Raw genomic sequence first — 57494 nt, 5'->3', positions numbered from 1 at the left:
TCGCGCTTCCCCGCGACCTTGGAACTGGCGGCAGCGTCCATTCTCTTTGCGGTTCTCGTTGGGCTTCCTTTGGGCATGATTGCGGCGGTGCGACGAAAATCGATGACCGATTATTCGGTCATGACGGTTGCGCTCGCGGGCTATTCGATGCCGGTGTTCTGGTGGGCGCTGATTTTGGTGTTGCTCTTCTCGATGACCCTCGGGTGGACCCCCGTTTCGGGCCGCGTTGGCTTGATTTACTTCTTCCAGCCCGTGACCGGCTTCGTGTTGATCGATACGTTGATTTTGGGCGAGTACGACGCTTTTTGGTCGGCCTTGCGGCATTTGGCCTTACCCGCGATTGCCTTGGGCACGATTCCGATGGCGGTGATCGCGCGGATGACGCGCTCGGCCATGCTTGAAGTCTTGCAAGAAGATTATGTGCGCACGGCACGCGCGAAAGGCTTATCGCCCTTACGGGTCGTCGCCGTCCATGCGCTGCGCAACGCGCTGATCCCGGTTGTTACCGTCATTGGTTTGCAGGTTTCGACCCTGTTTTCCGGCGCGGTGCTGACCGAGACGATCTTTAGCTGGCCGGGCATTGGCAAATGGCTGATCGAAGCGCTGTCGCGCCGAGATTATCCTATTTTGCAAGGGGCGCTGATGCTGATTGCGACGACGACCATCCTCGTCAATCTGCTGATGACGCTGACCTACGGTATTATTAATCCGCGCATTCGCCATAAGCGCTAGGGAGGGGTGATGACCAGTCTTTCTGTCAATACAGCGCCGACAATTGCCCCGCCTGGGCCGTTCCGGCTGTTCTGGCTTGAATTTTCCAGCAATCGCGGCGCTTTTGCCGGGCTTATCTTGATCGTTACGATGATTTTGCTGGCGGTTTTTGCCCCTTGGGTGGCCCCGCATAGCCCCATCGAACAATATCGCGATGCGTTGCTGGTGCCGCCCGTTTGGACGGATGAGGGTAGTTGGCGCTTTATTCTCGGCACCGATGATATTGGCCGCGATATTCTCTCGCGCATCCTTTTCGGCGCACGCGTATCGCTGCTGATCGCCGTTATCGTGGTGGCGGTGTCCATTGTCGTTGGGATTGCCTTGGGGCTGATCGCCGGGTTCTTTCGCGGGATTGTGGAAATCGCGCTGCTGCGCTTTATGGATATTCTCCAGTCCATGCCCACGCTGCTGCTGGCGCTGACCATCGTCGCCATTTTGGGGCCGGGGCTGAATAATGCCATGGTCGCCGTGTGTATTGTGCTGCTGCCGAGTTTCGTGCGCCTCACCCATGCGGCGGTTCTATCGGAACTGACCAAGGATTATGTGCTGGCGGCGCGGATGATCGGCTCCTCTAAGTTCCGGCTCATGGTGCGCACGGTGTTACCGAACTGCTTGGCCCCTTTGATCGTGCAGGCGAGCCTTAGTCTTTCAACGGCGATTCTGGATACGGCGGCGCTGGGCTTCCTTGGGCAAGGCGCGCAGCCGCCGACGCCGGAATGGGGAACCATGCTGTCCGACGCCACGCAATATCTGCAACGCGCCTGGTGGGTGACGTTGCCGGGCGTTGCCATTCTGTTGGCGGTGCTGGCCTTCAATCTGATCGGCGACGGTCTGCGCGATGCTCTCGATCCGAAGTTGAAACGCTCATGAGCCTGCTTGAAATCCGCAATCTCACGGTCGAATTTCCCACGTCGCGCGGCTTGTTCCGCGCGGTCGACGGGGTCGATCTTACCGTTCCTGAAGGCGAAGTGCTGGGCGTGGTCGGGGAATCCGGCTCCGGTAAATCGGTCTCGATGCTGGCGACGATGGGGCTTTTGCCCGATTACGCCATTATTCGCGCCGATAAGCTTAGCTTTGACGGGCGCGATCTTCTGACCCTCAGTGCGGCGCAACGCCGGGCAATTGTGGGCAAAGATATCGCCATGATCTTTCAAGAGCCGACGACCAGCCTGAACCCCTGCTTTACGGTCGAATATCAGATCGATGAAGCCTTGAGGGTTCACACCTCGGCCAATAAGGCCCAGCGCCGGGATCGCATCGTCGAACTGCTCAATCAGGTCGGTATTCCCGATCCGGTCTCGCGCCTCTCGTCCTATCCGCATCAGCTTTCGGGCGGGATGAACCAGCGCATTATGATTGCGATGGCGATTTCGTGCCGTCCGCGCCTGCTGATCGCCGATGAGCCGACCACCGCGCTCGACGTGACCATCCAAGCGCAGATCATGGATTTGCTCACCCGCCTTCAGCGGGAGCAGAAAATGACCATGGTGCTGATCACCCACGATATGGCGGTGGTGTCGGAAGCTGCGCACCGCATGCAGGTGATGTACGCGGGCCAAGTGGTGGAGCAAGCGCCGGTGGAACGCCTGTTCACCGCGCCGCGCCACCCCTATACGGCGGCGCTGCTCAATGCGCTCCCCGAACATGCGACGGCGGTGCTCGGCGGGCCGCGCAAGCGGTTGCCGACGATTGCGGGCGTGGTGCCGGGGATTGGCGACCGCCCGAAAGGTTGCCTGTTCAACCCGCGCTGCAGTTTTGTAAAAGACCGTTGCCGGTCGGAAGCGCCGCTCTTAAAGCCCGAAACCTTTGGCGGGGCTGTGCGCTGCCACACGCCCCTTGATGGCCAAGGCCAGCCCCACGACCGGCTAACCTCCGGGGAGACCGTGTAATGACCGATCTCATGAAAGCGGTGGACCTGCGCCGTCACTATGGCGTCAGCCGGGGGCTGTTCCAACCGAGCGCGATGGTGAAAGCCGTCGATGGCGTGTCCTTCACCCTCAACGCCGGGCAAACTCTGGCGATTGTGGGCGAAAGCGGCTGCGGCAAATCCACCCTCGCGCGCCTGCTGGCCCTGTTCGAGGAGCCGACCGAGGGCGAACTCTTCATCGACGGCAAGCCGGTAACGCAGGCCGATGCCGCCACGCGCAAGCGCTTGCGCCAAAGCGTGCAGATGGTGTTCCAGAACCCCTATGGCTCGCTCAACCCGCGCCATACGATTGGCCGCGCGCTGGAAGAGCCGCTGGCGATCAACCGGCCCGAGATGAGCGCCGCGGACCGGCGCGCGGCTGCCGAGGCGATGATGGCGAAGGTGGGGCTGCGGCCCGAGTTCTACGGGCGCTATCCCCATATGTTTTCGGGCGGTCAGCGCCAGCGTATCGCCATTGCGCGTGCGCTGATGCTGAACCCGCGCATTGTGGTCGCCGACGAGCCCGTCTCGGCGCTCGATGTGTCGATTCAGGCGCAGGTATTGAACCTGCTGATGGATTTGCAGGACGAGTTCGACCTTGCCTATGTGTTCATCTCGCACGATCTCGGCGTTGTTCGACACATCGCCTCCGACGTGATGGTGATGTATTTGGGGCGGCCCGTGGAATATGGGCCGGTGGAGCAGATTTTCGAAGATCCGCGCCACCCTTATACCCGAGCGCTCCTCGGCAGCCGTCCGCGCTTGCGGGCGATTGGCGAGCCGCCGGAAAGCCGCCCGCGCCTATCGGGCGAACTGCCCTCGCCGCTCAACCCGCCCTCCGGCTGCGCCTTCCATAAGCGTTGCCCGCTGGCAGAAGCATCGTGCAGCCAGACCCGGCCCGAGCCGATTTTAGTCGGCAACCGGATGGTTGCCTGCCCCATCGCGCTCCGCGACCGCGCCGCCTAATCTGGAACCCCCGCCGTCACACGCGGGGGTTTTTCTTGGAAAGGCGCATCGCCCAGCACGAATGAGGCACCCCTGAAAGCGGTATTGGCTCCTATCGCCTCATATAAATCTCAGGTCTAGCGCAGAATTGTATCAGATTGGCTGGCAGCATTATCAGTAGTCATAAAATGGTCATCCGTGCGTTCTAGAGTCCGGCGGCGCAAGCTTGCCCTTGGTTGTCATGGATGATTTCGGGCGGCTCCCGCCGTATTTTGTGCCCAGCCAATGGATGCCCCGCTATGACCGACATGATTGATACGTCCCGTCGCCAGGCCCTTAAACTTCTTGCCGGTGTTCCGATGCTGCCGCTGGCCGCAGGGACGCTCGCCTCTTTCGTGGCCGGTCTCGGTGATAACACGGCGCTGGCGGCTCCGGCCTTACGCGTTGGCAAAACCCGCTTCGTAAGCATGGCTGCACCGACCCTGTCGAACCCGGCGGCGATGGCGACGACGACGGTCGAATCGGCCATCGAAGTTGAACTGGCGGACAAGAGCCGTCATCGCTTTCCGCTGAGCTATCACCCCTTCTTCATCACCGGCGACATGGTTTCGGACGGTAAGGGCGGCAAGATCCTCGCGGGCGGCTATTACGATATCAATAATCAGCCGATTATCGATAAGTCGGTTCCGGGCAAGGAACGCCACTTCTTCTCCGACGCGCCCGATGGCACCTCGCTGCTGAAGGTTCCGGGCGCAAAAGTGAAGGGCGTGAAGGGCAATACCGTGTTTGCCGTCGTCCAGTTCGAATATACCTCGCTCGATCTCGCCGGGGTCGATGCTTACGGCACGCTGCCGTCGCCGATTGCCGTGCTGACGCTGGACCAGAGCCCGGAAACCGGCATGCTGAGCTTGGTGAAGTATCACAATGTCGATACCTCCAAGGCCCACGGCCTGTGGATCACCTGCGGCGCGAGCCTCTCGCCCTGGGGCACGCATCTGTCGAGCGAAGAATATGAGCCCGATGCGCCGTTCGTCTCCGGTAACAAGCAGTTCAAGGCGTTCAGCAAGAACGTGTATGGCGACGAAACGAAGGCCAATCCTTACCATTACGGCCATATGCCGGAAATCATCGTCCATGCCGATGGCACGGGTTCGGTGAAGAAGCATTACAATATGGGCCGCATCTCGCACGAATTGGTGCAGGTGATGCCGGACAATCGCACGGTGCTGATGGGTGATGACGCCACCAACAGCGGCCTGTTCCTCTTTGTTGCCGATAAGGCGAAGGACCTGTCGTCGGGCACGCTTTATGTGGCCAAATACGCGCCGGGCTTCACGCTCGATACCTCGGCAGCGGGCACCAAGATCACCTGGATTAAGCTTGGTCACGCCACCAGCGCCGAAATCGAAGCCATGGCCAATAGCCTGAAGCCGTCGGACATTATGGACGTGAAGAAGGAAGATCCGAACGACGCGTCCTACACCAAGATCTTCTACAATGGTGCCGCCAACTGGGTGAAGATGAAGCCCGGCATGGAAAAGGCCGCCGCCTTCCTCGAAACCCATCGCTACGCCTATCTCGTCGGCGGCTCGATGGCCTTCACCAAGATGGAAGGCACGACGGTTAACGCCAAGGATAAGGTTGCTTACTCGGCCCTGCAAAACATCGTCGACTCGATGGTCAAGGGCGGTAAGGGCTTCAATGAAGAAAGCAATATTGCGCTCGACAAGGCCCTGAACGCCGGGGGCGTGGTCGAGCATAAGCTCGGCGGCGGCGTGTCGGACAGCAAGGGCGCGAAGATCGTCAGCGAGTGGGTCCCGCTCAGCAGCAAAATGCTGTTGGTCGGCGAAGACATTAAGGCCGATGGCCTGGGCAACCTGTCGAACCCGAACATCATCGGCAACCCGGATAATCTGAAGTTCTCGGAAAAGCTGCGCACCCTCTTCATCGGCGAAGATAGCGGCAGCCACGTGAATAACTTCCTCTGGGCCTATAACGTCGATACCAAGGAACTGGCGCGTCTTCTGTCGATCCCCTCGGGGGGCGAGTCGACGGGGCTGCACGCCGTCGATGAACTCAACTGCTGGACCTACATCATGAGCAACTTCCAGCACGCCGGGGACTGGAACAAGACGCTGCACGCCAAGGTGCAACCGACGCTCGATCCGCTGGTGCGCGCGAACTATAAGGATCGCTACGGCGCGGCCGTCGGCTATCTGACGCTGGCCACCACGGCGATTAAGCTGCACGGGTAAGAACGAACGGGTGGGGGCTTCGGCCCCCACTTGATGAGGTTAAAGAACGCCGGGGCCGCGAGGTTCCGGCGTTTTCGTTTCGGGAAATGCTATGTGCAACTAAAGCGAGATATGAGAAAGTGCACGATAAATTTGATGGCAACAGGATAATTTCGGAGGATAAAATTTTGAGAACTCAAGGGCAGAGAGTGCTATTTTCATTGTTAATATTAACTCTCTCTTTGGTGCCAATCCTACTGACATGGATATTCACTCGTTATAATATAGGCGCGTCGTGCGGCGGGTATTTTAGGTGTGGCAGTGATTTTGTTGCAGCTTTATATGTTGCGGGATTGATTTTTTGCTTATTTATATCACGATCAAGAAATTTATTTAAGTATATTATTTATATTAATATATTTTTTATATTGTCTTGTGTCTGTATATTTTTGGGAAATTTCTCATTTGAGGGGGCGAGTTCTCGAGTCGTGGCTAAAACTCAATTTCTAACTATTATTATGCCTTATATTTCTTATTACTCGCCCCTTGTGATGCTGTTGGATAAAAAGAGTGAAAAATAAGGAGCCGCGTAACCTTACAACATCCCCGTCTCCAACCACACCACCCGCCCGAACCCCGCGACGAAATGCAGGCGCGGGGCATTCAGCCGATACAGGTGGAAATCGGTGAATTGATAGTACATCTCCGCCTCGGGATGAGCGGCAAGATAGGCCCCCCGCAGCGCCTCTTTATCGGCGGGCTCCACAATTCCTTGCAGCGTTACCCGGCCCGCCGCCAGCGCGTCCGGGGCGGTGGCGACCGCGTCCGATTCCAGCAGCAGCGAGGCGCGCGGATCGGCAGCCAGATTCTGGGCGTGCTGGGAGAGGGTGGAGAGCAACAGTAGCGGCATCAGATCATCGCCGACCAGTGTCGAGACCAGGGAAGCGTAAGGATCGCGCGCCGCGCCCATCAGCGTCGCCAGCGCGCCGCGCCGGGCGGTCTGCATGATCGTGCGGGCTTCTTTGGTCAAATCCATGGCGATGCTTCCTTTTTTTGCCGTAAACTCGTGCCAAACCGAAGGTAGAGTGACCCGGCCATTAGCAGAAGGGCAGAGAATGCCGCAGACCATTGCGTTAATCGACGACGATCAAAATATCCTCACCTCCGTTTCCATGCTGCTGGAAGCGGAAGGGTTCGAGGTGCGCACCTATCCCGATGGCGAAGCGGGTCTGCAGGGCATTCTCGGCAAGCCGCCCGATCTGGCGGTGCTCGATATTAAAATGCCGCGCCTGAATGGGCTGGAAGTGCTGGAGCGGCTGCGTAAAACCAGTTCGCTCCCGGTGATCTTCCTCACCTCTAAGGATGATGATGAGGACGAGCTAACCGGCCTGTCGTTGGGGGCGGATGATTATATCCGCAAGCCGTTCAGCCAAACCCTGCTGCTCGCGCGCATTCGTGCCGTGCTGCGGCGGCGCGAGGCGGTGGCCGCGAACGAACCCGCGATGATGGTGCGCGGTAATCTCGCGCTGGATGAAAAGCGCCATCTTTGCACCTGGAAGGGCCTGCCGATTGACCTGACGGTGACGGAATTCCTGATTCTGAAAGCCCTCGCCCAGCGGCCCGGCCATGTGAAAAGCCGCGATCAATTGCTCGATGCGGCCTATGGCGAAAGCGCCTTTGTCGATGACCGCACCATCGACAGCCACATCAAGCGGCTGCGCAAAAAATTCAAAGTTACCGACGAAGATTTTTCCGAGATCGAAACCCTCTATGGCGTCGGCTACCGATTCTCCTCCTAGCGCATCGCCTCCCAAGGGGGGCGGTTCGCCGGATCATATCGCCCTGGTGGGCGAGCAGAAAGCCGCCGCCGGGGTTCGGGAGGCTGCGAAAAAGAAGCGGCGGATTTCGACCCTCTCGGTACGCATTCTTGCCGTCAATCTGCTCGCCCCGCTGATGCTCGGCGTGGGGCTTCTGTATCTCGACCGCTACCAGGAAGCCCTGGTGCGCGCCGAAATCGAAGCCCTCACGATGCAGGCGGGGCTCATGTCCGGTGCCCTGGGGGAAGGGGCGACGGCGCTCACCAACTTGGAGCAGTTGCGCATTGTCGAATCGGTCGCCCGGCCCATGGTGCGGCGTTTCGCGCTGCAAACCCGCGCCCGCGCGCAGGTGTTCGAGCGCGACGGAACGCCGCTGATCGATAGTCAGTTGGTGCTGCACCCGAACGGCATGGTTAGCGTTGCGCCGCTGCCGGGCGAGCCCGATGGGGTAGGGCCGTGGCTGTCGCGCGCCTATGATTGGGTGTTCAACGCCCTGCCCCGGCGCGATAATTTTCCGCAGTATGATACGCGCCCGCTCCGCCGCGCCTCCGACTATCCCGAAGGGGCCAGCGCGATGCTGGGCGAGCCGGCGGCGGCGGCCTATGTGAGCGACAATGGCCATTTTATCTTCACGATTGCCATGCCGATTCAGCGGTATCGGGAAGTGGTTGGCGTGCTGATGCTCTCGCGCTCCTCCAACGAAATCGATGAATCCCTGCGCCGGGTGCGCACCGATATTATGATTTTGGGCGGGCTTGTGCTGGTGGTGACGATTCTGATGTCGCTCTATCTAGCGGGCACGATTGCCCGCCCGATCCGCCGGTTGGCGCTCGCGGCGGAACGGGTGCGCCAAGGGCGGGCCAATGCCGCTATTCCCGATTTCAGCAAGCGCCGCGATGAAATCGGCGATCTTTCGACAGCGCTGAAAGCCATGACCGAAACGCTGCACCAGCGGCTTCAGGCAATCGAACGTTTCGCGGCGGACGTGAGCCACGAGATCAAAAACCCGCTCTCCTCTCTCCGGTCGGCGGTCGATATGGTCGCGCGCATCGAGGACCCGGAGAAGCGCGCGAAGCTGATGAGTATCGTCCGCTCGGATGTGCTGCGCATCGACCGGCTGATTACCGATATTGCCGCCGCCTCCCGCGTCGATGCCGAAATGGCGCGCGCCGAACCGCAACCCTTGGATTTCGGGCGGCTTATGGGAGCACTCGTCGGTGTGTATGAAGTAACCGATCCCGAAGGCGCGGTGCCGATCACCCTCACGGTCGCGCCGGGGGGCTTGCTGACGGTTTTGGGGGTGGAAGATCGGCTGGTGCAGGTGTTCCGCAATCTCATCAATAATGCCCGCAGCTTTAGCCCGCCGGAGGGTTCGATCCGCCTCACAGTGCGGCGCGAGGGGGCACGCGTGATTGCTGCTGTGGAAGACGATGGGCCAGGCATTCCGCCGGGCAAGGAGGAGGCGATTTTCCAGCGCTTCTATTCCGAACGCCCGAAAGCAGAAAATTTCGGCACTCATTCGGGCCTGGGCCTTTCCATTTCCCGACAGATCATCGAAGCCCATGGCGGCACGCTGATGGCGAAGAACCGGCATCACTTCGATGGGCATGTGACCGGCGCGGCTTTTGTCGTGACGCTGCCGGTGGCAAAGGGGTTGCGGGTTTAGCGTATAGGGTGGCGATCAAAGACTCGACACAGGTGCAGCGGATGAGCCCTGGAGGGCTTAGCCCGCCGACACAATAGCGAGCAGCCTCGGCAGCAGTCCGGGGGCGGCGTCGGTCGCGGTCGTCCAGAGGATATCGTGATTGATATCGAAATAGGCATGGATTAGACGATGACGCATGCCGACGATGGCTGCACAGGGAACCTCTGGGTGTTGCTCACGGGTGTCGATGCTCACCTTGGTAGCGGCTTCGCCGACGATTTCAATGGCCCGTACCAGCGCAAAGGCGAGCATTGTATCCGTGTCGAGGTGTTCCCGCTGCCGGCCTCGGGTGAAACTGATGGCTGAATGGAGGGCATCGACCATATGACGGATACGAATAACATCATCCGCCGTCATACTGTACCTCAGCTGACCGCACGACATCGTCGCGGAAATAGCGGCTCAAATCCTGCGCTGTCCGCAGATCAACCTTGCGTCCTCCCACGAGCGGCGACAGTTCTATTTCCACTTGCGCCAGGGTGAGAAGACTGGGTTTGGCTTCTGGCTCAAACTCTACCAGAAGATCCACATCGCTATCGGGGCGGTTGGTGCCTTTTAACTGAGAGCCGAACAGGGCTAGCCGCCGGATGTAATGCCGACGGCAGATAGTTTCCAGTGCGTTAGGATCGGTAAAAAGGGATTGTATCATCACCAGTCTCCCGCCGCAGCGTTTTGGGCCAATCCTTGTGTAGAAGGCGACTGCCGAGCAATTACCACATAGGTAATTTATATAAGCTCAGGTTAAAAGACGCGCAACCTTAGCGCGGCGATCCATTGTGTGGCCATTTCCTCGTTTCCAGTTGGAGGGGCCTAGGATACATCGTCTGTTCGATCGCTCGCTGCCCAGTGCGTTAAATGCGCCCGACGATTTTTATCGGGATTACAAGGGGGATGCCATATTTTTGCTCCCATATGCGCAGTGAATTGGACGCGAGAATTTTTAGGAGGCCGCTATGACCGAACCCCATACGTCGCTGCCGCTCGACCCGCACGCGGAGGCCGCCCCGCCCGCGCGCCGGGGGACCGAGGTGCAGCCTATCGATCTGACCCCCGAAGGCCCCAGCATTCATGCGACCTGCATTTCCCTTCATGGGGTTGGTCTGCTGTTGCGCGGCCCCTCGGGTTTGGGAAAATCCGATCTGGCGCTGCGCCTGATCGATGGCGGCGCGACTTTGGTGGCCGATGACCGGACGCTGCTGAGCACGGCCCTCACGGCGGGCGGGCCGATTCTCGTGGCCTCGCCCCCGCCGGGGTTGGCGGGGCTTTTGGAAGTGCGGGGCCTGGGGCTCGTGCGCCTGCCCCATCAAAGCCTCTGCCCTGTCCATATGGTGGTCGATGTGTTGCCGCCCGATGATAAGCCGGAGCGCCTACCCGATCCTGATACGGAGGTTTTTCTCGGGGTCACACTGCCGCGCTGGTGCCTGAATGCCTTGGAGCCCTCGGCCCCGGCCAAAGTGCGCCTTGCCGTGCGGATTTTGACCGAGCGTAGCCCCAAGCTTCTGGCCCCGCCCGATCCGGTTCCGGCGCCCCCCGTATGACGAGCGCTTTTGCCCGCGCTCGGAATCGGCTATCGTCGGTAGCTGCGAGATTATTCTGGGCAGGCCGAGATCAAATGCGACCGATGGGGATACTGTGAGCCGAAGAGAATCACCGATCCTCGTGGTTTCGGGCATGTCGGGGGCAGGTAAATCTACCGCCCTGCGCGCGCTGGAAGATATCGGCTATGAAGCGGTCGATAATCTGCCGCTGCCGCTGCTGCCGATGGTGGCGCAACTCCATGATCGGATTGCCGAACCGCTCGCCATTGGCATCGATATTCGCACGCGCGGCTTTTCGGTCGATGAACTGTTGCTCGCGCTCGATCAGATCGAAACCGATACCGGCACGCGCCCGCAGCTTGTCTTCCTCGATTGCGACGATGATGCGCTGGTGCGGCGCTTCACCGAAACCCGCCGCCGCCACCCGCTCGCCGCCGACCGGCCCGCCGCCGATGGCATTGCGCTGGAGCGTGCCCTGATCGGCCCCTTGCGCCAGCGCGCCCAAGACGTGATCGACACCACGGTTCTGGCCCCCGGCGAATTTCGGCGCTTGATGCAGGAATTGGTAGAGGTCAAGGACGGGCGCAGTTTGCTGACCGTCACCGTGCTCTCCTTTTCTTTCCGCCAGGGCTTGCCGCGCGAGGCTGATCTGGTGTTCGACGTGCGTTTTCTGCGTAACCCTTATTATGATTTGGCTTTGCGCGCCTTCGATGGGCGCAATGCTGGCGTTGCCGCCCATATTCAGGAAGATCCCGATTTTGGGCCATTTTTCGCCAATTTTAAGCAGCTTTTAACGCCGCTGCTGCCACGCTATCAGGAGGAAGGTAAGAGCTATCTTACGATTGCCTTCGGTTGCACCGGCGGCAAGCATCGGTCGGTGTTTTTGGCCGAACAAACGGCGGCTTGGCTCAATAGCCAGGGGTGGGGTGCGGGCATCCATCACCGCGAACTGAAAGATAACCGCCCGGCGCGCGCCCGCGCCGCCCAGGATAAGGCGGGTGGGCTGTCGTGACGCTGATTGTCTTGACAGGCCCGTGCCGACAAACTTTTGTACAGGCCCGCTGCCGCCATGGGGGCACGAAGGGGTTTAGGTCACGGAATCCGGGCCTTCCTTCTTTTAAGCACGGGCTTCGCTCTAACGCCGGGGAAAGGCAAGCATGATCGGTCTGGTCCTCGTAACCCACGGACGCCTTGCAGCAGAATTTATTGCGGCGCTCGAACATGTCACAGGTCCGCAACGTAATTGCGTTGCGGTCTGTATCGGCCCCGAAGATGATATGGAGCGGCGGCGTCAAGATATTCTCGATTTCGTGGCCCAGGTTGATGAGGGCGATGGGGTGGTTGTGCTTACCGATATGTTCGGCGGCACGCCGTCTAACCTTGCGATCTCGATCATGGATATGGCACCGGTGGAGGTGATCGCCGGGGTGAACCTGCCGATGCTGATCAAGCTCGCCTCCTTGCGCGAAACCATCAAGCTTCCCGAAGCGGTGGCCAAAGCCCAAGAAGCGGGCCGGAAGTATATCGCGGTCGCCTCGCGGCTGCTGGCGGGTGAGGCTTAGGATATGAGTTTGGAGCACGACCATTCCGTTCACGTCCTCATCACCAATAAGCGGGGCTTGCACGCGCGCGCTGCGGCGAAATTCGTCAAAACCGCCGAAATGTTCGACGCCGAGGTGCTGGTCTGCCACGCCGAAACCGAGCCGGGCGAGGAGGTAGAGCAGGTTTCGGGACGGTCGATCATGGGGCTGATGATGCTGGCTGCCTCCCCCGGAACGCGCCTGACGCTCACCGCCTCGGGGGTCGAGGCCGATGCGGTTCTGGACGCGCTCGCGACCCTGGTGGCCGAGAAATTTCATGAAGAGTGAGTAAGATGAAAAGCGACCGGGCCGAGGACTTACCGCCGCTGGGCCGCGAGCGGGTTTTCCAGGGCCTCGGCGTCGCGCCGGGAATCGCCCTTGGCACCGCTTGGGTCTCCGACGATACGGCCCCGTCCACCCCGGAATATCTGATTGAGGCGGACGGGCTTGAAGCCGAATCGCAACGCCTCAAGGATGCGGTGGCGCTTGCGACCAAGCAGTTGAAGAAGCTCAAGGTCAAATCTCAGTCGCTGCCCCCGGCGGCGGCGGAAGAATTGGGCTATTTGTTGGATGCGCGCCTGCAAATGTTGGCGGGCTCGCGCCTGATCCGCACGGCAGACAAGCTGATCGCCGAGCTGCGCCTGAATGCCGAAGCGGCGGTGCGCGCGACGATTGCCGAAATCAGCGATGGCTTCTCGCGTATGGGCGATGCCTACCTTGCTGCGCGCGGCGAAGACGTGCGCGAGGTGGGCGAACGGCTCATTCGCTGCCTGATGGCAACGCCTTATGTGGCGCTCAAGCATCTGCCCGAAGGCTGCATTCTGATTGCACCCGACCTGACCCCAGCGGATACGGCCCTGCTCGACCCGAAACTGGTGCTGGGCTTTGCCACCGAAACGGGGGGCAAGGAAAGCCATACGGCGATTATGGCGCGCTCGCTGGGGGTGCCCGCGATTCTGGGGATTGCCCATCTGGTCGAGGGGCTGAAAACCGGCGATCCGATTATTCTCGATGGGCATGCGGGCAAGCTGATCGTTCACCCGACGCCGGAAACGCGGGAGCGTTATGAGGCGGAAGGCGCGGCCTTGAAACGGGAGCGCAAGCGCCTCTCCCGCCTGCGCGACGTGCCTGCGATTACCACCGATGGGTTCACCATCGGCCTTAACGCCAATATCGAACTGCCGCGTGACCTTGAGGGCGCGCATCGGGTGGGGGCGGAGGGGGTCGGGCTGCTGCGCACCGAATTCCTCTATATGAACCGCGACCATGCGCCCGATGAAGACGAGCAGTATGAGTTTCTGCGCGAGGTAGTGGAAGGGATGGAGGGGAGCCCCGTCACCATCCGCACGATCGATATCGGCGGCGATAAGCTGGCTCCGGCCTTGCGCGCGCAAATCGGCGAGCCCATCGAAGAAGCCCCAAACCCGGCCCTGGGCGTGCGCGGCGTGCGCCTGTCGCTCGCCCATCCGCGCCTATTCGACACGCAGCTCGCCGCCATTCTGCGCGCGGCGGTGCATGGGCCGGTGCGGATTTTGCTGCCGATGATCTCCCATATCGGCGAGGTACATCAGGCGCGCGAAGCTTTGGAGCGGGTGCATAAACGCCTGAAGCGCCGCAAGGTCAACGTGCCCGAAAAACTACCACCCTTGGGCGTGATGATCGAAGTGCCGGGGGCGGCCCTCTCGGCCGATGGGCTCGCGGCGGTGTCAGATTTTTTCGCCATCGGCACCAACGATCTGACCATGTATACGCTCGCCATCGACCGGGGCGACGAGCGGGTTGCGGCGCTCTACGAGCCCCTGCATCCGGCGGTGTTGCGCCTCATTCAATTCACCGTGGAAGCCGGGCTGCGCTACCGCATTCCCGTCAGCATCTGCGGTGAAATCGCGGGCGATCCGCGCTTCGTGCCGCTGCTGCTGGGCATTGGCGTGCGCGAGCTTTCCATGTCGGCGCCAAAGCTCCCGAGCGTCAAAGAGCGCATCCGCGCCCTCAGCCTGACCGAAGCCAGCCGCCGCGCCCGCACGATCATGGATCAGGCAGACGCCAAACGCATCGGCGAGTTGCTCGACGATTTCATCGCCAATCTCGGCGTGCATTCGGTTTAGCGGGCGTAGAATCCTAGCCGACCCCGTACCCGAAAAGGTCAGGGGAACCCTGTGAAATCTCTGCTTGTTTTTTCGGCACCCTGACCGTCTCCTTGCCAGGGTAAAGCTGATCGAAAGCAACGAAAGCATCATGTTGGGGGAAGCGTCGGCGCTCATGGCGTCGCTGTGCTGGACGTTGGGGCCGTTGGTGGCAACGCCGGTGATTAAGGAAATCGGGTCGGTCGCCTTTAGTCGCAGCCGGATGGTGATTTTCGTCGTGCTGCTCGGCGCGGCGGCCAGCCTGTTCGCCGACTGGAGCCGCCTCACTTGGGATGCGAGCTTTTGGGCCGTGCTGTCGGGCCTCATCGGCCTGTCCTTGGGCGATGTGGCGCTGTTCCAATGCTATAAAATGATCGGCCCGCGCCTCGGAAGCCTCATTTACATGAGCGCCGCGCCTTTTACGGTGATTCTCGGTTGGGCCGTGCTGGGCGAGGCCTTGCCGCTGCAAGCGCTCGCGGGTGGGGCGCTCGCGCTTACCGGGATCGCGCTGGCCGTGGCGCGCAAGGAGAAGGAGGCGGCGAGCCTCGCCCCCGAACCGGGGGCGCTGACGGTTGGCATTCTCTTCGGTCTCCTTGGCGGCTTAGGGCAGGCGGGCGGCTCCTTGCTGCAAAAACCAGCGCTGATCGCGGGCGTCGATCCGATTCTGGTGGCCTTCTTGCGGGCGCTCGGCTCGCTCGCGCTGTTTCTGCTCATCACCCGCCCCAGTGCCTTCCGCCAACCGGGCCGCCTGTGGAAGCGTATCGCCCTGGCCGGATCGATTTCCGGCAGTGGTGTTTTCTTCGTCTCCTTCGCTATCGCTAACGTCGAAACCGGCCTTGCCGCGATTTTGAGCGCGCTGCCGCCGATTCTGATGCTGCCGATTTTGCGGATTTTCTTCGGCGTGCGCCTGAGTTGGGTGTCCTGGGCGGCGACGGCGCTGGCACTGTTCGGTGTGGTGCTGATTCTGACGCGCTGATTGCGTTGGGTCGAATAACGCCGTAAACTTTCGTCTATGCTCGAAATCCAACTTCTGCCCGTGCGCAGCGACAATTACATCTTCCTGGGCCGGGACACGGCGACCGGCTTTCGCTTCGTCGTCGATCCCGCCGATGCGGAGCCGGTGTTGGACGCGCTGGCGGGCGGCACGCTCGATGCGATCCTCAACACGCATCACCACGGCGATCATGTGGGCGGCAATCTGGCGCTGAAGGCGGCGACCGGCTGCACGATCATCGGCCCCGCCGCCGACCGCGACCGGATTCCGGGGATTGATCGGGCGGTGGCTGATGGCGAGACGGTGGCCTTAGGCGCGTCCGAAGCCCTGGTGATGGATGTGCCCGGCCATACGCGCGGCCATATCGCCTATTATTGTGCGGGCAGCGCGGCGCTGTTTTGCGGCGATACGATGTTCGCCTTGGGCTGCGGGCGGCTGTTCGAGGGCACCCCGGCGCAGATGTGGGAGGCGCTGAAGCGCTTTCGCGCGCTCCCCGCCGACACGCGCGTCTATTGCGCCCATGAATATACGGAAAGCAACCTGCGCTTTGCCGAGCATCTTTTGCCGGACGATCCGGCGCTCAACGCCTATGGGGCGGAAATCCGGGCTAAACGCGCGCAAGGCCTGCCCACGGTTCCGGCACTGATCGGGCAGGAGACGGCGGTGAGTCCTTTCTTGCGGGCCGATGAAGTGGGGATGGCCGCAAAACTCGGCCTTGCAGCAAACGCGGAGCCGGTTGCGGTTTTTGCGGAGATCCGAGGTCGCAAGGATCGATTTTAGCGGGTATCGTCCGCGTCTAACACATCGGGGAAAAAACGATGCTTCAACTCCGCTTCGCTTCCGCCTCGCCATACGCGCGCAAGGTTATGGTGATCGTCCATGAAACCGGCTTGTCGGACGAGGTGCAGATCGTTCCGACCAACCCGCACCAGGAAGAATCCTTACGCACGCAAAATCCGCTGTGCAAAGTCCCCACCCTGGTGCTGGAAGACGGCGAGTCGCTGTTCGATAGCCCGGTGATCGTCGAATATCTGCTGGCGCTCGCCAGCAATACCGATCTGCTGCCGCTGGGTGGCCCGGCGCGCTGGTCGGTGCTGCGCCTGCAAGCACTGGGGGACGGGATTTGCGATGCGGCGTTTGGGTCGCGCATGGAAAGCCTGCGGACCGATGCGGAACAGTCGAAAGCCTATCTTGCGCGCCAAGAAGCCGCGATGATGGCGTCGGCGGATTGGCTGGAAGGTCAGGCGCGGCAGTTGGAGCCGATTACGCTGGGCAGCCTCGCGGTCGCCTGTGGGCTTGGCTATATCGACTTCCGCCTGCCGCATATTGATTGGCGCACGGGGCGTCCGCGCTTGGCGGCGTGGTACGCGGCGGTCGAAACGCGCCCCTCGCTGGTCGCAACAAAGCCAACGGCATAAGGGTTAAATCACATATAACGAATGTTGTTTGTTATATGAACTTTACACGCGCGGGCGAGTGTGGTTCTGTGAAATCCAGATTTTTCAGAGGATTTCCCATGCGCTCTCTCGTTTCCCGCCTCAGCCGCCGCGCTGCCCTCATCGGCGTAACCGCCAGCCTTGCTGTCGCGGCGCTTCCGGTTGCCGCCCAAGCCCCGGTGAAGCTGCAGGTTGGCTATATTCCGGTGCTCGGCGTCTCGCAGCTTTTCGTGATGGAAGGTGAAGGCTGGGCGAAGGCGGCGGGGCTCGATCTGCAAATCACCCGCTTCGATAGCGGCCCGGCGATGATCCAGGCGCTTGCCTCCGGCAAGCTCGATATTCTTTATGCGGGCGTTAGCCCCTTCATCGTCGCCAAGGCCAATGGTATCGGCGTAACGGTGCTGGCGGCAACCGCGACGGAAGAAATCGCCCTGGTCGGGCGCGGTACTTTTGCTGACCTTGTGGCGAAAACCGGCTCGGCGGCGGCGGCGGTTCCAGCTTTCTTCAAGGAAACCGGCAAGAAAGTAAAAATTTCCACGCAGCCCGCAGGCTCGGTGCCCGATACGGTTACGCGCTATTGGGCGCAGGAAGTGGGCAAGCTTGATCCGAACCAGATCGAGATTCTGCCGATGGGGATTGAAAAAACCCAGCAAGCGCTGCTCGCCAAAGCCGTCGATGTGGCGGCGGTGCGTGAGCCGGTGATTACCATTATCCGCGACCTTGACCCGGAAGTGAAAATCGTTGGCCTCGGCGGCGAGATTTTCCCAGGCCAACCCGGCTCGGTATTGGCGGTGCGCGACGACGCCCGTAAAGCCAATCCGGAGGCGATTGATAAGCTGGTGGCCCTGCACGTCCGCGCGACGAAACTGCTGGCGTCGGACCCGAAGAAGGCCGCCCCGGCGGTCCACAAATTCATCGGTGCGGGCTTAACCGATCAGGGCACCATCGAACGCGCCCTGGCCTCGCCCTCGTCGAAGTTTGAAGCCAATCCCGACATCATCCGCGCGTCGGTCGAAAAAATGCAGACTTTCCAGGCGAAAATCGGCACTTTGCCGCAGACCGTTCCGCTTGATACGCTGTTCGACGTTGGCCCCTATAAGAAAGCCGCTGCCCAGTGACCTCTGCCGTGCCTGCGATTCCCCTTGTTAAAGATCGAACCCAGCTTCACCGACTGATTCTGTCGCTCGTCGGGCTGGCGGTATTTTTAGGAGTTTGGGAATCGCTGGCGCAAAGCGGGCTTTTGTCCCGCACGCTGGCCCCGCCGCCGTCGATGGTTCCGGCGGCGGCCTTACGCGAATGGGCGAGCGGCCATTGGTGGAAGGCCGTTCAGGGCAGCTTCGGCCATTATGCGGCGGGGCTGCTGCTCGGCTCCGGCCTCGGCATTGCGTTGGGGATTTCCGCCGGGTTATCGCGCACGTTTGAAGCTTTGCAACTCGGCATCGTCCGGGTGTTGCGCCCGATTCCGGGGATTGCTTGGATTCCTTTCGCCGTCATCTGGTTCGGCATTACCGAAGCGGCGGCGACCTTCATCATTGCGATTGGCGTGTTCTGGATTAATTACTTCGCGGCGTTTGCGGCGGTGCGTGGGGTTGATCCCGATTTGCTGGAAGTGGCCGATGCGTTCGGGCACCGCTCGCGGCTTGCGAAGCTGTTCAAGATCGTCCTGCCCGCCGCAGCCCCAGGGATTTTCAATGGCATCCGCATCGCCCTGGGGCAAGGTTGGATGGCGGTGGTTGCCGCCGAGCTTTTCGGCATTCCCGGTATCGGCGCGCGCATGATGGAAGCCTCCTCCCTGCTCGCAACCTCCGTCGTTGTGCTCTATATGCTCACCATTGCCGGGCTTTATAGCCTTACCGATATTCTCTTTGGTCGCCTGACGGCCCTGGTGCTGCAATGGCAACGCTAACCCCGCCGATCATCGAAATTTCCGGCCTGCAACTCGCCTATCCCCAGGCCGATGGCGGGCGGACGGTGGTGCTGGAAAATCTCGACCTCACCCTCAATCGCGGCGACTTCGTTGCTATCGTCGGGGCCTCGGGCGTGGGGAAATCCACGCTGCTGCGCGTGCTGGCCGACCTCTCGAAACCCTCCGCCGGAACCGTCACCAGCCGCCTCGTGCCGCGCCCAAACAGCCGCCCCAGCGCGCTGGTGTTCCAGGAAGCGCGTCTGCTGCCGTGGCGGCGGATTTTGGGGAATGTAATGTTCGGGCTCGAAGGGCTGGGCCTGTCGAAAGCCGAGCAACGCCAGCGCGCCGAAGCGGCTTTAGCCCTCGTTGGCCTGTCGGAGTTTCACACCCGCTGGCCCTACCAGCTTTCCGGCGGCCAGCGCCAGCGCGTCGGCCTCGCACGGGCGCTCGCGGTCGAACCCGATCTGCTGCTGCTGGACGAGCCCTTCGGCGCGCTCGACGCCATCACCCGCGCCCAGTTGCAAGACGAGGTTTTGCGCATCTGGAAAGCCAGCGGCACCACGATCCTGATGGTCACGCATGATATCGACGAAGCCGTCTACCTCGCCGACCGGGTGATCCTGCTCGGCGGCAAACCCGCCCATATTACCGCCAGTCACGAAATTCTCGACCCGCGCCCGCGCCAACGGGGGGCCGCGCTTGCCATTGAGCGCGTGCGCAGCGATTTGGGCCGGGCGATGAGTGTCGAGGGCGAGGGGATTTAACGGGGTTCGCCCGTTGGGGAACCGAATACAAAAACGGGCTGTGGCGGTCAATCACCACAGCCCGTTTCGTTTCCCCTGAAAAAGGGATTCTCAAGGGGCAAGCCCCTTGAGCGGGGTAGGGGCAGCGCCCCCGACTTTTTCCTTAAACGATGCTCAACTGCACATCGATATTGCCGCGCGTGGCGTTCGAGTAGGGGCACACGTGGTGGGCCTTTTCGACCAACTCTTCGGCAACTTTCCGCTCCAGGCCCGGCAGTTCAATGGCGAGGGCGACGGTGAGGCCGAAGCCGCCTTCCGAACGCGGGCCGATGCCAACGGTGCTGGTGATGGCGGTGTCGGCGGGGACTTTCACGCCGGTCTGGCTGCCGACGAATTTCATCGCGCCAATGAAGCAGGCGGCATAACCGGCAGCGAAAAGCTGTTCCGGGTTATTACCCTCGCCGCCCGCGCCGCCGAGTTCCTTCGGCGTGGTCAGCTTAACGTCCAGGCTGCCGTCGAGAGTGGCGGAGTGGCCATCGCGGCCCCCGGTAGCGCGGGCGGAGGTTTTGTAGAGAACATTGACGGACATGATCGTTCCTTTCAGAGAGAGAGGGTTTTGGGTGAGGGGTTAAAGGTTAACGCAAGGCCGCTTTGAGGAAGCTTGCGGCTTGATCGAGCGCGGCGCGGGTGGCGGGGGTTGCGGACAGGGCGTTCAGCATCACGAAGTCGTGAATGGTGGCATTGTAGCGTGTCACCGTTGTGACGACTCCGGCTTCGATCAGCTTGCGGGCATAGGCTTCGCCTTCGTCACGCAGAACGTCGTTTTCGGCGGTAATGACCAGGGCTTGCGGCTGCTTGGCGAGCTGCGTCTTGCTGGCGTTCAGCGGCGAGATTTTTGGGTCGGCCCGGTTCGCGCCTTGGGGCAGATAGGCGTTCCAGAACCATTCCATTGCAGGTTTTGTCAGCCACGGGCCATTGGCGAATTCCTTATACGAGCCGTTATCCAGGCTGGCATCCGTGACCGGGTAGAACAGCAGTTGCGCCTTCAACGCCGGGCCGCCGCGTTCTTGCGCCAGTTGCGCGACCACCGCCGTCATATTGCCGCCGACGCTATCGCCACCGATGGCGATACGCTTCAGATCGAGCCCGAGTTTGGCCCCATGCTCGGCAACATATTTGGTGACGGCGTAATCCTGTTCAATGGCCGTGGGGTAGCGGGCTTCCGGCGAGCGCTCGTAATCGACGAAGACTACAGCGATCCCGGCTTTCACCACCAGTTCGCGCACGAGCCGGTCGTGGGTGAGCGTATCGCCCATCACCCAGCCCGTGCCGTGGAAGTAGACGAGGGCGGGCAGCGCGCCTTTGGCGGCGGTAGGGCGGAGGATGCGGATGCGGGTTTCGCCCGTGGGGCCGACCGGCAGTTTGCTGTCCTTCACGCTCACGCCCCTAGGCAGGTCGGCACCGGTTTGCACCGTGCGCAGCAGGTTCCGCGCGGCCTCGGGCGTCAGCGTGTAGATCGGTGCACCCCCGGAGGCGGCGACCGCGTCGATGAATTTTTGCGTGCCGGGTTCGAGCACCGGGGATGCGGCCAGGACGCTGACGCTGAGGGCGGTAGCCACGGCGAGGCTTGCGGTGAAGGTCTTCATGATCGGCTCCCATTTATATCGTTAGCGATTAGATCGTGTGCGACTGTTATGCGATCTTTAACGAACCTATGTCAAGCGTGTACGATTAGGTCGTGCGATAAATTTTTTGAGGCGAGGACGTGCCCTATGTCGAACGAATGGCTCCACCTGGATAACCAGCTCTGCTTTGCGGTCTATTCCACCAGCCACGCCTTCACGCGGGTCTATAAGCCGCTGCTGGATGCGCTGGGGCTGACCTATCCGCAATATCTCGTCATGATGATCCTGTGGGAGCAGGACGGGCAGACCGTGGGGGCGGTGGGCGAGCGGCTGTTCCTCGAATCCTCCACGCTAACGCCACTGTTGAAGCGGCTGGAGGCGGCGGGCCTCGTTGAACGCCGCCGATCGCTCGAGGATCAACGGCAGGTTCGGCTCTATTTGACCGACGCGGGGCAGGGGTTGCAGACGAAAGCGCAAACCGTGCCGCCGTGCATTCTGTCGGCAACCGGGCTTGAAGTGCCGGAGTTGGCGGCCCTGAAGGCGGAGATTATCCGACTGCGGGCATCGCTGGCGGCGGCGGTTGAGTCGCTCTAGGTGAACACCCGAACATGGGCTAAAACTATAATGGTCGCCGAGGAGGAGCCGATGACGCGTACCGTAAGTCTTAAAGAGGCTGAACAAAATCTCCCCGGTCTCATCCAGCGGGCGGCGGGGGGCGAAGACATTGTGATTGTCGCCGCCGATGGCTCGCGCACGCGGCTCGTAACGCTGCCATCGCCCCCAAAATCACCGCGTCGACCCGCCCATGCGCTGAAGCTTACGGCGCTTGCCAATGACTTCGATTCGCCCTTGGCGGGCGACGCGCTCGCTGTCTTTGAAAGGCACCTAGAATCCGAATGACCTATCTGCTGGATACGCAAGTCTTCCTCTGGTGGGACAGCGTTCGCCGAGGCTGGGGCCTCGGGCAAGAGAGATTCTATCGGACCCGACACAGGCCATCTATGTAAGCGCTGTGAGTGTTTGGGAGATTTCGATCAAAGCCTCTTTAGGGAAGCTCGCTTATAGCGGTTCGCCGACGGAAGCGATTTCGCAGAATCAGTTTCGGTCACTTTCGATTGTCTCGCGCGATGCCGAAGCGGTTATCGGGCTGCCGCCGATCCATAAGGATCCATTTGATCGATTGTTGATCGCGCAAGCTCGTCGACGCGGGCTGACGCTCATCACATCCGATCACGAGATCGTCCGTTATAATCTCTCATATCTCCCAGCCGAGGCGTGAAAGGCCGCTTTCTGTGGCCCCTGCGCCGCAGGAAGAAGAGCGTTGCGTTTCCCTCGGGAATCCCAACAAAAATTTCACTTGCGTGGGGGGGCGTTTTGCCTCATACGCAATCCCAGACGCACTCGCACGTGCCTATGGCCCACTGGGAAGTAACCCCAGGGTTGGTTATGCAACGACGGACCCGCGTCCTTTTGGATCTTCTAGCAATCTTGCTGGTGCCGAAGGGAATAGTGGCCCATGACTAGTATACGCTTCATTTCCTGTAAGACGCTCACCGCCCGAAAATCGGCGGAGAGGACTCTTGCGGCTAGCGTTCAGCCTAGGCCCTAGAAGTGGGGGATAGGGCTTACAAACCGCCCCGTCCCTGATCCTTTTCCTACCCTCGTTCCATCGCTGCCGCTGTTTTGACTGTCCTCGCTCGAGGGCAACCCAATCAGCTTCCCCTATTTTCCGGACCTCGGCTTAAACCGAGGCCAGGCGAAGACCCGTCTTTGCCCTACGTGTGGAGTTGTCGCCATGACTGCCAAGATCGAACGCTATCTCGCTGAAAACCAGCCGGAAACCCCGTGCCTCGTGGTCGATCTGGACGTGATCGCCGAGAATTACCGCACGATGAACCGCCTGCTGCCGCTGGCGCGCATTTTCTACGCCGTGAAGGCCAATCCTGAGCCGGCGGTGGTGACGATGCTGAACAGCCTCGGCTCCTCCTTCGATACCGCCAGCCGCGGCGAAATCGATCTGGTGCTCGGCCAGGGTGCCAGCCCGGACCGCGTGTCGTTCGGCAACACGATTAAGAAGCAGCGCGATATTGCTTACGCCTACGAAAAAGGCGTGCGCCTGTTCGCCTTCGATTCGGAAGCCGAACTTGAAAAGCTGGCCCAATCGGCCCCCGGCGCAAAAGTGTTCTGCCGTATCCTCATGGAATGCGGTGGGGCCGAATGGCCGCTGTCGCGTAAATTCGGCTGCGCGCCTGAAATGGCCGCCGACCTTCTGGTCCGTGCCCGCGACATGGGCCTGGAGCCCTATGGCATTTCCTTCCACGTCGGCTCGCAGCAGACCGACATCAGCCAGTGGGACGTTGCCATCGGCCGTGCCGCTGCGATGTTTATGGCGATTGCCAAATCCAATATCGACCTGAAGATGGTTAATATCGGTGGCGGTTTCCCGGCGAAGTACCGCGCCAATATCCGCCCGGTCGAAGCCTATGCCGAAGGCGTGATGCAGGCGATGCGTAAGCATTTCGGCAATGCCATTCCGGAAATCATCATCGAGCCGGGCCGCTCGATGGTCGGCGATGCCGGGATCATTCAGACCGAAGTCGTGCTGATTTCGAAGAAGGATTACGCCGAAGACAAGCGCTGGGTCTATCTCGACATCGGCAAGTTCGGCGGCCTTGCCGAAACCATGGACGAAGCGATTAAGTACGATATCACCACCCCCAGCGACGGCGGCGATACCGCACCGGTGATCCTGGCCGGGCCGACCTGCGATAGCGCCGATATTCTGTACGAAAAGACCGAATATCACCTGCCGGTCGAACTGAAAGTCGGCGACAAGGTGAATATCCTTGCGACGGGCGCTTACACCACCTCCTATTCGGCGGTGAACTTCAACGGTTTTGCGCCGCTGCGGGCCGTGTGTATCTAATCATTATTGTTTAGAATGGGCCGGGGTTGGGCGACCAACTCCGGTCCTTTTTCGTTAGCTGCTCGTGATGGGCAGCACCGCCTCCATTACCCCTGTATCGTCGGCGCTGACGTGGAGGAGAAAGCCCAAGTCCCGCGCCATGGTCAGCATCGGCTCGTTCTCGCGCAGAATAGTCCCGACGATTTTGCCGACTTTGCGCTCCTGCCCATAGCCGATGATCTGGTGCATCAGCGTATAGCCAAGGCCCCGGCCTTTGATGTCGGAGCGAATGAGAATGGCATATTCGCCCACCGTTAAATCGGCATCGCAGGAGAGGCGCACGGTGCCCCAGATCGGCCCCAGGCTGCCGTCGGGGTTCACCGGGCGGGCGACGAAAGCCATTTCGCGGTCGTAGTCGATTTGCGTGAGCCGGGCGAGCATCGGGCGCGGGATCGATTTCAGCGGCGCGAAGAAGCGTAAGCGCACGTCTTCAGGATCGACCAACTCGATCATGCTGATGATATCCGGCGCATCCTCTGGCCGGATCGGGCGGAGCGACACCAGGGTGCCGTCGCGGATAACAACCTCGGTTTCAAGCTGATTGGGATAGGGCGGCACGGCAACCGGCGCGGCTTTGGCCGGGTCTTGCACGCGGATGCGCGCATCCAGCGCCACCACGCCCGCTTCATCGGCGAGCAAGGGGTTGATGTCGAGTTCGCGTAAACTCGGGTGATCGATGGCGAGTTGGGCGATTTGAATGAGCGCGCCGGCAATCGCGTCGCGGTCGGCGGGCGGGCGGGCACGAAAACCGGCAAGCTGGCGCGAAATCCGCGTGCGCTGCATGAGGTCGTAGGCCAGCGGCATATTCAGCGGCGGCAAGGCGAGCGCTTTATCGTTGCGCACTTCGACCGCGACACCGCCATGACCGAACAGGACGACGGGGCCGAAGGTGGGGTCGCTGGCAACGCCCAGAATCAACTCGAACGCGCCGGGGCGGCGGATCATTTCTTGAACGGTGAACCCAGCGATTTGGGCGTCGGGCTTCACCTCCCGCACCCGGCGCAGCATGGCGACGGCGGCTTCTTTGGCGGAGGCAACCGAGGGCAAATCGAGCGCGACGCCGCCCACGTCCGACTTATGGGTAATATCGGGGGAGCGGATTTTGACCGCGAGCGGCAGGCTAAGCCCCTCGGCGGCCGTGAGAATCTCCTCCGGCGTCTCAACCGCGACCGTGCGCACCACCGGCACGCCATAGGCGGCCAGCACGCGCTTGGTTTCGGCTTCATCCAGCCATTCGCGCCCCTCGGCCCGAACGCTGGCGAGAATCTCAGTCACGACAGCGCGGTCGGGCGTGCCCGTCTCTGGCGAGGCGGGCGGAAGCTGCTGCAACTGCGCCTGATTGCGCCGGTAACGCGCGAGATGCATCAACCCTTTAACCGCGTCGGTCGGGGTGAAAAAGCTTGGAAGATCGGCGGCGCGGAAGCGGTCCCGCGCGCCGCGCGCTTCCAGGTCCCCCATCCAGCATGTCAGCACCGGCTTATCGCCGCGCTTCAAATGCCCGATGACGGCTTCGGCAGCCTCGACCGAGGAGGCGACGGCGGTCGGCGCGTTCAGCAGTAGAATCGCGTCCACGCCTGGATCGGCCAAAACCCCATCCAGGGCGGCGCAGTAGCGCGCGCCCGGCGCATCGCCGATGATATCGACGGGATTGGCGCGCGACCAAGTATGCGGCAAAACCGGATCGAGCTTTGCGATGGTTTCGGGCGACAGGGTTGCCAGCACGCCGCCCTCGTCCAGCAGCGCATCGGTCGCCAGCACGCCGATCCCGCCGCCATTGGTAATGATCGCCACGCGCTCGCCCTTCACCGGGGGGAGGCGCGCGAGGGTTTCGACGGCGGCGAAAAGATCCCCGAGATCGGTGACGCGCAGCATCCCCGCTCTCCGGAAGGCGGCATCATACACCGCGTCCGACCCTGCCATCGCGCCGGTATGGGAGACGGCAGCGGCGGCGGCGGCCTGGTGTCGTCCGGCCTTAATCACCACCACCGGCTTTAACCGCGAAAGGGCACGGGCGGCGGACATGAATTTACGCGCGTGGGTCACGCCCTCGATATAGAGCAGGACCGACTTTGTGCCGGGGTCCAGCGCCAGATAGTCCATCATGTCGCCGAAATCCACATCGGCACTATCGCCCAAGGAAACCACATGGGAAAAGCCAATCCCGCGCGCCGTCGCCCAATCCAGCAGCGCCGTTGCGACCGCGCCCGATTGGGTGACGCAGGCGATATCGCCCGGTAGCGCGGGCACATGGGCGAAGGAAGCGTTTACGCCGGAGCCGGGCACGAGAATCCCAAGGCAGTTCGGACCGATGATGCGCAGCAAATGCGGGCGGGCAGCGTCCAGCATTTCTTGCCGCAACGCCATTCCCGCATCATCCGACCCTTCACCGAACCCGGCGGTGATGACGACCGCGCCCCGGCACCCGCGCTCACCCAAGCGACGGATGAGGCCCGGCACGGTGGCGGGCGGGGTGGCGATCACGGCGAGATCGGGCACAATCGGCAGCGCATCAATATCGGCATAGGCGAGCACGCCTTCGACCGAGGGATTCTTCGGATGCACCGGCAAAATCGGCCCCTGGAAGCCCGCCCGAAACAGGTTGTGACCCAGGACCGCGCCCACGGATCGCTCTTTTTGGCTCGCGCCGATCAGCGCAATCGATTTCGGTTTGAAAAGAGCGTCGAGATTACGGACGGTCATGGCTATAAGAGTCTCTCATCAGTCTGCCCCGTGCGGGGTGGGGCGATACCGCACCTTAGCCCATTTAGGTTTCAGATCGGAAACCATGACGCAGTTCACATCGCCGCAGGCCCCCCTGCTGGAACAAGACACCCGCCCCCGCCCGCCCGTCGATGCGCGGGTGCTGGTTTATGTCGGGCTCGATCTGATGGGCGATGGGCTGATGAAGCTGCCCTTCGTGCGCGCGCTGCGGGCGGCTTTCCCGGACGGCGAAATTATCTGGCTCGCGGGCAAGGGCGCGAGCGCTTATAAAACCTCGCTCGCGCCGCTGGTGCAGGGGCTGATAACCGAAGTCATCGATAATGCCGATGTCGGCTCCCACTGGATGGAAATTCTCGGGCGGCCCCTGAAGGATCAAAGCTTCGATCTGGTCATTGATACCCAGTCGCGGATGCTCACCACGCTGGTGCTGAAGCGCATCAAAACCCGCTTCTTCATTTCCGGCGCGGCAGACTTCAGCCTATCGACGATCAAGCCGGGAAAAGGCTACGCGCGCCCCGATGCCATGTGCGGGCGCTTGCTCGATCTGTTGCATCTCGCCATCGCCGAGCCGCCCGATCCGCTCGCCCCCCTGCCGCTCGCGCCGGAGATTGCCGATCTGGCCGGACGGTTGCTGCCGCAGGGCTATCGCTACATCGCCTTCGCGCCGGGGGCGGGGGGCAAGCAAAAGATTTGGCCCTTACAGAATTACGTCACCGTGGCGCGCAGCCTTGCCGCCAATGGTTATGTGCCGGTCTGGTTCTTGGGGCCGGAGGAGGCGACTTGGGTCGATGATATTGCCGCCAATGTGCCGGGCAGCCTGTTTCCGCTCCAGCATAGCGCCGCGCGCCCGCTGAAATACCGCGCCGATCTTACCATCGCGGCGGCGAGCTTTTGCGAGGTCGGCCTGTCGAACGATTGCGGCGGCGGGCATCTGTTGGCCGCCGCTGGGATTCCGCTGGTATCGCTCTTCGGCCCCACCGATCCGCGTAAATTCGCGCCGATGGCGGTCGATGGGCTAGTGATCCGCGCGCAGGATTTCGGCGGCGAGGCGATGGACAAAATCCCGCCCCAGGTGGTGCTTCAGGCGCTCTCGACGCTTCTGGCCTGACGACGCATTAACACCAGCAGCAGGACGAGTCCCGGTATCGCCGTAAACGCGGTCGCCAAGAAAAACCATTCCCAGCTCATTTGCTCCGACAGCCAGCCGCCCCCCGACGCCAGGAAGGTTCGGGCGGTGGCGGCGAAGGCCGACAGAAGCGCGTAATGGGTTGCGCTATACTGGCGCTGCGACAGGCTGGAGATATAGGCGACAAAGGCGGCGGTGCCGATGCCGCCGGTGGCGTTTTCAACGAAAACCGTGACCGACAGAACCGCAATATCCGCCCCGACTTGCGCTTGCCAGATGAAGACGAAATTCGACAGGGCCTGCAAGATACCGCCGATCAAAACCGCCCGCAGAATCCCGGCTTGGCCGACCAGCCAGCCGCCGACAAATACGCCAAACAGCGTGGCAACGAGGCTCCAGACCTTTCCAACGGCAGCAATATCGCTCTTGGAAAAGCCGAGTGCGAGGTAGAAGGGGTTGGTCATCACCCCCGCGACCGCATCGCCGAGCTTATAGAGCACGACGAAGGCCAGAATTAGCAGCCACTGCGGTTGCGCGCGCATGAAGCTGGCGAAGGGCTCCAGAATCGTCGCCTTGATCCAGCCGACCGGCCCGGCTCCGGGCAGGACCAGCGGTTTTTCGGGCGGCGGCGGTTCGGGGATCAGCAGCACCAACACGATTGCCACGCCGACGATGGCGGCCATGACGGCGTAAACCACGGCCCAGGAGAAAGCTTCGGCCAGAAACAAAGCCCCCGCGCCGGAAACCAGCATGCCCAACCGATAGCCGTAGACCGACATGGCACTGCCCGCGCCCTGCTGCTGCGGGCTGAGGCTTTCGATGCGGTAAGCGTCGATCACAATATCTTGGCTGGCCGAGAAGAAGGCAATCAGCACAGCGCAGACGGCGATTTGCCCTGGAGCTTGCGCCGGATCGGTGACAGCAGCCGCGAGAATAGCGACGATCAGGCCGAGTTGCGTCAGAATCATCCAACCGCGTCGCCGCCCAAGGGCGGCCAGCAGCGGCGGCGGCACCGCGTCCATAATCGGCGCCCAGGCAAATTTCCAGATATAGGGCGTGCCTGCGAGGGCAAACAGGCCGATCTGGGTTCGGCTCACCCCCGCTTCGGTCAGCCAAACGCTCAAGGTGGAAAAGGTCAGCGCCAGCGGCAGGCCCGAGGCGATGCCGAGCAGCAGCACGATGAAAACCGGCAGGCGGCCATAGGTTTCGGCAAACCGAGTGAGGGCGGCGGGCATTTAGTCGGCGGCCTGTGCGGGCGTTGGTGCGGGGGCAGGCGGCAGCGGTGGGGGCGGGGTTTGCAGGACCAGTTGCGCGGGACCCGGCAGGGTAATGCCGTTGCGGTCGAAAGCTTCCTTGATGCCGCGCTTCAGCATCCGCTCCACCGACCATTGCTTGCCCGGCAGGGTTTTCACCCGGACCCGCAGCACGAGCGCGCCGTTTTCGACCTTATCGAGCCCAAAGACTTCGAGCGGCTCCAGCACCGCTTCGGCATAATTGGGCGTATCGGCGCGCAGCTTGGTATCGGCCTCGCTCAGCGTTACCGCCGCAAGGTCGAGATCGGTCTTATAATCGACCGTTACATCGACGACGGCGAAGCTGAAGGTTTTGGTCGAGTTCTGAATCGTGGTGACGGCGCTAAAGGGGATCGTATGCACGGCCCCGCGCAAATCGCGCAGGCGGATCGTGCGAATGGTGATCGCCTCCACCGTGCCCGACTTGCCCGCAACCTCAATCGAATCGCCGACCGCAATCGAATCCTCGATGAGAATGAACAGGCCGGTAATGAGATCCTTCACCAAGGTTTGCGAGCCGAAACCGACGGCAAGGCCGACCACCCCGGCCCCGGCTAGCAGCGGGGCGATGTTGATGCCGATTTCCGACAGCACGATGAGGCTGACCATGATGACCAGCACGACCAGCAGGGCATTGCGCAGCAGCGGCAGCAGTGTGCGCATCCGGGCGGAGGGGGTGCGGCGCTGGCCGTCGTGCTCGGTTTCCTGCAAGAGCCGTTCGATCCAGGAGGAGAGGATTTCCCAGACCACGACGGCGATGACGAGGACGACCAGCACAATCGTAAGGCTGGAGAGCAGCTTGCGCCCGCTGCCTTCGATCAACCAGCCAAGGCTATCGAGCCCCCAGATTTGTAGCAGCAGAACCACAATCAGCAGGTTCAAGCCGATACTCAGCATGCTTTGAAGCACGGGCAAATAGCGGTTGGCGCGGGCTTCGAGCCCCGGAAAGCGCGTCGCGAGATCCGGGCTAATGGTGAAGCCCAGCGTGACGAGATGGCGCAGCCCCTGCTTGATCCACCGGCTCGCCAGCGACAGCAGGACCGTAAGCCCCGTGGCGCGCAGCAGAAACAGAAAACCGCCGGGAATTTCGAGCGTCCAAACACTATAGACCGCGACGATATAGACGATGGCGAGCACGTGCCAAACGTCGGCCAAACGGTGACGGAGGGCGTTAAGACCGTCGCCCATCTGTTTCGATAGACGCGAGCCATTACTCTCCCGCCGCAACCATTGGCGGACGGCTTCGGTGTTCTGGAGAATGAGAATAATCGCCATGCCCGCGAGGGTCAGGCCGATCAAGCGCCCGATCAGGTCGGCCAGCGAATCGGGCAGGGCGAGCAGGCGCAGCGCGTCCAGCCCCAGCAACCCATAGGCGGCGAGTGCCACCATCCGGCGGAGCCAGACGTAGCAGTAGGCGGCGGTTTCATCCGTCAGGGTCACGAGACGGAAGCGCGGATGCTCGGGCGCAAGGATCAAGCGGCCCAGCAGCAGCACGACGCGCACAATCAGATTGGCGTTAATCAGCAGCACCAGCACGAGGCGGGTGAGCCGGTCCGGCGCAATCAGCGACAGGGTGATTTGGGCAGCGGCGGCAAAGGTTAGCACGGGCAAGAGATCGAGCACGAACCGCCCGGCCAGCAGCAACCATCGCTCCACACGGCTTTCGCTGGGCCGGTCGGCGAGGGCCTGGCGGGGGCGGCGCAGGGCGCGGGCCAAGAGCCATTCGCTCACCAGGGCGCACAGCAGCAGAATCGCAACTTTGCCCGCAAGAATGGCCCAGCGCTGCTGCCGCGCCGGGTCGCGCCACTGGGCACTATCGGCGATCACATCGTCGGGGAGGGCGGCCAGCGTGCCCGCCGCTTCCGACACGGCCCCGCCGAGTTTCGCCAACCCGTCTGAAAGATGCGTCACCCCGCGCCCGAAAATGCCGCTGAGGGTTTCGTCAATCGCGTCGGGGGCGGGCTTCTTTTGCGGGTTCGCCAGCAGGGTAAGCTGCTTGATGAGCGCTTCGCGCGCTTGGTCATTCTTCAAGGTTTCGATCAGCGCGGGCAGATCGGGCGGCGTTTCTTTCGGCGGATCGGCGGCCAGCGCAGTGCCAAACCCGAGCCACAGGAGGGCTAAAACCGTTAGAATCCGCCGCATCCATCTCTCTCCCACAGGCCCGAAACCGCCGACGCTGCTACCAGAAGACGACGGTTTTATGACCGTTGATCAGTACGCGGTGTTCGGCGTGGAACTGCACCGCCCGCGCCAGGACCATCGATTCGATATCGCGGCCAATGGCAACCATCTGGTCGCTGGTAATCGTGTGATCGACCCGTTCCACCGCCTGCTCAATGATCGGGCCTTCATCGAGATCGGCGGTCACGTAATGGGCGGTGGCCCCGATGAGCTTCACGCCCCGGTCGAAGGCCTGCTGATAGGGTTTTGCGCCCTTAAAGCTCGGCAGGAACGAGTGGTGGATATTGATGCAGCGGCCCGCCAGCGCCCGGCACAGCTCGGGCGAGAGCACCTGCATATAGCGCGCGAGCACGACGAGATCGATCTGATACTCGTCGATCAGGCGCAAAAGCTCGGCTTCCTGCTCGGCTTTCGTCGGGGCCGCGCCCTTCGGGCCGACCGGCAGATGATGGTACGGCAGCCCGTGCCAGCGCGCCTGCTCCTCAAAATCCGTATGGTTGGAGATGATCGCCGGGATTTCGATGGGCAGAAGGTCTGAGCGCCAGCGGTACAGAAGATCGTTCAGGCAATGGCCGAAGCGCGAGACTAACGGCAACACGCGGCATTTGCGGGCCGGATCGTGCAGATGCCAGGTCATTTGAAACCGTTCGGCGGTGGGACGGAACCCCGCTTCAAGCTCGGCCTTCGTCAGGCCCTTGCCGACGGGATCGACCGTGGTGCGCATGAAGAATTGGCCTGTCGCCTCATCCTCGAACTGGTAGGAGCGGCGGATGTTGAACCCGGCCAGCGCCAAAAAATTGCTCACAGCGGCGACGATGCCAATCGCATCCTTGCATTGCAGCGTGAGAATATAGGCACCGACCTTATTGCTGTCGGCACGGTTCGGATAGGCGCTCATGCTGGGGCTTTCAACAATAGAAATAGACGTATCCATAACGCAATTCAGTCCTTAGGTGCCGCTGCGACCGTAATCGTCGCTGAAGCGGACGATATCATCTTCGCCAGTGTAAGTGCCGCTTTGCACTTCGATGAACACTAAGGGCTCGCTACCCGGATTGGCCACCCGATGCTTGGCTTCGAGCGGAATATACACATGCTCGCCGGGGGTGAGGCGGAAGGTATCCTCGTTCACCGTCACATCGGCTTCGCCGACGACGATGGTCCAATGTTCGGCGCGGCGGTGGTGCATCTGCAAGGACAAGCGCTGACCCGGCAGCACAATGATGCGCTTTACCTTATAAGTTGGTTCATCCAAGAGAACTTCGTACTGGCCCCAGGGGCGCTGGCCGATTTCCATAGAATCCTCGATGCGGCAAAGGGGTAAGGCGGGCGCATCCTATCGGCACGGGGCTCTAACGCCAACAAAAAGGCGGCATCGCTGCCGCCTTTGAGGAAACTCGTTCAGATTTTTTCGATTGAAGAAGGCTTAGGCAGCGTTCCGCTGGGCCGGGGCTGCCGGGCGCGGGGCTTCGACGGGGCGCGCCGGGGCGGCGGGAAGTTCGCCCGCTTCCGACAGTTTGCCGAGCAGGGCCGTAACCGCGCGTTCCAACGCGGACACATCGCTCGCAGGGAGCTTTGCCATCGCCTTGGCCAAGGGGTCCGGCCAGGAGCGCACGCGGTTCGCCAGCTTTTCACCGGCTTCGGTGAGCGAGACGACCAGCGCGCGCCGATCTTGATCGGCGGCCCGCTTGGCAACAAAGCCTTTGCGCACCAGCGTGGCGACGGCATCGCTCACGGTGGCGGGGGTTACGACCAATTCGGCCGCAAGGCGGCTGATGGTCGGTGCGCTCTCGCACCCGGCGAGATGAGCCAGGATCGACGCTTGCAGCGCGGTCAGGCCAGCGGCGTTGGCGCGGCGGTTTTCATTGCCGCGCGAGACTGCGCCCAAGCGGGCGAGGGCATCGGAAAGCTGTTCGATCGAAGCGACCGAGGGCAGCTGCGTCGGAGATATCATTGATGTCATGGCGGGCGGATATAGTCGCATCCGGTAGGAGGGCTCAAGAGCTTTCGCACGCACACATGCCCTGTCATATGAACATTTGTGCTTTGCGTTGCAAAAAGGTGGCAGTGCTTGAGATTGAAAAACCCGTCGCGGGGATGCAACAGGGGTGTAACCACAACGCCACCTTGCCCGGCGTGTGGCATGGCATTATGGTGCCCTCTCAGAATTTCCCTTTGTAAAGGTCGTAGGCCGTGGTTCGCCGTATTCTCCCCTTGGCCCTGATTGTGTTGAGCCTCGCCGCTTGCGGTTCCGACACGCGCCGGTCGCTTGGCTTGTCGAAGGCTCCGCCCGATGAGTTTAGCGTCGTTGGGCGCGCGCCGCTCGAACTGCCGCCCGATTTCGGCTTGCGTCCGCCCGTTGCCGGCGCGGCCCGTCCGAACGAGCTTGCGGCCCGCGATCAGGCGAAGGTTGCCGTGTTCGGCCCGACGACGGCTCAACCCCAGCTTCTGGCCGGGCGCACGGCGGGCGAAGCGTTCTTGCTTGATAAGGCTGGGGCCCCCCAGGCGCAGCCCGATATCCGCGCGACGGTGGAGCAGGAGAGCACCAAGCTTGCCCGCGAAGAGAGCAGTTTTGTTGATAAACTGATCTTCTGGCGCAAGCCGGAGGAGCCGGGCGTTACGGTCGATCCGTCGGAAGAAGCCAAACGCCTCAAAGAAAATGCCGCGCTCGGCAAACCCGTCACCGAGGGCGACACCCCCACGATGAAGCGCAAACGCAAAGGGATTCTGGAAGGAATCATTTAGCGATTTTGCCCCTGTCGTTCGACCAACACTCCTCGATCCCCCGTGGGTCGGGGGTCTTTGCCGTTTTGACGGGATGCAAAAATGTTGGGAAGAGTCTGTCACTCGCGTATCATGTTTGCGTGCTAGGCTGGTTAGGGAGCCGATGACCAAGAAACTTTTTATCCGCACCTATGGGTGCCAGATGAACGTGTACGATTCCGCCCGCATGGCCGACGTGCTGGGGCCGCTCGGCTATGCCGCCGTCGATACGCCGGAAGCGGCGGATATGGTCATCGTCAATACCTGCCACATCCGCGAGCACGCCTCCGCGAAAACCTTCTCCGAGCTTGGCCGCCTGAAGCAGATCAAGCAGCAGAAGGATGGCGATTATATCATCGCTGTTGCGGGCTGCGTGGCCCAGGCGGAAGGCGAAGAGATTCTGGCGCGCGCGCCCTATGTGGATATCGTGTTGGGTCCGCAAACCTATCATCGCCTGCCGGAAATGGTGGCGCGGGCCGAACGCGGCGCGGCGCAGAACCGGCTGCGCGCCGACATTGGCGCGAACAAGCCCGCCGCCCGCATCGCCGGGATGGGGATTCTCGATACCGATTTTCCCGTTGAAGCCAAATTCGATTTTCTACCCGCCCCCAGCGATACCCAGGGCGTTACGGCGTTCCTGTCGATCCAAGAGGGCTGTGATAAGTTTTGCACCTTCTGCGTGGTGCCCTATACGCGCGGGGCGGAATATTCGCGGCCCGTTCAGCAAATTCTCACCGAAGCCGAACAATTGGTGGCCTTGGGTGTGCGGGAACTCACGCTGCTCGGTCAGAATGTGAACGCCTATCACGGCGACGGGCCGGACGGCGACGCCTGGACCCTGGCGCAGCTTGCTTACCGTTTGGCCGAGATTCCGGGGCTGGAGCGCCTCCGCTACACCACCTCGCACCCGCGCGATATGGATGACGCGCTGATTGCCGCGCACGGCGATCTGCCGCAACTCATGCCTTTCCTGCATCTGCCGGTACAATCGGGCTCGGATACGATTTTGGCGGCGATGAACCGTCAACATACTGCCGACCATTACCGCCGGATTATCGATAAGCTGCGCAAGGCCCGCCCGGATATTTGCCTCTCGACCGATCTGATCGTCGGTTTCCCCGGCGAGAGCGATGCAGATTTTGAGGCGACGATGCAGTTGGTGCGCGATGTGACCTTCCCGGCGGCCTTCTCCTTCAAATATTCGGGTCGCCCCGGCACCCCCGCCGCCACGATGGCGGGGCAAGTGCCTGAGGATGTGAAAGACGCGCGCCTCGCCGAGCTAAACGCCCTGCTGCTGGAACAGCTTAACCGCTTCAACCGCAGCCTTGTCGGGCAAACCGTGCCGGTGCTGTTCGAAAAAGCCGGGCGGCATGCCGGGCAGATGGTGGGGCGCTCGCCCTATCTTCAGCCGGTGCATGTGCAGGGCGAGGCCGATTTGGTTGGGCGCGTGCGCCTAGTCGAAATCGAGCAAGATCATAGTTTCAGTCTGTCGGGCCGTCTTGTCGCCGGGCCGGTCCCCGACCTTTCTTCTCAGGCGATGAGGATGACTGCGTGAGTGATGCCCCGCTGAAAAACGCCGATAAGCCCTCCACCGATCCGCTTTACGTCTCGTTTGACGATAATTCCGTGTTGCAGCTTGTCTACGGCGAGCACGACCGGAATCTCGCGCGGATTGAACAATTGCTGGGGGTGGCGATTATTCCGCGGGGCAATCAAATCGCCATTACCGGCCCCTCGGCGGCGGCGCAAACCGCGCGCGAAGCCCTGGGCGCGCTGCATGCCCGCGCGCGCAAGGGCAAGCCGATCGATATGGGCGAGGTGGATGCGGCGGTTCGTATGGCTGAGCACGCCCGCGAGTCCGGCGCACCCTTGCCCGAAAAAGCCATTCGCACCCGCCGCCGTGTTATCGAGCCGCGCTCGCCGGGCCAAGCGGTTTATCTTCAATCGCTGCAAGATAATGAAGTGGTGTTCGGTCTCGGGCCAGCCGGGACGGGTAAAACCTATCTTGCCGTCGCCATGGCCGTGGGGCTGCTGCTCGAAGGCCGCGTGTCGCGTCTCGTCCTTTCCCGCCCGGCGGTGGAAGCGGGCGAGCGTTTGGGCTTTCTGCCCGGCGATATGAAGGAAAAGGTCGATCCGTACCTGCGTCCGCTCTACGACGCGCTGCACGATATGATGCCGGGCGATCAGGTTGTGAAACGCTTGGAATCGGGCGAAATCGAAGTGGCCCCGCTCGCCTTCATGCGCGGGCGCACGCTGGCCAACTCCTTCATCATTCTCGATGAAGCGCAGAATACAACCGCGACGCAGATGAAGATGTTCCTGACCCGCATGGGCGAGGGCAGCCGCATGTGCATTACCGGCGATCTCTCGCAGATCGATTTGCCGCCGGGCACGCGCTCGGGCCTGCGCGACGCACTGGAAACCTTGGAAGGCGTTCCGGGAATCGGGTTCGTCCGGTTTACCGAAAGCGATATCGTCCGCCACCCGATGGTGACGAAAATCGTGCGTGCCTATAACGAAAAGGATCGCCGCCTGCTCTCCCCCTCCGATGGCGGGATGGGCCGATGATTTCGATTGAATCGGTGATCGAGGCGGGCGATTGGTCCGCCCTGCTCGGCGGCCTCAGCGACGCGCAAATCGAAACCCTTGCCGATAAAGCCGTTCGGCACGCGCTGGCGACCGATCCGGCCTTTACCGCCTTTTTGGGCAATGCCGCAAACGATGGCCGCCTAACGCTCGCCCTGTTGTTTACCGACAATGCGGCGGTTCGCAAACTGAACCGCGAGTGGCGCGACCAGGATAAGCCGACCAATGTTCTCTCCTTCCCCGGCGATTGGCTGGAATTGGAAGACGAGGATATTGCGGCACTTGCGGCGGGGGACGATGTGCCGCCCGCCCATATCGGCGATATTGCGCTGGCGCTTGAAACTATTCGGGATGAAGCGGCGGAGCAAGGCAAAGAGCCGCGCGCCCATCTGCTGCATCTCATCCTGCACGGCACGTTGCATCTCCTCGGCCACGATCACGAGATCGACGCCGAGGCCGAGGCGATGGAAGCGCTTGAAACCCGGTTGCTTGCCGATTTTGGCATCGCCGATCCCTATTCTTACCGACTTGAGGATGTTGACCCTTCCCATGAGCGAAAGCCCGTCTAGCCCTTCTAGTACGGGGTCGGAGCGACCGAGCGTCTCTCCGGCTCCTATCGCTAGCGAACCGTCCGGGGGGCTCCGGCCTGGGCGGCTTATCTCGCGCCTGCGCCTTCTACTGGGCTTGCGCGGCGATCCTTCCGTTCGGGAAACGCTCGAAGAGCTGATCGAAGAACAGGCGGTTGCCACCGACGCGATGGCCCCGGACGAGCGGCTGATGCTGCGCAATATCCTGGGGCTGCGCGATGTCACTGTGGGCGACATTATGGTGCCGCGTGCCGATATGGTGGCGGTCGACTGCGCCAAACCTTTCGAAGATATCGTCGATTACATGGTCGACGCGGCCCATTCGCGCGTGCCGGTCTATCGGACCAGCCTCGATGACGTTATCGGCATGCTGCACGTGAAAGACGTGTTCGCCGCCAGCCGCGATAAGGCGAAACCTTTGCCGCAGGTGGAAGAATTGCTGCGCCCGGTGCTGTTCGTGCCGCCCTCCATGCCCGCGCTCGATGCGCTGGTGCGGATGCGCACGGCGCGCACGCATATGGCGGTGGTCGTCGATGAATATGGCGGCATCGATGGGCTGCTGACCATTGAGGATCTCGTCGAAGAAATCGTCGGTGAAATCGAAGACGAGCACGACGAAGAAGAAGCGCCGGTTCAGGCCGCCGAGGACGATGGCTCGATCCGGTTCGACGCGCGCACACCGCTAGTCGATCTTGAAGAGCGCTTCGGGCCGTTCCTCAGCGAGGATGAGCGCGAAGATATCGATACGCTGGGCGGGCTTGTCGCCACGCTCGCCGGGCGCATGCCGCCGGTAGGGACCCTGGTGGTGCATCCGTCCGGCTTCGAGTTCGAAGTTCTGGAAGCCGATCCGCGCCGGGTATCGCTCGTGCGCCTGCGCAATCCTCCGGCGCTGATCCCCGACACGGGTCTATGATCTTGCGGTTTGATTGGCGGCGCGCGGGCCTTGCCTTCCTCTGCGGCGTCGTTGCGACGGGGGCTTTGCCCCCGTTTTCGCTGTGGCCGCTGATTTTCCCAGCTTTTAGCGGCTTTCTGTGGCTCTTGAGCCGGGTCGAGCGGCCCCGGCAAGCCCTTTGGCTGGGCTGGTGGTTCGGCTTTGGGCATTTCACAACGGGGCTCTATTGGATTTCCAATGCGCTGCTCGTGCCGCCTGCCGACTTTATCTGGATGGTGCCTTTCGCGCTCGTGGGGCTGCCGATTGTGCTGGCCTTCTATACGGGGGCGATTGCCTGGGGGGTGGTGCGGCTTGCGCCGCCGGAAGCCAAATTCCTGCGCTGGCTCGGTTTCGGCACCTTCTGGCTGCTGGCGGAATGGGGGCGGGCGCATATTCTCACCGGGTTCCCGTGGAATCTGATCGCCTCGATCTGGACCGAGACGCCTGCGCCCCTGCAAGCCGTTGCCTTTCTCGGCCCCTATGGGGTTGGTGCGATAACGGTGTTGATCGGCGCGGCCCTCATCTTCGGATGGCGGCGGGGCGGGGCCGTGGCGCTGGTGGGACTCGCTCTGCTATGGGGCGGCGGGGCGCTGCGCTTGCAGGCCGCACCGGGGCGTGATGCCGTTCAGCCGGGCGTGTCGCTGCGGTTGGTGCAGCCCGCGATTCCGCAAAGCCTGAAGTGGGACCGCGCTCACCTCCAAAGTAATTTCCAAAAATACCTCGCGATGAGCCAGCCCGCGCCGGGCGAAACACCGAGCGCGATTATCTGGGGGGAGGCCGCAACCGGCTATCCGATTGAGGAGGTGGAACCCTGGCGGATGGCCATGGCGAAACTCGCGCCGCCGGATGGGGTGATTATCACCGGGACTAACCGCTATTTGCGCAATAGCGACAATCAGGTGATCCAGGCCTGGAACGGCATGGTTGCTTTCGACGCCGAAGGCAGCTTGCGCGGCGCGTTCGATAAATTTCACCTCGTTCCTTTCGGGGAATATGTACCGCTGAAGGGGCTGCTACCCCTCCAAATCATATCGCAAGGGGCCTCCGGCTACAGTCCCGGCCCCGGTCCCCGCACGCTGCGCTTGCCTGGTTTGCCGCCGGTGGCCCCCTTGATTTGCTATGAGGTGATCTTTCCAGGCGCGGTGGTTGATCGCGCCGACCGCCCGGCGTGGCTGTTGAATCTCACGAACGACGGGTGGTATGGGATCAGCACGGGGCCATATCAGCATTTGGCTGCGACAATTTTGCGCGCGGTAGAAGAAGGTTTGCCGCTTGTGCGAGTCGCTAATACCGGTGTGTCGGCGTTGATCGATGGGAACGGTCGTGTCTGGAACAGTCTGAGTTTAAACCAAGAAATGGCTTTAACCGTTCCACTACCGTTGCCGCTCGACCCGCCCCCTTTTGCCCGGTTCGGTGATCTCGTTACCCTGCTTACCGTGACTTTTCTGATACTAGCCCTCGCACTTCAACGCCTGCGCCCCAATTTATAGTAATTCATTAACCAGTACAGCGTAGGGTTGACGCCTACAAGTGTAGGCGATACTGGTGAAGCAAGCTGTTATCGCCGTAAAAAAAGGATTGAGATCATGACCACCATTGTTGTGAAGCGTCGCCGGGGTAGCCGTGGTTCGCCTGATGGCAAACCGAACCCGATTGATATCCATGTCGGCAGCCGCGTTCGCCTGCGCCGCACGCTTCTCGGCATGAGCCAGGAAAAGCTCGGCGAGGCGATCGGCCTGACGTTCCAGCAGGTTCAAAAGTACGAGCGCGGGGCAAACCGTATCGGCGCGAGCCGCCTGTTCGAACTGTCGCGCGTGCTCGACGTGCCGGTCTCGTTTTTCTTCGACGATATGAACGCCGAAACCAGCGGCGGCCGCGTGCCGGGCATGTCGGAAGCGACGCCGGATTTTGACAGCAAGGATCTTTCCAAGCGCGAAATTCTGGAATTGGCCCGCGCGTTCGACCGGATTAAGGACGAAAAAGTCCGTAAAAGCGTGCTGGAGTTGACCAAATCCCTGTCGCGGACGGTCAGCGAAGCCTCGTAATCGGGCTCTGCGGCACGGTAGCTCAAGAGCGCCTCCGATAAGACGGCGGCGCTCTTTTACTGTCTGATCTGATCTAACGGGGCTTGACGCTCTGCCTAGGACAAGACAGAAAGACCGACCGAACGCGCAGTTCTGGTTTAATTTACGGCAGTTTAAAGGGGAATCCGGTGGCCCGTCCGTCTGATTATCTGTTCACCAGTGAATCCGTTTCCGAAGGTCATCCGGATAAAGTCTGCGACCGCATTTCTGATACGATTGTCGATCTGTTTCTCGCCGCCGACCCCTATGCGCGCGTCGCCGTGGAAACTTTGGCGACGACCAATCACGTAACGCTTGCGGGCGAAGTGCGCGGGCCGGATAGCATTTCGCCGAAGGCGATCGAAGATGCCGCCCGCGATGCCATCCACAAGATCGGTTACGCGCAAAAGGGCTTCCACTGGCAGACCGCCAAGGTGGAAGTGCTGATCCACGCCCAGTCCGAAGATATTGCCGTGGGCGTCGATGCTTCGGGCAATAAGGACGAAGGCGCGGGCGACCAGGGCATCATGTTCGGCTTTGCCTGCACGGAAACCCCGGCGCTGATGCCCGCCCCGCTCTTCTATTCGCACGCCATTCTGAAGGGTCTGGCGGAAGCCCGCCATAGCGGGGCTACCCACCACCTTGGTCCGGACGCGAAAAGCCAGGTCACGCTGCGCTATGTCGACGGCAAGCCGGTTGGTGCGACCTCGGTGGTTGTCTCCACGCAACATTCCGAAGGTGTCAACCAAGCGGAAGTGCGGGAAATCGTCCGTCCTTACGTCGAGAAGGTGCTTCCGGCGGGCTGGATGTGCGACGAGCCGCATTTCTACGTAAACCCCACGGGGCGTTTCGTGATCGGCGGGCCGGATGGCGATTGCGGCCTCACGGGTCGCAAGATCATCGTCGATACTTACGGCGGTGCGGCTCCCCATGGCGGCGGTGCTTTCTCGGGCAAAGATCCGACTAAGGTCGACCGTTCGGCGGCCTATGCCGCGCGCTACCTGGCGAAGAATGTTGTGGCGGCGGGTTTGGCTGACCGGTGCACCATTCAGCTTTCCTACGCCATTGGCGTGTCGCATCCGCTCTCGGTTTATGTGAATACCGACGGCACGGGTAACGTTGATGAGGCCCGCCTTGTCAAAGTGTTGCAGGAGTTGATGAACCTCAGCCCGCGCGGCATTCGCGAGCATCTGGGTCTCAACCGCCCGATTTATGCCCGCACAGCGGCCTATGGTCATTTCGGGCGCGAACCGGAGGCCGATGGCGGCTTCTCGTGGGAAAAGACCGATCTGGTTTCGGCGCTGAAGTCGACGTTCGGCGCGTAAGGTGACGGGCGAGGTCAAACGCCGCGTCTACGGGCGGCGCTTCGGGCGAAAGCTGCGCGATAGCCAGAAAGAGCTTCTGGCCGAGGTGATGCCAAAAGTGCGCGTGCCGGTGTTAGAGCCGGGCGCGCGCCTTGATCCCGCAAGCTTGTTCGATGCGCCAAAGCGCGATTTCTGGCTGGAAATCGGCTTTGGCGGCGGTGAGCATCTGGTGTGGCAGGCGGACCAAAACCCGGATGTTGGGCTGATCGGGGCCGAGCCGTTCTTAAACGGCGTCGTCTCCGGCCTCGGGCATATTCACCGGGAGCAGGTAACGAATGTCCGCGTCTGGCCCGACGACGCGCGCCCGCTGATGGATGCGCTGCCCGATGCCTGCCTGGGCCGCGCCTTCATTCTGTTCCCCGACCCCTGGCCGAAGAAGCGGCACAATAGCCGCCGGTTCGTTCAGAAGGAAAATCTCGATAGTCTCGCCCGCTTGCTGCGCCCTGGCGCGGAGTTGCGCATGGCGAGCGACGATCAAGATTACGTCGCCTGGATGCTCGCAGAGACGACCCCCCATCCGGCTTTTGCATGGCTCGCGGAAGGGCCAAGCGATTGGCGCGAGCGGCCCCGTGACTGGCCCGCAACACGCTATGAAGAAAAGGCGCGCGCCAAGGGGATTAACCCCAGTTTCCTAAGGTTTCGGCGGCGGGAGACGATTTAGCCCTTGCGGCGGGAGCGCAAAAGCGTAATATCCCGCCACTCCCATAGCGGATCGGTTGCAAAGCCGGACCGACGCAAAAAGGGTGGGCCTCTTGGCCCACTTTTTTGTTTTGGGGCTGGAGGGGGCAAGACAAACGGTTGAGTATGAACGACGAAGATGAAATCGGCCCGGTGCAAGCGGGCGTGGCCAGCAAGGTCGAGGCGCTGATCGAGCCTGCGATCGACGCTATGGGCTATGCGCTGGTTCGGGTGCAATATGCGGGTGGTCAACGCCCCTTGCTGCAGATTATGGCCGAACGCCAAGATGGCGTTCCCATGTCAGTGGATGATTGCGCCGAAATCAGCCGGGCGGCCTCGGCCATTCTTGATGTGGAAGATCCGATTTCGGAAGCCTATCACCTGGAAGTAAGCTCGCCGGGTATTGACCGGCCTTTAACCCGCAAGGCCGATTTCACTCGCTTTGCCGGGTTCGAGGTGCGGATTGATGCGGATCGACTGATCGAAGGGCGTAAGCGCTTTCGCGGGCGGCTGCTGGGAATTGCTGAAAACGGCATCGTGCGCATTCGCGACGGCGAGACCGATTTTCAAATTCCCTTCAACGCCATCGCCCGCGCCAAACTGATCCTAACGGACGATTTGATGAAGGCGAGCGCCGACGCGCTGAAGAATTAACCTAGCGTCGTTGCCGGTTCGGCCCGACCCCCGGCACGAGAGGATGCGACGCGACATTGACGGACGAATGGAACCAAGACCGTGTTAACCAGAGTTGAACTGCTGCAAGTCGCCGATACCGTCGCCCGGGAAAAGGGCATCGACCGCGAAGAAGTTCTGGTGGCGATGGAGCAGGCCATTCAGAAGGCCGGACGGTCGAAGTACGGGGTCGAGCACGATATTCGCGCTGAAATTGACCGCGCGAACGGCGAGATTCGTCTGCGTCGGTTCCGTGAAGTCGTTGAAACCGTCGATAATGAAGCCACGCAAATCAGCCTGATCGAAGCGCAGGATCGGAACCCGGACGCCGAAATCGGCGACTTCCTGACTGAACCGTTGCCGCCGATCGAATTCGGCCGTATCGCCGCGCAGACTGCCAAACAGGTGATCGTGCAGCGCGTCCGCGATGCCGAACGCGACCGTCAGTTCAAGGAATTTAAGGACCGCGTCGGCGAAATCATCAATGGTGTCGTCAAACGCGTCGAGTTCGGCAATGTCACGATTGACCTGGGCCGTGCCGAATCGATCCTGCGCCGCGACGAGTTGCTGCCGCGCGAAACCTTCCGCCCCGGCGACCGTGTGCGCGCCTATATCTATGACGTCCGCCGCGAACAGCGCGGCCCGCAGATTTTCCTCTCGCGCACCCATCCGCAGTTCATGGCGAAACTTTTCAGCCAAGAAGTGCCGGAAGTCTACGATGGCATCATCGAAATCCGCGCCGTTGCGCGCGATCCGGGGAGCCGCGCTAAGATTGGTGTGCATTCCAACGATAGCAGCATCGACCCGGTCGGGGCGTGCGTCGGGATGCGCGGGAGCCGCGTTCAGGCGGTTGTCGGCGAGCTTCAGGGCGAAAAGATCGACATTATTCCCTGGTCGCCCGATCCTGCGACCTTCGTCGTCAACGCGCTTGCCCCGGCAGAAGTTGCTAAGGTCGTGCTGGACGAGGAAGCCCATCGTATCGATGTGATCGTCCCCGACGATCAACTGTCGCTGGCCATCGGTCGGCGCGGGCAGAATGTGCGTTTGGCGTCGCAGCTTACGGGCTGGGACATCGATATTATGACCGAAAAGCAGGATTCGGAGCGCCGTCAGGAAGATATTCGCGCCCGCTCGCAGCTTTTCATCGAAGCCCTGGACGTGGACGAACTCATCGCCCATCTCTTGGTCTCGGAAGGCTTTAGCACGCTCGAAGAAATCACCGGCGTTGCCACCGAGGAACTCGCGTCCATCGAAGGCTTCGACGACGATATCGCCACCGAACTGCAAGCCCGTGCCGCCGCCTATATCGAACAGCGCGACGTTGCGTTCGAAGAGCAGCGCAAAACGATGGGCGTGGCCGATGATGTGGCGGCCCTGCCGGGCATCACGCCGGGTCTGCTGGTGAAATTGGGTGAAAAGGGTCTCAAAACCCTGGATGACGTGGGTGATCTCGCGTCGGACGAACTGTTGGAAATCGCCGGGACCGACTCGGGCCTCGACGAAGCGCAAGCCAATGACATCATCATGGCCGCGCGCGCCCATTGGTTCACCGACGAAGAGGCGGGAGCCTAAGCCGGGTGCAGCCGCTGGAGCCGACATCGGCGGAAATCTTGAACGCGGACGCTGCGGATGCAGCCTATGCCGAGGAGAATTTCCCGGACACCGGCCCCACGCGGCGCTGCGTCGCCACCTTCGCCCTGCGGCCTAAAGCCGAGTTGGTGCGGTGTGTGGTGTCGCCGGATGGGGTGCTGGTGCCCGATCTTGAGACTAAACTTCCGGGCCGGGGGCTCTATATAACCCCCAGCCGGGAAGCGATAGGACAGGCGCTGAAGAAGCGCGCTTTTGCTAAGGCGGCTAAGCGTCCGGTACAGGTGCCGGACGATTGGGCCGACCGCTTGGCCCACTTGATTGCCGCCCGGTGCGGTAGTTTATTGGGTCTTGCGCGCCGAGCGGGGCAAGCGGTGATTGGGTACGACCAGGCGGAAGCCTGGGTTCGGGCCAATCGTGCCGCTTTGCTAATCCAGGCGTGTGATGGGGCTGCCGGTGGGCGGTCGAAACTCTCGTCCCTGTTTGCCGCCTTACGCGCGCAGCCAGGGCAGGCATCCCGGCCCGAGAATCCGGGACGGGAATGGTCTCTTCTTAACGCGACGCAGTTAGCGGCCCCGTTCGGAAGAGATCATCTGGTGCATGTGGCCATCTCCCCCGGGGGGCTGGCCCAGCGTCTGGATGAGGAATTTGCGCGGCTTTCTCAGTTGCGCGCGGATGGGTTTGAGCAGGAAGTCGCAAGAGCATGACGAACGAGAACGAGCAAAGCGGTAAGAAACCCCTCACGTTGAGCAGGGGTAAGCTCGAGCTCAAGAAGCCGGTCGAGACCCAACAGGTGCGCCAAAGTTTTTCGCACGGTCGGTCGAAGACGGTTCAAGTTGAGGTAAAAAAGAAGCGCGTGAGCACCGATGCTCCGGCGGACGCGCCTGCGGCCCCGGCCCCGGTAGTTGCTGCCCCAGCGCAACCCGTCGCCAGCCCGGTCGCGGCAGCCCTGTCGGCAACGCCGCCCGCGCCGCCGCCGTTGAAGCCGGTTGCTGCGCCCGTGGTCAGCGAGGCTCCGGCCCCCGTGGTGGAAGCGCCCGCGGCCGTCGCCCCCGCGCCCATCGCCGAAGCACCCGTTGAGATTGCTCCGGTCGAAGTGGCCCCGGCCCCCGTTGCGCCCGCTCCGGCGCCGGTGGCAGCCGCCCCCGCTGTCGAAATTCCGGTCGTTCCGGTAAAGGCTGGTCCAGCGACCGGAACCGTGCCGCTGGGAACCGCCTCGCGCGCCCCGGTCGCAGGTGCCGCCGTTGCTCCGGCTCCGGCAGCGCCCGTGGCGCAAGCCCCGCGCGTTGCAACCCCGTCGGCCGATAGCGCGCCGGATCGCATGGGCGGTCGTGGTGGCCGTGTCGTCACCCAGCCGCCGCGCGTCGCCCCGCCGCCGCAACAGCGGCCCGGTGGTGGTGGTGGTGGTAATCAAGCTGCGTCCGGCGGTAATCGCCGCCCGCAAGCGCTGCGCACGCTGACCGAAGAAGAACGCGCCCATCGTTTGCGCGTTCTCCAAGAAGCGCAAAAGCGCGCCGAGGAAGACGCTAAACGGGCGGCAGAAGACGCCGCGCGTAAAGCCATCGAAGACGCGGCGCGCAAGATTCGCGAAGCCGAGGAAGCCGTTATCCGTGCGGCGGAAGACGAAATTCGCAAGAAGCGCGAAGCCGAAGAAGCCGTGGTTAAGGCCGAACAGGACGCCCGCCGCAAAGTGGAGCAGGAAGAGGCGGCCAAACGCGCCGCCGCCAATCCGGCTCCCGGCGGTGTGGTGCGCGAAAACGCCTCCAACCGCGTTGCGATTCCCACGGTGCTGCCCACGGGCCGCGTTGAGGAAGAAGATGATGCCGCAGGCCGCGCCCGTCGCGGTGGCGGCGGTGGTGGCGGCGGCGGCGGTGCCCCCGGTGGCGCGAAGCGTCCTCCGGCTCCACCCCCGCGCCGGACCACGACCGATGATCGCCGCCGTGGCGGTAAGATTACCGTCAATCAAGCGCTCGATTCGGGCGACCAGAGCCGCATGCGCTCCATGGCCTCGATGCGTCGTGCCCGTGAAAAAGAACGTCTGCGGATGCTGCAGCGCCAACAAGATAAGGTGCTGCGCGAAGTGATTATTCCCGATGCGATTACGGTTCAGGAACTTGCATCTCGTATGGCCGAACGCGGCGGCGAGGTGATCAAGGCCCTGATGCGCATGGGCGTGATGGCGACAATCAACCAAACCATCGACAGCGATACGGCGGAACTGATCGTGCAGGAATTCGGCCATACGCCGAAGCGTGCCTCCGATAGCGACGTTGAAATTGGTCTGCGCGGGGAGGCCGATCGCGACGAAGAATTGTTGGATCGCGGCCCGGTCGTCACTGTCATGGGTCACGTCGATCACGGCAAAACCTCGCTGCTCGATGCTTTGCGCTTTACCGATGTGGCCAGCCGCGAAGCTGGGGGGATTACCCAGCATATCGGCGCGTATCAGGTGAAGCTCGAAAGTGGTGCCAATATCACCTTCATCGATACGCCGGGTCACGAAGCCTTCACCGAAATGCGCGCACGCGGTGCTAACGTCACCGATATCGTCGTTCTGGTGGTGGCGGCCGACGATGGCATCATGCCGCAAACCGTTGAGGCTATTCGCCATGCCAAAGCGGCGGGCGTGCCCATCGTGGTGGCGATTAACAAGATCGATAAGCCCTCGGCCAATGTGGCCAAGGTGCATAACGAGTTGTTGCAGCATGAACTCGTCGTGGAAGCCCTGGGCGGCGATGTGATTGCGATTGAAGTGTCGGCGAAAGCCCGCACCAATCTCGATAAGCTCGAAGAAGCCATTCTGCTCCAGGCCGAAATTCTGGAACTGAAGGCCAATCCGAACCGTCCGGCGGAAGGCATTATCGTGGAAGCCAAGCTTGATCGCGGTCGCGGTCCGGTGGCGACCTGCCTTATTCAGCGGGGGACCTTGCGGGTCGGCGATATTTTCGTCGCCGGGTCGGAATGGGGCCGCGTGCGCGCCCTCGTGAACGACAAGGGCGAGCAGGTTAAGGAAGCCGGGCCGTCGGTTCCGGTAGAAGTGCTCGGTTTGCAGGGCACGCCGATGGCGGGCGATGAAATGGTCGTGGTCGATTCGGACGCCCGCGCCCGTGACGTTGTGCAATATCGTCAACAACGCCGCCGCGATGCCGATGCCAAGCGCGGCGCGCGCGGTACGGTCGAACAGATGCTCTCGCAAATCGCCGCTGGCGAAGCGAAAGAACTGCCGATTGTCATTAAGTCGGACGTGCAGGGTTCGTTGGAAGCCATCATCGCTTCGATCGGTCGCCTGTCCACGCCGGAAGTGACGACGCGCATTCTGTCGTCGGGCGTGGGGGCAATCTCGGAAAGCGATGTGACCTTGGCCCGCGCCTCGGGGGCGATGATTATCGCCTTTAACGTGCGCGCTAATGCCCAAGCCCGCGAATTGGCCCGCCGCGACAATGTCGAGATCCGCTACTATTCGATCATCTACAATGTGGTCGATGACGTAAAAGCGGCGCTCTCGGGCATGCTCGCACCGGAAATGCGCGAAAACTTCCTCGGCTACGCCGAAATCCGCGAAGTCTTCCAACTTACCAAGTCGGGCAGCGTTGCGGGTTGTATGATCACCGAAGGTTTGGTGAAGCGCGGCAACAAGGTTCGCCTGCTACGCGACAATGTGGTTATCCACGAAGGCACGCTGAAAACGCTCCGTCGCTTTAAGGACGAAGTGAAGGAAGTGAAGCAAGGCTTCGAATGCGGTATGGCGTTCGATAACTATAACGACCTTAAGATTGGCGACATGATTGAGTGCTTCGAAATCGTCGAAGAGGCCCGCTCGCTCTAGCCCGGCCAAGAGTTCGGTTTTTGAATAGGGGGAGGCGCAAGCCTCCCCCTTTCTCGTTTGGCGGCGCGTTTAGCTAAAAATTAATCAAGGCAAACTTGCTAAGACGCGACTCGAAAGTTTGAATGGATATCGGAAGCGGGTATGGCGTAAGTATTGCTTGACCGTCTGGTCAGGTTAGGCGTCCGGCATGGCCCGGAACCGCCCTATTCCTCGCACCAGATCAGGCAAGAGGAGCGGAGCGATGAAAATTGGTCACAAGGTTGTGGGCGTCGTCATTTTTTTGTGCCTACTGATCGGCGGCATGGTGGCGCTGGCGGTGGCCACGTTGAGCGATGCCACCCAGCGCTTTGAAGTGGTGGCGCAGGCGACCCAGCAGGTCTATTCGGCGGGCCGGGCCACCGCCCACTTACTCTCCTTCGCCCGAACGGTAGAGTATATGCCGCTCGATCTGCCGAGCGGCGACCGAGCAGCGTTTGAAGCCGCCGCCACGGACGAGCTTGGGCGGCTGCGCGAGCGGCTGGATCAGTTGGAGCGCAACGCTGCCGATCCCGACGATAAAACCTCTGTTGCCGAGTTCCGTGAGCGCCTTGATGGGTACGAAAAAGCCTATTTATCGATCATCACTCTGACTAAAGACGGGGCAGCCGACGGTCGGGCGCAGGCGCTTGAGGCGGTTATGGCGCAGCGGCGGGTGGTAGCGGCGCTGCGGCGCAAGCTGACCGAGATTGAAGATCGCAATAGCAAGATCGTGAATGCCGCGAAGACGGAGTTCCGCATAGCGGCGAGCGACTCCGATACGGTGCTGAAGGGGTTTGGCCTCGCCGGGATTGCGCTGGGGCTGTTGGGCTCGCTGCTTGTCGCCCGGCGCGGCATTACCGGCCCGCTCGCCCGGATTACCGATGCCATGGGGCGCGTGGCCGGGGGCGATCTGACCCTTGAAATTCCGGGGCTGAAACGGCGGGACGAGTTGGGACGGCTCGCTGACGCGCTGGATCGGTTCAAAGCACAAGCCGAGACCAATTTGCGCCTGGAGGCCGAGCGCCGCGCGGCGGAAGAGCGGGCGAGCGAGGAAAAGCGCCTCGCCATGCTCGCCCTCGCCGAACAGTTCGAACAAAGTATCGGCGCCCTAGTACGCGAAACCCTCGAAGCCTCTGAAGGCTTAGGCGCGCGGGCACAGGCCCTGTCGCAAACGGCTGAAACGGCGGCGCGGCAAGCCTCGCAAGCCGCAACCGCTGCTGATCAAACGACCGGCAATGTCCAGACGGTCGCCTCGGCCACCGAGGAATTGAGCAGTTCGATTTCCGAAATCACCCGCCAAGCCAGCCAATCGGTTCTTTTGGCGGAAGAGGGCGTGCAGGCGGCAACTGCCACCAGCGAGACAATCGGCACCTTGGCGGAATCCACCGGCCGAATCGGCCATGTTGTACGGTTGATTCAAGAAATTGCCGAACAGACCAATCTTTTGGCCCTCAATGCCACCATTGAAGCCGCGCGCGCAGGCGATGCGGGTCGGGGCTTTGCGGTGGTTGCGAGTGAGGTGAAAACGCTGGCCAGTCAAACCGCCCGGGCGACCAGCGAAATCCAAACCCAAATCGCCGCAATCCAGTCTGAAACAGGTTCGGCGGTGGAGATGGTCACGCATATTTCCGATGTGATTCGGCGGATGAACGATCTTAGCACGACTGTTGCGGCCGCCGTCGGCCAGCAAGGCGCAGCAACCGGGGAGATTGCTCGGAACGTGCAGGAGGCTGCAGCCGGAACGGATATCGTCACCGATAACGTCAACCGAATGCACGGTGCCGCTAATGATACCGGCTCGGCCGCCCAAGCGGTGAGTTCGGCGGCGGCGGGGCTGAACCGGACCGCCACCCACCTTGATGAGGCGGTCGCCCTCTTTTTATCCTCGATCCGCGCGGCCTAAAGTCCCGCTTCCCCGAAATTTATGTCTGACTATCCTCGCCCGGCATCGCCACCGATGCTGGGTTTTTTCTGTAACATTTCTGCGGTCTGGTGTGGTTCCTTTGGGTATATTCTTGTCATCTAGATGATCCATTTTGACGCATGTCTAGACAAGCGTTTGTTTAGATTAACATTTTTGGAATGGTTTGGAGGTGGGGGTTGGCAAAAAATACGCATTCAAATGTATTCAATTAATAATATTCGTTTAGTCGAATCGATATTAATCACTCCTGCAAAGGAGGGGGTTTCCTAAATTTCCTCAATGCAATAATTTTTTTGTCATTACTTGTAAAAAAAGCTTAACATAATTTCTAATGATACTTTTGATTTTTTATGAAAAATTAAATATTTGATTTTACAGTCAATCGCACTGTGCCTTGGGTGCTAAATGGGAAAGGGACGTTCGATGAAGATTGGGCATAAAATTTTTGGCCTCGTGATTTGCCTCTGCTTGCTGACGGCAGGCATGGTGGCCCTCTCCCGCGCGGCGCTCAAAGAAGGTCGGATGCGGTTCGAAGCCGAACTTGCCGCCGTTCAACAGTTGAACGCAGCCGGGCGGGCAACGGCTAATCTTCTCTCTTTCGCGCGCGCCGTCGAGTTCCTGCCGCTCGACCTGATCTCCACAGACCGTAAAGCCATGGAGGCGACGGCTGCCGACGAACTCAAGCGCCTTCGAGTCCGGCTAGACCAGTTACAAGCGGGGGCTGTTGATCCGGCGGATCGCACGAATATCGCGGCCATCGTCACCCGACTCCAAGCCTATGAAAAAGCCTATCTTGCAATCCTGGCAATGACCCATGACGGCAGTTCGAGCGGTTTATCGAAGGCCGAATCGGAAGCCTTTGCGCAGATCTCTGTGGTCGCGGCTATTCGGCAAGATTTACGTGAGATCGAAAATCGTAATAACAAGATTGTTGAAGATCAGGCCAAGGATTTCTTGACTTATGCCGATGACGCAGATCGGTACGCGCTAATCTTTGGTGTTTCGGGAATCCTTCTCGGGCTTATCGGGTCGGCCTTCGTGGCGCGGCGGGGAATCATTACCCCGCTGAACCTGATCACCGGGGCGATGACACGGGTTGCGGCGGGCGATCTTGCGGGCAGCGTACCCGGTGTCGGCCGGCGGGACGAATTGGGGGCTCTTGCGAGCGCATTGGAGCAATTTAAGGGGCAAGCCGAGCAGAACCGCCAGCTTCAGGCCGACCAACGGGAAGCCGAGATTCGCGCCGGGCAGGAAAAACGTGCGGCGATGCTCAGTCTCGCCGAACAGTTCGAGCGGAGCGTGGGCGCCTTGATGCAGGAAACCGTGGCGGCTGCATCGGGTTTAGGGCGTGGGGCGACGGCATTGCGCGCCACCGTCGAAAGCACCATCCATCAAGCGCAAGCAGCATTCGCGGCTGCGGATCAAACGGCTGCAAACGTGCAAACCGTCGCGTCGGCCACAGAAGAATTGAGCAGTTCCATCAGTGAAATAACACGCCAAACAAGCCTTTCCGTGACGATTGCGGCCGAAGGGGTCCAGGCGGCGGATGCGACCACCAGCGCAATTGAGACCTTGCGGCAGACGACCGGGCAAATCGGCGATGTTGTTCGCCTGATTACCGATATCGCCGGGCAAACGAACCTGCTGGCGTTGAATGCCACAATCGAAGCGGCGCGGGCGGGCGAGGCTGGGAAGGGCTTTTCGGTTGTGGCGTCGGAAGTCAAAAGTCTCGCCAGTCAAACCGCCCGGGCAACCGAGGAAATTCAGGCGCAGATTACCGCCATCCAAAACGGTACGGGCCTTGCGGTCGACCGGGTCCTGCAAATCGCCGATATTATTCGGCGGATGAGCGAACTCAGCACGACTGTCGCCGCCGCCGTGGGCCAGCAAGGCGCGGCCACGGGGGAAATTGCCCGCAATGTGCAAGAAGCGGCGGCAGGAACCGATATTGTGACGGATAATGTCCAGCGCATGCAGGGCGCGGCCAATGATACCGGCGCTGCGGCCCAAGCGGTCAATTCGGCTGCGGCAGGGCTGAACCGCACCGCGTCCCATCTCGACGAAGCAGTATCCTCGTTTCTGTCCTCAATTCGCGCGGCTTGACGGTCCGTTGGAATGCCGATTTGCCATTTTCTGATGGAAAATCGGCTTTTTTTCGAGAAGTGACCTCGGCTTTTATTCCGGCAGATAGAAATTATTTGGGTTTTGTCTGTAATCTCACTTTATTTGGTTGGTTTATGATATGCGACCGTATGTCGGGTTGGTCGCTAAGGTTCCCAAAAGATAGCCTCAATCGTACCGCAGCGGAGCTTAAGCAGGCGGTGAGCGCCTTTCTGGGCGAAGTGAGGGCGGCATAGGGCGGCGCGATCATCACAAGATGCTTCGGCTCCAAAAAAACCCGCTTCGGTGGGGTTTTTTTGGTCATACGAATTTTTTTATCGGGGTGCTAGCCGTGTCATACTTCTTGTGATACAGAAGCGTCATCACGTAGGAGGCTGACATGTCTATAACTTTTAACGAAACCTACTATATCCAGCAAAATCCCGATGTCTTGCAGGCGATCTCGCAGCGGCTGGTTGTCAGTGGTCTCGATCACTTTCAGCGCTTTGGTGCGCGCGAGTTGCGGAATCCGAATGCGATTTTCGATTCCAAATATTACGCAGAAAACAATATCGATGTGCTGAATGCCGTGAATAAGGGCGTTTTCAGCAGCGTTTATGAACATTACGCGTTGATCGGTGTTTACGAAGCGCGCGTGCCGAACGCCAGCCTCGCAACCTTCAATGCCCAAGCCTATCTTGCCGCCAACCCGGATGTCGCGTCGGCGATTAATGCGGGCTTCTTCAAGAACGCCATTCAGCATTATGTAATGTACGGCGTTGATGAAGGCCGCGTGTCCAGCACGGCAGGCAGCGCGTTCAACCTCACCGCCAGCACGGCGAACTTGAACAATACGAATTCGAATCTTGGCACCGATAAGTCGGGCACCAAGACCTATCTGTCGGCGAATAACGATACCATTGGCGGGGGGAGTTTCCTGTCGTCGGCGGTGATCATTTCCGATGGATCGACCAGCGATAACGATAGCCTGTCGGCCTTCGTAACGTCGAACATTGGCGCGCCGATTGTGCAGAATATCGAAACCATCACGCTGCAAAGCTTCGCTGGAACCATGTCGTTCGCCGCGATTTCCGGGGCGAAGTCGGTCACGATTTCGGGCACCAGCTTTACCGGCACGTCGATGCAAGGCGGATCGCTCGATCCCACCGCGCTGCTGATTGCGGCCCCCACCTATACGCTGAACGGCGTGAACGGCGCGCAGGTCTTCACTCTGGTTAACGATAGCGCGACCTCCAACGTGCTGTCGCTGAACCTCAACAATGTGACGACCGGCTCCAGCATCACCTACGGCAATGCCACGGGTCTGGAAGTGCTGGATCTCACCACGACTGGCGCGAATGCCACCCAGTTGGGCGCGATTAATACGATTGCCGCGACGGTGAATATTAAAGGCACGGGCTCGCTGACGCTAACCGACAGCGGCAATGCTGGGGTTGCGACCAAAATCGTCGCCAGCACCTACGGCGGTACCTTCTCCTACGTCGATGGCGGCGTCGCCCATTCGGTAACGGGCAGCGCGGGGGCCGATAGCTTCACGTTTGCGGGCGTTGGCGTGCTCACGTCCAGCGATACGATCGATGGCGGCGCGGGCGCGGATACGATTTTCAACAGCGGTTGGAGCTCCACCGCCGACCTCGACAATGTCACCAATGTCGAAACGCTGACGCTAACCGGCTCGAACCTTGCCTTCAACTATGTCGCCAAGGATTCGCTGGTGGCGGCGGGATCGTCGCTCACGGTCAATGCCTCCGGCTCGACCGGCACGGCAACGCTGATTTGGAACGGCGGCGCTGAAAGCAACGGTGCTTTCAATGTTACCGGCACGGGCAATAATGATTCGCTCCTGGGCGGTATCGGCAATGATACGCTCGCGGGCGGTGCGGGTGCCGATACGCTGGAAGGCGGGCTTGGCATCGATGTGCTCACGGTTGGGACGGCGGCGGATGCCTTCATCGACCGGGTGAACCTCAATGGCATTACACTTGAAACCAACCGCGACACCATCGCCGGCTTCACCGCGGGCGCAACCAATGCCGACGTGGTGGTCCTGTCCTCGCTATTGACGACGGCGGCGACCGCTGGCGGGCTCAACCCGGTGTTTGGCGCGGATACCTCCGTCGCTGCGGCAGGCGGCGGGGCTTATTTGGTCGGCACCGTCACGTCGGCGAACACCGATGTAATCGTGCTGCAGTCGGGCGTCGCGCTCACCAGCGGCGCGACGGGGGGCGATCTTTCCCTCTCGGCGAATGGTTCGGAGTTGCTGAAGGCGCTGACCAACGGCACGGCCGCCGATACCTACACCCAGATCCAAGCGGCGGGCGCGGGCCAATCGGCCTATCTGCTCGGCTATCAGAACGGCAGTGCCTTCCTCTACCTCGCGTCGGACGCAGCCGCTGCGGGTGGCAATAACGATGGCGCGTGGCAGGTGGCGGAAATCCATCTGATCGGCACGTTCACCGGCATTACCGCGAATGCGCTGGTGGCGGGCAACTTCGTTCTCGCCTAACGCCTAAGGTTAAACCTATATCGGGGCCGTCTTTCTACGAAAGTGGGAAGACGGCCTTGCTTTTTGGGGCGCGCTTAGGCCAAGCATGCTGGATGAGTGAGAGCCCCCGTCCCATCGCCGCCCCCTGGTGGCGGCCCGACCGTTTTGCGCGCAAACGCGCCTTTCTACACCAGCGCGCCGCGATGCTGCGGCAGACGCGCGATTTTTTCCACGCACGCGGTTTTTTGGAAGTCGATCCGCCCGCGCTGCAAGTCTCGCCCGGATTGGAGCCGCATTTGCACGCGGTGGCCGCCGATTTGCACCGGCCCGAGGGCACGGCGCTGCGGCGCTATCTGCACACCTCGCCCGAATTCACGATGAAAAAGCTTCTGGCGGCGGGGGAGCGGCAAATTTATGCGCTCGGCCATGTGTGGCGCGACCGCGAGGGCTCCGACACTCATTCGCCGGAATTCACCATGCTGGAATGGTACCGCGTTGGGGCCAATTACCGCGATTTGATGGCCGATTGCGAAGGCCTCATTCGGGCGGTGACGGCGGGCGAACCTTTGCGCCGGGGCGATCTCACGGTTGCTGTTACCGAGCCCTTCGAGCGCCTGACCGTGGCCGAGGCCTTCCAGAAATTCTGCGAGATTGATCTGCTGGCAAGCGCCCCCGATCCAAAACAGCCCGGCAGCGACGCCCCAGCGGCGGCAATCCTCGCGCAAGAGGCGCTGCGCCTCGGTGTGCGCGTGGCCGACGATGACCGGTGGGACGATATTGTTTTCCGGCTGATGTTCGATTTCATCGAACCGCATTTGGGCCGCGACCGCCCGACCTTCTTGATCGATTACCCGATTTCAATGGCGGCCCTCGCCCGTCCGAAACCCGAAGACCCGCGTCTTGCCGAACGGTTCGAGCTTTATGCGGCGGGGGTTGAACTCGCCAACGCCTTCGGCGAACTCACCGACGCCGAGGAGCAGCGCGCGCGCTTTGTGGCGGATATGGACCTGAAGCAGGCGCTTTACGGCGAGCGCTACCCGATTGACGAGGATTTCCTCGCGGCCCTCGCCCATGGTCTACCCGCGTCCGCCGGGATCGCCCTAGGCTTTGATCGGCTGGTGCTACTGGCAACAGGGGCCGAGCGGCTTTCGGATGTTTTATGGGCGGAGGTTCAATGAGCGCGCGCAACTCTTCCAACCGGCGGGCTCCCGCCAAACGCCCCGCGCCCAAAGGTAAGGATCGGCGCGGCGAGCGGGTGACGGTCGCCATCGATCGCATCGGTGTGCAGGGCGATGGGCTGGCGCAGGTGGACGGCGTGCCGTTGTTCCTGCTCGGCGGTCTGCCAGGGGAAACCGTAACGGCGACCCTCACCGTTCGGCGCGGCGACGGTTGGGCTGGGCGGGTTGAAACGGTGGCGGAAGGGGCAAGCCCCGACCGGGTGCCGTCGATCTGCACCCTCTTCGGGCGCTGTGGCGGCTGTAGCCTGCATCACCTCAGCGAAGCGGCGCAGGCTGACCTGAAGACCGACCGCATCCGCCGGGCGCTTCAACGGGCAGACTTCGACGCGGTGCCCCTGCGGCCCCTGCTGATGAGTCCCCCCGCCAGCCGCCGCCGCGCCAGTTTTTCCGCGCGTCGTACGGCACAAGGGGTGATCTTGGGGTTCCACGAGGCCGCTTCCGCGACGATCCTACCGCTCGATGCCTGCCCAATTCTGCGCCCGGCGCTGGTCGAAGCCCTTCCGGCGGTGCGGGAAGCGCTGGCGCGGCTCCTGCCGCCGGGTGGGATGGTCGATGTGGTGATGACCGAAACCGGCGCGGGGCTCGATCTCGTGCTGGTCGGGCTCGAAAAACCCGATTTGGCCGGACGTGAGGCTTTAGCCGATGTCGCCGACCGGCTCGATCTGGCGCGGCTCGCTTGGTCGAAAGATGCCACGAGCCCGGTCGAAATTCTCGCCGAACGCCGCGCGCCCTGGCTAATGCTCGACACGGCCCGCGCCATCCTGCCGCCAGGGGCGTTTCTGCAAGCGACCACGGAAGGGGAAGCGGTCTTAATCGCCGGGGTGCGCGCGGCCTTAGAGGGCGTGCCGCCGCGCGCGCTGGTAATGGACCTTTTCGCCGGGCTTGGTACCTTTACCCTGCCGCTCGCCGCCGAAGGGCTTCGGGTAACGGCGGTGGAAGGCTTGGCCGATCCGCTCACCGCGCTCGACCGCGCGGCGCGGCAGGCGCAGTTTCCGGTGACGACCTTGCAACGGGATTTAGAGCGCCGCCCTATGCTCGCCTCT

The 57494-nt window shown here is 61.6% G+C and carries 52 protein-coding genes (1 of these 52 running past the window's edge); 41 read left to right on the top strand and 11 right to left on the bottom strand.

Going from position 1 to position 57494, the window contains the following annotated elements:
- The 5 genes from ACIQ36_RS00780 to ACIQ36_RS00760 all read left to right on the top strand — a co-directional run.
- Nucleotides 1–732, top strand: the 3' portion of a protein-coding gene (locus ACIQ36_RS00780; protein WP_395824360.1) for an ABC transporter permease subunit. 279 nt of this gene lie to the left of the window's left edge; only the last 732 of its 1011 coding nucleotides appear in the window; its start codon lies off the left edge, out of view; it ends in the stop codon at nucleotides 730–732.
- A gap of 9 nt (nucleotides 733–741) precedes the next feature.
- Nucleotides 742–1641 (top strand): ABC transporter permease subunit, encoded by a 900-nt coding sequence (locus ACIQ36_RS00775; protein WP_395824357.1) that lies wholly within the window; start codon nucleotides 742–744, stop codon nucleotides 1639–1641.
- A complete protein-coding gene (locus ACIQ36_RS00770) occupies nucleotides 1638–2660 on the top strand; it encodes an ABC transporter ATP-binding protein (protein WP_395824354.1) in 1023 nt (340 codons plus the stop codon). The genes ACIQ36_RS00775 and ACIQ36_RS00770 overlap by 4 nt, the downstream gene beginning before the upstream one ends.
- Entirely contained in the window at nucleotides 2660–3643 is a 984-nt protein-coding gene (locus tag ACIQ36_RS00765) for a dipeptide ABC transporter ATP-binding protein (protein ID WP_395824351.1), read from the top strand. The genes ACIQ36_RS00770 and ACIQ36_RS00765 overlap by 1 nt, the downstream gene beginning before the upstream one ends.
- A 278-nt stretch (nucleotides 3644–3921) precedes the next feature.
- Entirely contained in the window at nucleotides 3922–5877 is a 1956-nt protein-coding gene (locus ACIQ36_RS00760) for a PhoX family protein (protein WP_395824348.1), read from the top strand.
- Between the two features lie 574 nt (nucleotides 5878–6451).
- On the opposite strand, the gene ACIQ36_RS00755 is transcribed toward ACIQ36_RS00760, so the two are convergent.
- Nucleotides 6452–6892, bottom strand: a complete 441-nt coding sequence (locus tag ACIQ36_RS00755) for a pyridoxamine 5'-phosphate oxidase family protein (protein ID WP_395824344.1) — start codon at nucleotides 6890–6892, stop codon at nucleotides 6452–6454.
- Nucleotides 6893–6971: 79 nt separating this feature from the next.
- Here ACIQ36_RS00755 and ACIQ36_RS00750 point away from each other — a divergent pair, with 79 nt between their 5' ends.
- Together ACIQ36_RS00750 and ACIQ36_RS00745 are read left to right on the top strand one after the other, a co-directional pair.
- Nucleotides 6972–7655 carry a response regulator transcription factor gene (locus tag ACIQ36_RS00750; protein ID WP_395824341.1) on the top strand — a complete coding sequence of 228 codons (684 nt, stop codon included), beginning with the start codon at nucleotides 6972–6974 and terminating at the stop codon, nucleotides 7653–7655.
- A complete protein-coding gene (locus ACIQ36_RS00745; protein ID WP_395824338.1) occupies nucleotides 7627–9339 on the top strand; it encodes a stimulus-sensing domain-containing protein in 1713 nt (570 codons plus the stop codon). The genes ACIQ36_RS00750 and ACIQ36_RS00745 overlap by 29 nt, the downstream gene beginning before the upstream one ends.
- Before the next feature lie 57 nt (nucleotides 9340–9396).
- On the opposite strand, the gene ACIQ36_RS00740 is transcribed toward ACIQ36_RS00745, so the two are convergent.
- On the bottom strand, nucleotides 9397–9735 hold the full coding sequence (locus ACIQ36_RS00740; protein ID WP_395824335.1) for a DUF86 domain-containing protein: 339 nt from the start codon (nucleotides 9733–9735) through the stop codon (nucleotides 9397–9399).
- Nucleotides 9722–10027 (bottom strand): nucleotidyltransferase family protein, encoded by a 306-nt coding sequence (locus ACIQ36_RS00735; protein WP_395824333.1) that lies wholly within the window; start codon nucleotides 10025–10027, stop codon nucleotides 9722–9724. Before ACIQ36_RS00735 ends, ACIQ36_RS00740 begins: the two co-directional genes overlap by 14 nt.
- A 304-nt stretch (nucleotides 10028–10331) precedes the next feature.
- Here ACIQ36_RS00735 and ACIQ36_RS00730 point away from each other — a divergent pair, with 304 nt between their 5' ends.
- The 11 genes from ACIQ36_RS00730 to ACIQ36_RS00680 all read left to right on the top strand — a co-directional run bounded on the left by ACIQ36_RS00730 (nucleotide 10332) and on the right by ACIQ36_RS00680 (nucleotide 19719).
- Nucleotides 10332–10916, top strand: coding sequence for an HPr kinase/phosphorylase (locus ACIQ36_RS00730; RefSeq protein WP_395824330.1), 585 nt, complete (start codon nucleotides 10332–10334; stop codon nucleotides 10914–10916).
- Nucleotides 10917–11010: 94 nt separating this feature from the next.
- Nucleotides 11011–11928: an RNase adapter RapZ gene (gene rapZ, locus ACIQ36_RS00725; RefSeq protein ID WP_395824327.1), complete on the top strand. Its 918-nt coding sequence runs from the start codon at nucleotides 11011–11013 to the stop codon at nucleotides 11926–11928.
- 145 nt (nucleotides 11929–12073) lie between these two features.
- Nucleotides 12074–12478 carry a PTS sugar transporter subunit IIA gene (locus ACIQ36_RS00720; RefSeq protein WP_395824324.1) on the top strand — a complete coding sequence of 135 codons (405 nt, stop codon included), beginning with the start codon at nucleotides 12074–12076 and terminating at the stop codon, nucleotides 12476–12478.
- A 3-nt stretch (nucleotides 12479–12481) separates the two neighbouring features.
- Complete coding sequence (locus tag ACIQ36_RS00715; RefSeq protein WP_395824321.1) at nucleotides 12482–12784, top strand: HPr family phosphocarrier protein; 303 nt, start codon at nucleotides 12482–12484, stop codon at nucleotides 12782–12784.
- A gap of 5 nt (nucleotides 12785–12789) precedes the next feature.
- On the top strand, nucleotides 12790–14601 hold the full coding sequence (gene ptsP, locus ACIQ36_RS00710) for a phosphoenolpyruvate--protein phosphotransferase (RefSeq protein WP_395824318.1): 1812 nt from the start codon (nucleotides 12790–12792) through the stop codon (nucleotides 14599–14601).
- A 130-nt stretch (nucleotides 14602–14731) separates the two neighbouring features.
- Nucleotides 14732–15595, top strand: a complete 864-nt coding sequence (locus ACIQ36_RS00705) for an EamA family transporter (RefSeq protein ID WP_395824315.1) — start codon at nucleotides 14732–14734, stop codon at nucleotides 15593–15595.
- 36 nt (nucleotides 15596–15631) lie between these two features.
- Nucleotides 15632–16393: a hydroxyacylglutathione hydrolase gene (gene gloB / locus ACIQ36_RS00700; protein WP_395824313.1), complete on the top strand. Its 762-nt coding sequence runs from the start codon at nucleotides 15632–15634 to the stop codon at nucleotides 16391–16393.
- A gap of 38 nt (nucleotides 16394–16431) precedes the next feature.
- Nucleotides 16432–17031: a glutathione S-transferase N-terminal domain-containing protein gene (locus ACIQ36_RS00695; RefSeq protein ID WP_395824310.1), complete on the top strand. Its 600-nt coding sequence runs from the start codon at nucleotides 16432–16434 to the stop codon at nucleotides 17029–17031.
- A gap of 98 nt (nucleotides 17032–17129) precedes the next feature.
- A complete protein-coding gene (locus ACIQ36_RS00690) occupies nucleotides 17130–18167 on the top strand; it encodes an ABC transporter substrate-binding protein (protein ID WP_395824308.1) in 1038 nt (345 codons plus the stop codon).
- A gap of 17 nt (nucleotides 18168–18184) precedes the next feature.
- Nucleotides 18185–18955, top strand: coding sequence for an ABC transporter permease (locus tag ACIQ36_RS00685; protein ID WP_395824391.1), 771 nt, complete (start codon nucleotides 18185–18187; stop codon nucleotides 18953–18955).
- A complete protein-coding gene (locus tag ACIQ36_RS00680; RefSeq protein WP_395824305.1) occupies nucleotides 18943–19719 on the top strand; it encodes an ABC transporter ATP-binding protein in 777 nt (258 codons plus the stop codon). Before ACIQ36_RS00685 ends, ACIQ36_RS00680 begins: the two co-directional genes overlap by 13 nt.
- 142 nt (nucleotides 19720–19861) lie before the next feature.
- Here the strand turns inward: ACIQ36_RS00680 and ACIQ36_RS00675 are convergent, their stop codons facing one another.
- Together ACIQ36_RS00675 and ACIQ36_RS00670 are read right to left on the bottom strand one after the other, a co-directional pair.
- On the bottom strand, nucleotides 19862–20287 hold the full coding sequence (locus tag ACIQ36_RS00675; protein ID WP_395824302.1) for an organic hydroperoxide resistance protein: 426 nt from the start codon (nucleotides 20285–20287) through the stop codon (nucleotides 19862–19864).
- 46 nt (nucleotides 20288–20333) lie between these two features.
- Nucleotides 20334–21344 carry an alpha/beta hydrolase fold domain-containing protein gene (locus ACIQ36_RS00670; protein WP_395824299.1) on the bottom strand — a complete coding sequence of 337 codons (1011 nt, stop codon included), beginning with the start codon at nucleotides 21342–21344 and terminating at the stop codon, nucleotides 20334–20336.
- 126 nt (nucleotides 21345–21470) lie between these two features.
- Between ACIQ36_RS00670 and ACIQ36_RS00665 the strand changes: the two genes are divergently transcribed.
- From ACIQ36_RS00665 to ACIQ36_RS00650, 4 genes are all read left to right on the top strand, one after another.
- Complete coding sequence (locus ACIQ36_RS00665) at nucleotides 21471–21917, top strand: MarR family winged helix-turn-helix transcriptional regulator (protein WP_395824296.1); 447 nt, start codon at nucleotides 21471–21473, stop codon at nucleotides 21915–21917.
- A 51-nt stretch (nucleotides 21918–21968) separates the two neighbouring features.
- On the top strand, nucleotides 21969–22223 hold the full coding sequence (locus ACIQ36_RS00660) for a type II toxin-antitoxin system prevent-host-death family antitoxin (RefSeq protein ID WP_395824293.1): 255 nt from the start codon (nucleotides 21969–21971) through the stop codon (nucleotides 22221–22223).
- A 31-nt stretch (nucleotides 22224–22254) separates the two neighbouring features.
- Nucleotides 22255–22602 (top strand): type II toxin-antitoxin system VapC family toxin, encoded by a 348-nt coding sequence (locus tag ACIQ36_RS00655; protein ID WP_395824290.1) that lies wholly within the window; start codon nucleotides 22255–22257, stop codon nucleotides 22600–22602.
- 516 nt (nucleotides 22603–23118) lie between these two features.
- The gene (locus tag ACIQ36_RS00650; protein ID WP_395824287.1) at nucleotides 23119–24249 is read left to right on the top strand and encodes a type III PLP-dependent enzyme; all 1131 of its coding nucleotides are present in this window, start codon (nucleotides 23119–23121) and stop codon (nucleotides 24247–24249) included.
- Between the two features lie 54 nt (nucleotides 24250–24303).
- Here the strand turns inward: ACIQ36_RS00650 and ACIQ36_RS00645 are convergent, their stop codons facing one another.
- Nucleotides 24304–26988, bottom strand: coding sequence for a GNAT family N-acetyltransferase (locus ACIQ36_RS00645; RefSeq protein ID WP_395824284.1), 2685 nt, complete (start codon nucleotides 26986–26988; stop codon nucleotides 24304–24306).
- A gap of 85 nt (nucleotides 26989–27073) precedes the next feature.
- Here ACIQ36_RS00645 and ACIQ36_RS00640 point away from each other — a divergent pair, with 85 nt between their 5' ends.
- Complete coding sequence (locus ACIQ36_RS00640; RefSeq protein WP_395824280.1) at nucleotides 27074–28117, top strand: glycosyltransferase family 9 protein; 1044 nt, start codon at nucleotides 27074–27076, stop codon at nucleotides 28115–28117.
- Here ACIQ36_RS00640 and ACIQ36_RS00635 read toward each other — a convergent pair.
- The 5 genes from ACIQ36_RS00635 to ACIQ36_RS00615 form a co-directional block, all read right to left on the bottom strand.
- Complete coding sequence (locus ACIQ36_RS00635; RefSeq protein ID WP_395824277.1) at nucleotides 28090–29370, bottom strand: AmpG family muropeptide MFS transporter; 1281 nt, start codon at nucleotides 29368–29370, stop codon at nucleotides 28090–28092. The two genes, ACIQ36_RS00640 and ACIQ36_RS00635, sit on opposite strands and share 28 nt — an antisense overlap.
- Complete coding sequence (locus ACIQ36_RS00630) at nucleotides 29371–31569, bottom strand: mechanosensitive ion channel domain-containing protein (RefSeq protein WP_395824274.1); 2199 nt, start codon at nucleotides 31567–31569, stop codon at nucleotides 29371–29373.
- 37 nt (nucleotides 31570–31606) lie between these two features.
- The gene (gene purU / locus ACIQ36_RS00625) at nucleotides 31607–32506 is read right to left on the bottom strand and encodes a formyltetrahydrofolate deformylase (protein WP_395824389.1); all 900 of its coding nucleotides are present in this window, start codon (nucleotides 32504–32506) and stop codon (nucleotides 31607–31609) included.
- Nucleotides 32507–32557: 51 nt separating this feature from the next.
- On the bottom strand, nucleotides 32558–32905 hold the full coding sequence (locus ACIQ36_RS00620; RefSeq protein ID WP_395824271.1) for a phosphomannose isomerase type II C-terminal cupin domain: 348 nt from the start codon (nucleotides 32903–32905) through the stop codon (nucleotides 32558–32560).
- A gap of 129 nt (nucleotides 32906–33034) precedes the next feature.
- Nucleotides 33035–33562, bottom strand: coding sequence for a MarR family winged helix-turn-helix transcriptional regulator (locus ACIQ36_RS00615; protein ID WP_395824269.1), 528 nt, complete (start codon nucleotides 33560–33562; stop codon nucleotides 33035–33037).
- A gap of 239 nt (nucleotides 33563–33801) precedes the next feature.
- On the opposite strand from ACIQ36_RS00615, the gene ACIQ36_RS00610 reads away from it, so the two are divergent.
- The 18 genes from ACIQ36_RS00610 to ACIQ36_RS00525 form a co-directional block, all read left to right on the top strand.
- Entirely contained in the window at nucleotides 33802–34353 is a 552-nt protein-coding gene (locus tag ACIQ36_RS00610) for a DUF3035 domain-containing protein (RefSeq protein ID WP_395824266.1), read from the top strand.
- Between the two features lie 142 nt (nucleotides 34354–34495).
- A complete protein-coding gene (miaB, locus tag ACIQ36_RS00605) occupies nucleotides 34496–35926 on the top strand; it encodes a tRNA (N6-isopentenyl adenosine(37)-C2)-methylthiotransferase MiaB (RefSeq protein WP_395824262.1) in 1431 nt (476 codons plus the stop codon).
- On the top strand, nucleotides 35923–36939 hold the full coding sequence (locus ACIQ36_RS00600; RefSeq protein WP_395824259.1) for a PhoH family protein: 1017 nt from the start codon (nucleotides 35923–35925) through the stop codon (nucleotides 36937–36939). Before miaB ends, ACIQ36_RS00600 begins: the two co-directional genes overlap by 4 nt.
- Nucleotides 36936–37526 carry an rRNA maturation RNase YbeY gene (ybeY, locus tag ACIQ36_RS00595; protein WP_395824255.1) on the top strand — a complete coding sequence of 197 codons (591 nt, stop codon included), beginning with the start codon at nucleotides 36936–36938 and terminating at the stop codon, nucleotides 37524–37526. Before ACIQ36_RS00600 ends, ybeY begins: the two co-directional genes overlap by 4 nt.
- Nucleotides 37492–38457, top strand: a complete 966-nt coding sequence (locus tag ACIQ36_RS00590; protein WP_395824252.1) for a hemolysin family protein — start codon at nucleotides 37492–37494, stop codon at nucleotides 38455–38457. Before ybeY ends, ACIQ36_RS00590 begins: the two co-directional genes overlap by 35 nt.
- A complete protein-coding gene (lnt, locus tag ACIQ36_RS00585) occupies nucleotides 38454–39965 on the top strand; it encodes an apolipoprotein N-acyltransferase (protein ID WP_395824250.1) in 1512 nt (503 codons plus the stop codon). The genes ACIQ36_RS00590 and lnt overlap by 4 nt, the downstream gene beginning before the upstream one ends.
- Before the next feature lie 96 nt (nucleotides 39966–40061).
- Entirely contained in the window at nucleotides 40062–40520 is a 459-nt protein-coding gene (locus tag ACIQ36_RS00580; protein WP_395824247.1) for a helix-turn-helix domain-containing protein, read from the top strand.
- A 167-nt stretch (nucleotides 40521–40687) separates the two neighbouring features.
- Nucleotides 40688–41863, top strand: coding sequence for a methionine adenosyltransferase (metK, locus tag ACIQ36_RS00575; protein WP_395824244.1), 1176 nt, complete (start codon nucleotides 40688–40690; stop codon nucleotides 41861–41863).
- Between the two features lies 1 nt (nucleotide 41864).
- Nucleotides 41865–42563, top strand: a complete 699-nt coding sequence (locus ACIQ36_RS00570; protein WP_395824242.1) for a tRNA (guanine(46)-N(7))-methyltransferase TrmB — start codon at nucleotides 41865–41867, stop codon at nucleotides 42561–42563.
- A gap of 143 nt (nucleotides 42564–42706) precedes the next feature.
- A complete protein-coding gene (gene rimP, locus ACIQ36_RS00565; protein ID WP_395824239.1) occupies nucleotides 42707–43234 on the top strand; it encodes a ribosome maturation factor RimP in 528 nt (175 codons plus the stop codon).
- 81 nt (nucleotides 43235–43315) lie between these two features.
- Nucleotides 43316–44824, top strand: a complete 1509-nt coding sequence (nusA, locus tag ACIQ36_RS00560) for a transcription termination factor NusA (RefSeq protein WP_395824236.1) — start codon at nucleotides 43316–43318, stop codon at nucleotides 44822–44824.
- A gap of 5 nt (nucleotides 44825–44829) precedes the next feature.
- On the top strand, nucleotides 44830–45546 hold the full coding sequence (locus tag ACIQ36_RS00555) for an RNA-binding protein (RefSeq protein WP_395824233.1): 717 nt from the start codon (nucleotides 44830–44832) through the stop codon (nucleotides 45544–45546).
- Nucleotides 45543–48665 (top strand): translation initiation factor IF-2, encoded by a 3123-nt coding sequence (gene infB, locus ACIQ36_RS00550; protein WP_395824230.1) that lies wholly within the window; start codon nucleotides 45543–45545, stop codon nucleotides 48663–48665. The genes ACIQ36_RS00555 and infB overlap by 4 nt, the downstream gene beginning before the upstream one ends.
- A gap of 241 nt (nucleotides 48666–48906) precedes the next feature.
- Nucleotides 48907–50586, top strand: coding sequence for a methyl-accepting chemotaxis protein (locus ACIQ36_RS00545; protein ID WP_395824227.1), 1680 nt, complete (start codon nucleotides 48907–48909; stop codon nucleotides 50584–50586).
- A gap of 444 nt (nucleotides 50587–51030) precedes the next feature.
- On the top strand, nucleotides 51031–52710 hold the full coding sequence (locus ACIQ36_RS00540) for a methyl-accepting chemotaxis protein (protein WP_395824224.1): 1680 nt from the start codon (nucleotides 51031–51033) through the stop codon (nucleotides 52708–52710).
- Nucleotides 52711–53107: 397 nt separating this feature from the next.
- Nucleotides 53108–55234, top strand: a complete 2127-nt coding sequence (locus ACIQ36_RS00535) for a beta strand repeat-containing protein (RefSeq protein ID WP_395824221.1) — start codon at nucleotides 53108–53110, stop codon at nucleotides 55232–55234.
- Nucleotides 55235–55326: 92 nt separating this feature from the next.
- Nucleotides 55327–56391, top strand: a complete 1065-nt coding sequence (gene epmA, locus ACIQ36_RS00530; RefSeq protein ID WP_395824218.1) for an EF-P lysine aminoacylase EpmA — start codon at nucleotides 55327–55329, stop codon at nucleotides 56389–56391.
- Nucleotides 56388–57494: class I SAM-dependent RNA methyltransferase (locus ACIQ36_RS00525; RefSeq protein WP_395824214.1), on the top strand; the 1107-nt coding region annotated here is incomplete at its 3' end. The genes epmA and ACIQ36_RS00525, both read left to right, overlap by 4 nt.

Origin of the sequence: Elstera sp. (genome assembly GCF_044372965.1) — a bacterium.
In the GTDB taxonomy this organism is placed as follows: Bacteria; Pseudomonadota; Alphaproteobacteria; order Elsterales; family Elsteraceae; genus Elstera.
The sequence above is the reverse complement of the archived record's forward strand: the minus strand, read 5'-3'. Positions and strand labels throughout refer to the sequence as shown.

Bases quoted from the DNA above. Each gene is read 5' to 3' on its own strand.
- ACIQ36_RS00775 (WP_395824357.1), top strand. From the start codon at position 742: ATGACCAGTCTTTCTGTCAATACAGCGCCGACAATTGCCCCGCCTGGG.
- ACIQ36_RS00770 (WP_395824354.1), top strand. From the start codon at position 1,638: ATGAGCCTGCTTGAAATCCGCAATCTCACGGTCGAATTTCCCACGTCG.
- ACIQ36_RS00765 (WP_395824351.1), top strand. From the start codon at position 2,660: ATGACCGATCTCATGAAAGCGGTGGACCTGCGCCGTCACTATGGCGTC.
- ACIQ36_RS00760 (WP_395824348.1), top strand. From the start codon at position 3,922: ATGACCGACATGATTGATACGTCCCGTCGCCAGGCCCTTAAACTTCTT.
- ACIQ36_RS00755 (WP_395824344.1), bottom strand. From the start codon at position 6,892: ATGGATTTGACCAAAGAAGCCCGCACGATCATGCAGACCGCCCGGCGC.
- ACIQ36_RS00750 (WP_395824341.1), top strand. From the start codon at position 6,972: ATGCCGCAGACCATTGCGTTAATCGACGACGATCAAAATATCCTCACC.
- ACIQ36_RS00745 (WP_395824338.1), top strand. From the start codon at position 7,627: ATGGCGTCGGCTACCGATTCTCCTCCTAGCGCATCGCCTCCCAAGGGG.
- ACIQ36_RS00740 (WP_395824335.1), bottom strand. From the start codon at position 9,735: ATGACGGCGGATGATGTTATTCGTATCCGTCATATGGTCGATGCCCTC.
- ACIQ36_RS00735 (WP_395824333.1), bottom strand. From the start codon at position 10,027: ATGATACAATCCCTTTTTACCGATCCTAACGCACTGGAAACTATCTGC.
- ACIQ36_RS00730 (WP_395824330.1), top strand. From the start codon at position 10,332: ATGACCGAACCCCATACGTCGCTGCCGCTCGACCCGCACGCGGAGGCC.
- ACIQ36_RS00720 (WP_395824324.1), top strand. From the start codon at position 12,074: ATGATCGGTCTGGTCCTCGTAACCCACGGACGCCTTGCAGCAGAATTT.
- ACIQ36_RS00715 (WP_395824321.1), top strand. From the start codon at position 12,482: ATGAGTTTGGAGCACGACCATTCCGTTCACGTCCTCATCACCAATAAG.
- ptsP (WP_395824318.1), top strand. From the start codon at position 12,790: ATGAAAAGCGACCGGGCCGAGGACTTACCGCCGCTGGGCCGCGAGCGG.
- ACIQ36_RS00705 (WP_395824315.1), top strand. From the start codon at position 14,732: ATGTTGGGGGAAGCGTCGGCGCTCATGGCGTCGCTGTGCTGGACGTTG.
- gloB (WP_395824313.1), top strand. From the start codon at position 15,632: ATGCTCGAAATCCAACTTCTGCCCGTGCGCAGCGACAATTACATCTTC.
- ACIQ36_RS00695 (WP_395824310.1), top strand. From the start codon at position 16,432: ATGCTTCAACTCCGCTTCGCTTCCGCCTCGCCATACGCGCGCAAGGTT.
- ACIQ36_RS00690 (WP_395824308.1), top strand. From the start codon at position 17,130: ATGCGCTCTCTCGTTTCCCGCCTCAGCCGCCGCGCTGCCCTCATCGGC.
- ACIQ36_RS00680 (WP_395824305.1), top strand. From the start codon at position 18,943: ATGGCAACGCTAACCCCGCCGATCATCGAAATTTCCGGCCTGCAACTC.
- ACIQ36_RS00675 (WP_395824302.1), bottom strand. From the start codon at position 20,287: ATGTCCGTCAATGTTCTCTACAAAACCTCCGCCCGCGCTACCGGGGGC.
- ACIQ36_RS00670 (WP_395824299.1), bottom strand. From the start codon at position 21,344: ATGAAGACCTTCACCGCAAGCCTCGCCGTGGCTACCGCCCTCAGCGTC.
- ACIQ36_RS00665 (WP_395824296.1), top strand. From the start codon at position 21,471: ATGTCGAACGAATGGCTCCACCTGGATAACCAGCTCTGCTTTGCGGTC.
- ACIQ36_RS00660 (WP_395824293.1), top strand. From the start codon at position 21,969: ATGACGCGTACCGTAAGTCTTAAAGAGGCTGAACAAAATCTCCCCGGT.
- ACIQ36_RS00650 (WP_395824287.1), top strand. From the start codon at position 23,119: ATGACTGCCAAGATCGAACGCTATCTCGCTGAAAACCAGCCGGAAACC.
- ACIQ36_RS00645 (WP_395824284.1), bottom strand. From the start codon at position 26,988: ATGACCGTCCGTAATCTCGACGCTCTTTTCAAACCGAAATCGATTGCG.
- ACIQ36_RS00640 (WP_395824280.1), top strand. From the start codon at position 27,074: ATGACGCAGTTCACATCGCCGCAGGCCCCCCTGCTGGAACAAGACACC.
- ACIQ36_RS00635 (WP_395824277.1), bottom strand. From the start codon at position 29,370: ATGCCCGCCGCCCTCACTCGGTTTGCCGAAACCTATGGCCGCCTGCCG.
- ACIQ36_RS00630 (WP_395824274.1), bottom strand. From the start codon at position 31,569: ATGCGGCGGATTCTAACGGTTTTAGCCCTCCTGTGGCTCGGGTTTGGC.
- purU (WP_395824389.1), bottom strand. From the start codon at position 32,506: ATGAGCGCCTATCCGAACCGTGCCGACAGCAATAAGGTCGGTGCCTAT.
- ACIQ36_RS00620 (WP_395824271.1), bottom strand. From the start codon at position 32,905: ATGGAAATCGGCCAGCGCCCCTGGGGCCAGTACGAAGTTCTCTTGGAT.
- ACIQ36_RS00615 (WP_395824269.1), bottom strand. From the start codon at position 33,562: ATGATATCTCCGACGCAGCTGCCCTCGGTCGCTTCGATCGAACAGCTT.
- miaB (WP_395824262.1), top strand. From the start codon at position 34,496: ATGACCAAGAAACTTTTTATCCGCACCTATGGGTGCCAGATGAACGTG.
- ybeY (WP_395824255.1), top strand. From the start codon at position 36,936: ATGATTTCGATTGAATCGGTGATCGAGGCGGGCGATTGGTCCGCCCTG.
- ACIQ36_RS00590 (WP_395824252.1), top strand. From the start codon at position 37,492: ATGTTGACCCTTCCCATGAGCGAAAGCCCGTCTAGCCCTTCTAGTACG.
- lnt (WP_395824250.1), top strand. From the start codon at position 38,454: ATGATCTTGCGGTTTGATTGGCGGCGCGCGGGCCTTGCCTTCCTCTGC.
- ACIQ36_RS00580 (WP_395824247.1), top strand. From the start codon at position 40,062: ATGACCACCATTGTTGTGAAGCGTCGCCGGGGTAGCCGTGGTTCGCCT.
- rimP (WP_395824239.1), top strand. From the start codon at position 42,707: ATGAACGACGAAGATGAAATCGGCCCGGTGCAAGCGGGCGTGGCCAGC.
- infB (WP_395824230.1), top strand. From the start codon at position 45,543: ATGACGAACGAGAACGAGCAAAGCGGTAAGAAACCCCTCACGTTGAGC.
- ACIQ36_RS00545 (WP_395824227.1), top strand. From the start codon at position 48,907: ATGAAAATTGGTCACAAGGTTGTGGGCGTCGTCATTTTTTTGTGCCTA.
- ACIQ36_RS00540 (WP_395824224.1), top strand. From the start codon at position 51,031: ATGAAGATTGGGCATAAAATTTTTGGCCTCGTGATTTGCCTCTGCTTG.
- ACIQ36_RS00535 (WP_395824221.1), top strand. From the start codon at position 53,108: ATGTCTATAACTTTTAACGAAACCTACTATATCCAGCAAAATCCCGAT.
- epmA (WP_395824218.1), top strand. From the start codon at position 55,327: ATGAGTGAGAGCCCCCGTCCCATCGCCGCCCCCTGGTGGCGGCCCGAC.